Source organism: Sphingobium limneticum, assembly GCF_008710165.1.
GTDB lineage: Bacteria > Pseudomonadota > Alphaproteobacteria > Sphingomonadales > Sphingomonadaceae > Sphingobium > Sphingobium limneticum.
Genome location: NZ_VYQA01000026.1, coordinates 1 through 42,102 on the forward strand (window position 1 = coordinate 1; position 42,102 = coordinate 42,102).

43 protein-coding genes and 2 pseudogenes are annotated in these 42,102 nt (G+C 60.3%); 27 read left to right on the forward strand and 18 right to left on the reverse strand.

The window, feature by feature from the left end; all coding sequences use genetic code 11:
• Positions 1-122: 122 nt before the first annotated feature.
• The 7 genes from F4U95_RS24675 to F4U95_RS21925 all read right to left on the reverse strand — a co-directional run bounded on the left by F4U95_RS24675 (position 123) and on the right by F4U95_RS21925 (position 10,798).
• A complete protein-coding gene (locus tag F4U95_RS24675) occupies positions 123-659 on the reverse strand; it encodes an energy transducer TonB (protein ID WP_161600429.1) in 537 nt (178 codons plus the stop codon).
• An 816-nt stretch (positions 660-1,475) separates the two neighbouring features.
• The gene (locus F4U95_RS21900) at positions 1,476-3,053 is read right to left on the reverse strand and encodes an alpha-N-arabinofuranosidase (RefSeq protein WP_150426845.1); all 1,578 of its coding nucleotides are present in this window, start codon (positions 3,051-3,053) and stop codon (positions 1,476-1,478) included.
• Positions 3,054-3,094: 41 nt separating this feature from the next.
• Positions 3,095-3,967, reverse strand: a complete 873-nt coding sequence (locus tag F4U95_RS21905; protein ID WP_120252951.1) for an NAD(P)-dependent oxidoreductase — start codon at positions 3,965-3,967, stop codon at positions 3,095-3,097.
• Positions 3,964-5,142, reverse strand: a complete 1,179-nt coding sequence (locus F4U95_RS21910; protein WP_120252950.1) for an L-rhamnonate dehydratase — start codon at positions 5,140-5,142, stop codon at positions 3,964-3,966. Before F4U95_RS21910 ends, F4U95_RS21905 begins: the two co-directional genes overlap by 4 nt.
• The gene (locus F4U95_RS21915) at positions 5,139-6,404 is read right to left on the reverse strand and encodes an MFS transporter (protein WP_232016211.1); all 1,266 of its coding nucleotides are present in this window, start codon (positions 6,402-6,404) and stop codon (positions 5,139-5,141) included. Before F4U95_RS21915 ends, F4U95_RS21910 begins: the two co-directional genes overlap by 4 nt.
• Positions 6,405-6,422: 18 nt before the next feature.
• Positions 6,423-8,102 carry a GH39 family glycosyl hydrolase gene (locus F4U95_RS21920; RefSeq protein WP_150426846.1) on the reverse strand — a complete coding sequence of 560 codons (1,680 nt, stop codon included), beginning with the start codon at positions 8,100-8,102 and terminating at the stop codon, positions 6,423-6,425.
• Between the two features lie 23 nt (positions 8,103-8,125).
• Positions 8,126-10,798, reverse strand: a complete 2,673-nt coding sequence (locus F4U95_RS21925; RefSeq protein ID WP_120252948.1) for a TonB-dependent receptor — start codon at positions 10,796-10,798, stop codon at positions 8,126-8,128.
• Between the two features lie 197 nt (positions 10,799-10,995).
• Here F4U95_RS21925 and F4U95_RS21930 point away from each other — a divergent pair, with 197 nt between their 5' ends.
• The gene (locus F4U95_RS21930) at positions 10,996-11,724 is read left to right on the forward strand and encodes a FadR/GntR family transcriptional regulator (RefSeq protein WP_120252947.1); all 729 of its coding nucleotides are present in this window, start codon (positions 10,996-10,998) and stop codon (positions 11,722-11,724) included.
• 58 nt (positions 11,725-11,782) lie between these two features.
• On the opposite strand, the gene F4U95_RS21935 is transcribed toward F4U95_RS21930, so the two are convergent.
• Complete coding sequence (locus tag F4U95_RS21935; RefSeq protein WP_161600430.1) at positions 11,783-13,105, reverse strand: MFS transporter; 1,323 nt, start codon at positions 13,103-13,105, stop codon at positions 11,783-11,785.
• A 37-nt stretch (positions 13,106-13,142) separates the two neighbouring features.
• On the opposite strand from F4U95_RS21935, the gene F4U95_RS21940 reads away from it, so the two are divergent.
• The 3 genes from F4U95_RS21940 (at position 13,143) to F4U95_RS21950 (ending at position 17,958) form a co-directional block, all read left to right on the forward strand.
• Positions 13,143-14,315: a TetR family transcriptional regulator gene (locus tag F4U95_RS21940; RefSeq protein ID WP_150426848.1), complete on the forward strand. Its 1,173-nt coding sequence runs from the start codon at positions 13,143-13,145 to the stop codon at positions 14,313-14,315.
• A 119-nt stretch (positions 14,316-14,434) separates the two neighbouring features.
• Complete coding sequence (locus F4U95_RS21945; RefSeq protein WP_120252944.1) at positions 14,435-16,714, forward strand: TonB-dependent receptor; 2,280 nt, start codon at positions 14,435-14,437, stop codon at positions 16,712-16,714.
• A gap of 23 nt (positions 16,715-16,737) precedes the next feature.
• A complete protein-coding gene (locus tag F4U95_RS21950) occupies positions 16,738-17,958 on the forward strand; it encodes a Ca2+-dependent phosphoinositide-specific phospholipase C (RefSeq protein WP_120252943.1) in 1,221 nt (406 codons plus the stop codon).
• Between the two features lie 72 nt (positions 17,959-18,030).
• On the opposite strand, the gene F4U95_RS21955 is transcribed toward F4U95_RS21950, so the two are convergent.
• Positions 18,031-18,480: an SDR family oxidoreductase gene (locus tag F4U95_RS21955; protein ID WP_197716505.1), complete on the reverse strand. Its 450-nt coding sequence runs from the start codon at positions 18,478-18,480 to the stop codon at positions 18,031-18,033.
• 482 nt (positions 18,481-18,962) lie between these two features.
• On the opposite strand from F4U95_RS21955, the gene F4U95_RS21960 reads away from it, so the two are divergent.
• Positions 18,963-20,543 (forward strand): prolyl oligopeptidase family serine peptidase, encoded by a 1,581-nt coding sequence (locus F4U95_RS21960; protein ID WP_150426849.1) that lies wholly within the window; start codon positions 18,963-18,965, stop codon positions 20,541-20,543.
• Between the two features lie 250 nt (positions 20,544-20,793).
• On the opposite strand, the gene F4U95_RS21965 is transcribed toward F4U95_RS21960, so the two are convergent.
• Entirely contained in the window at positions 20,794-21,153 is a 360-nt protein-coding gene (locus F4U95_RS21965; protein WP_120252941.1) for a hypothetical protein, read from the reverse strand.
• A 132-nt stretch (positions 21,154-21,285) separates the two neighbouring features.
• Between F4U95_RS21965 and F4U95_RS21970 the strand changes: the two genes are divergently transcribed.
• Both F4U95_RS21970 and F4U95_RS21975 read left to right on the forward strand, forming a co-directional pair.
• Complete coding sequence (locus F4U95_RS21970) at positions 21,286-21,624, forward strand: hypothetical protein (protein WP_150426850.1); 339 nt, start codon at positions 21,286-21,288, stop codon at positions 21,622-21,624.
• A gap of 54 nt (positions 21,625-21,678) precedes the next feature.
• A complete protein-coding gene (locus F4U95_RS21975; protein WP_120253531.1) occupies positions 21,679-22,140 on the forward strand; it encodes a GNAT family N-acetyltransferase in 462 nt (153 codons plus the stop codon).
• Positions 22,141-22,176: 36 nt separating this feature from the next.
• Here F4U95_RS21975 and F4U95_RS21980 read toward each other — a convergent pair whose 3' ends face one another.
• Positions 22,177-22,818, reverse strand: coding sequence for a TetR/AcrR family transcriptional regulator (locus F4U95_RS21980; RefSeq protein ID WP_120252939.1), 642 nt, complete (start codon positions 22,816-22,818; stop codon positions 22,177-22,179).
• A 71-nt stretch (positions 22,819-22,889) separates the two neighbouring features.
• Between F4U95_RS21980 and F4U95_RS21985 the strand changes: the two genes are divergently transcribed.
• Together F4U95_RS21985 and F4U95_RS21990 are read left to right on the forward strand one after the other, a co-directional pair.
• On the forward strand, positions 22,890-23,645 hold the full coding sequence (locus tag F4U95_RS21985; protein WP_150426851.1) for an SDR family oxidoreductase: 756 nt from the start codon (positions 22,890-22,892) through the stop codon (positions 23,643-23,645).
• A gap of 286 nt (positions 23,646-23,931) precedes the next feature.
• On the forward strand, positions 23,932-24,762 hold the full coding sequence (locus tag F4U95_RS21990; RefSeq protein ID WP_246171680.1) for an MBL fold metallo-hydrolase: 831 nt from the start codon (positions 23,932-23,934) through the stop codon (positions 24,760-24,762).
• A 40-nt stretch (positions 24,763-24,802) separates the two neighbouring features.
• On the opposite strand, the gene F4U95_RS21995 is transcribed toward F4U95_RS21990, so the two are convergent.
• Positions 24,803-25,009 carry a hypothetical protein gene (locus F4U95_RS21995; RefSeq protein ID WP_120252936.1) on the reverse strand — a complete coding sequence of 69 codons (207 nt, stop codon included), beginning with the start codon at positions 25,007-25,009 and terminating at the stop codon, positions 24,803-24,805.
• Positions 25,010-25,171: 162 nt separating this feature from the next.
• On the opposite strand from F4U95_RS21995, the pseudogene F4U95_RS22000 reads away from it, so the two are divergent.
• The 5 genes and pseudogenes from F4U95_RS22000 (at position 25,172) to F4U95_RS22025 (ending at position 28,653) form a co-directional block, all read left to right on the forward strand.
• Positions 25,172-25,905, forward strand: a pseudogene (locus F4U95_RS22000) (IS5 family transposase).
• Positions 25,889-26,224: a Fic/DOC family N-terminal domain-containing protein gene (locus F4U95_RS25420; protein WP_281347247.1), complete on the forward strand. Its 336-nt coding sequence runs from the start codon at positions 25,889-25,891 to the stop codon at positions 26,222-26,224. Before F4U95_RS22000 ends, F4U95_RS25420 begins: the two are co-directional and overlap by 17 nt.
• A 230-nt stretch (positions 26,225-26,454) precedes the next feature.
• On the forward strand, positions 26,455-26,808 hold the full coding sequence (locus F4U95_RS22010; RefSeq protein WP_161600431.1) for a helix-turn-helix domain-containing protein: 354 nt from the start codon (positions 26,455-26,457) through the stop codon (positions 26,806-26,808).
• A gap of 544 nt (positions 26,809-27,352) precedes the next feature.
• A complete protein-coding gene (locus F4U95_RS22020; RefSeq protein WP_145986301.1) occupies positions 27,353-27,724 on the forward strand; it encodes a PilZ domain-containing protein in 372 nt (123 codons plus the stop codon).
• 377 nt (positions 27,725-28,101) lie between these two features.
• Positions 28,102-28,653: an opacity protein gene (locus F4U95_RS22025; RefSeq protein ID WP_120252933.1), complete on the forward strand. Its 552-nt coding sequence runs from the start codon at positions 28,102-28,104 to the stop codon at positions 28,651-28,653.
• Between the two features lie 60 nt (positions 28,654-28,713).
• Here F4U95_RS22025 and F4U95_RS22030 read toward each other — a convergent pair whose 3' ends face one another.
• The 3 genes from F4U95_RS22030 to F4U95_RS22040 all read right to left on the reverse strand — a co-directional run bounded on the left by F4U95_RS22030 (position 28,714) and on the right by F4U95_RS22040 (position 31,587).
• Positions 28,714-28,920: a hypothetical protein gene (locus F4U95_RS22030; protein ID WP_120252932.1), complete on the reverse strand. Its 207-nt coding sequence runs from the start codon at positions 28,918-28,920 to the stop codon at positions 28,714-28,716.
• A 74-nt stretch (positions 28,921-28,994) separates the two neighbouring features.
• Entirely contained in the window at positions 28,995-30,116 is a 1,122-nt protein-coding gene (locus tag F4U95_RS22035; protein ID WP_161600432.1) for a sensor domain-containing diguanylate cyclase, read from the reverse strand.
• A 1,063-nt stretch (positions 30,117-31,179) separates the two neighbouring features.
• Positions 31,180-31,587: a BLUF domain-containing protein gene (locus F4U95_RS22040; RefSeq protein ID WP_120252930.1), complete on the reverse strand. Its 408-nt coding sequence runs from the start codon at positions 31,585-31,587 to the stop codon at positions 31,180-31,182.
• Positions 31,588-32,047: 460 nt separating this feature from the next.
• On the opposite strand from F4U95_RS22040, the gene F4U95_RS22045 reads away from it, so the two are divergent.
• The 3 genes from F4U95_RS22045 (at position 32,048) to F4U95_RS22055 (ending at position 33,148) form a co-directional block, all read left to right on the forward strand.
• Entirely contained in the window at positions 32,048-32,389 is a 342-nt protein-coding gene (locus F4U95_RS22045; RefSeq protein ID WP_161600433.1) for a PilZ domain-containing protein, read from the forward strand.
• A 79-nt stretch (positions 32,390-32,468) separates the two neighbouring features.
• Positions 32,469-32,963 carry a nucleoside deaminase gene (locus F4U95_RS22050; protein WP_120252928.1) on the forward strand — a complete coding sequence of 165 codons (495 nt, stop codon included), beginning with the start codon at positions 32,469-32,471 and terminating at the stop codon, positions 32,961-32,963.
• Positions 32,960-33,148, forward strand: a complete 189-nt coding sequence (locus tag F4U95_RS22055; protein WP_120252927.1) for a helix-hairpin-helix domain-containing protein — start codon at positions 32,960-32,962, stop codon at positions 33,146-33,148. The genes F4U95_RS22050 and F4U95_RS22055 overlap by 4 nt, the downstream gene beginning before the upstream one ends.
• Positions 33,149-33,210: 62 nt before the next feature.
• On the opposite strand, the gene F4U95_RS22060 is transcribed toward F4U95_RS22055, so the two are convergent.
• The 3 genes from F4U95_RS22060 to F4U95_RS25265 form a co-directional block, all read right to left on the reverse strand.
• Positions 33,211-33,393 carry a hypothetical protein gene (locus F4U95_RS22060; protein ID WP_120252926.1) on the reverse strand — a complete coding sequence of 61 codons (183 nt, stop codon included), beginning with the start codon at positions 33,391-33,393 and terminating at the stop codon, positions 33,211-33,213.
• 64 nt (positions 33,394-33,457) lie between these two features.
• Positions 33,458-34,018 carry a catalase gene (locus tag F4U95_RS25260; protein WP_232016201.1) on the reverse strand — a complete coding sequence of 187 codons (561 nt, stop codon included), beginning with the start codon at positions 34,016-34,018 and terminating at the stop codon, positions 33,458-33,460.
• 26 nt (positions 34,019-34,044) lie between these two features.
• The gene (locus F4U95_RS25265; RefSeq protein ID WP_343032349.1) at positions 34,045-34,230 is read right to left on the reverse strand and encodes a catalase; all 186 of its coding nucleotides are present in this window, start codon (positions 34,228-34,230) and stop codon (positions 34,045-34,047) included.
• On the opposite strand from F4U95_RS25265, the gene F4U95_RS25270 reads away from it, so the two are divergent.
• The 10 genes and pseudogenes from F4U95_RS25270 to F4U95_RS22110 all read left to right on the forward strand — a co-directional run.
• Complete coding sequence (locus tag F4U95_RS25270) at positions 34,165-34,545, forward strand: hypothetical protein (protein ID WP_232016197.1); 381 nt, start codon at positions 34,165-34,167, stop codon at positions 34,543-34,545. The two genes, F4U95_RS25265 and F4U95_RS25270, sit on opposite strands and share 66 nt — an antisense overlap.
• A gap of 277 nt (positions 34,546-34,822) precedes the next feature.
• Positions 34,823-35,923, forward strand: a complete 1,101-nt coding sequence (locus F4U95_RS22070; protein ID WP_170267515.1) for a glycosyltransferase — start codon at positions 34,823-34,825, stop codon at positions 35,921-35,923.
• Positions 35,920-36,855 (forward strand): glycosyltransferase family 2 protein, encoded by a 936-nt coding sequence (locus F4U95_RS22075; protein WP_120252925.1) that lies wholly within the window; start codon positions 35,920-35,922, stop codon positions 36,853-36,855. Before F4U95_RS22070 ends, F4U95_RS22075 begins: the two co-directional genes overlap by 4 nt.
• Entirely contained in the window at positions 36,852-37,901 is a 1,050-nt protein-coding gene (locus F4U95_RS22080) for a glycosyltransferase (RefSeq protein WP_120252924.1), read from the forward strand. The genes F4U95_RS22075 and F4U95_RS22080 overlap by 4 nt, the downstream gene beginning before the upstream one ends.
• Entirely contained in the window at positions 37,898-39,004 is a 1,107-nt protein-coding gene (locus F4U95_RS22085; protein WP_232016195.1) for an acyl-CoA dehydrogenase family protein, read from the forward strand. The genes F4U95_RS22080 and F4U95_RS22085 overlap by 4 nt, the downstream gene beginning before the upstream one ends.
• Positions 38,998-39,666: a PIG-L deacetylase family protein gene (locus F4U95_RS22090; protein ID WP_246171681.1), complete on the forward strand. Its 669-nt coding sequence runs from the start codon at positions 38,998-39,000 to the stop codon at positions 39,664-39,666. The genes F4U95_RS22085 and F4U95_RS22090 overlap by 7 nt, the downstream gene beginning before the upstream one ends.
• Entirely contained in the window at positions 39,663-40,244 is a 582-nt protein-coding gene (locus F4U95_RS22095; RefSeq protein ID WP_120252923.1) for an SAM-dependent methyltransferase, read from the forward strand. Before F4U95_RS22090 ends, F4U95_RS22095 begins: the two co-directional genes overlap by 4 nt.
• Positions 40,244-41,107: a glycosyltransferase family 2 protein gene (locus F4U95_RS22100; protein ID WP_120253526.1), complete on the forward strand. Its 864-nt coding sequence runs from the start codon at positions 40,244-40,246 to the stop codon at positions 41,105-41,107. The genes F4U95_RS22095 and F4U95_RS22100 overlap by 1 nt, the downstream gene beginning before the upstream one ends.
• A 39-nt stretch (positions 41,108-41,146) precedes the next feature.
• Positions 41,147-41,440, forward strand: a complete 294-nt coding sequence (locus F4U95_RS22105; protein WP_120252922.1) for a hypothetical protein — start codon at positions 41,147-41,149, stop codon at positions 41,438-41,440.
• 188 nt (positions 41,441-41,628) lie between these two features.
• A pseudogene (locus F4U95_RS22110) lies at positions 41,629-41,949 on the forward strand (transposase); the annotation flags it as partial.
• Positions 41,950-42,102 lie beyond the last annotated feature (153 nt).

Genomic DNA, 42,102 nt, shown 5'->3' on the forward strand with positions numbered 1-42,102 from the left:
GCACCGCTACATGCAGATCGAGGGCATGGCCGCCCTTGCCACACCAATGATCGAGGAGGCACAGCCGCTACAGATTACACCCAAGGCCGCCTGAAAATGCAGCCCAGTGGCCACACCCGATTTTACACCACATTGACGGACGCGACCCTCCTCATCCCGACATTATCGATGAAAAATTCGATTGGGACGACAATTTCCATCCTGTCCGGGCGATCGTCCGGAATAGGGGGCAATGGTTGCGCACAGCGCACCGTATCGAGTGCGGCGCGGTCCAATATGCTTGAACCGGACGAATTGAGCACCCGCAGAGAAAGCAGTTGGCCTGCCCGGTTCATACGGAAAAGGACTTGAGCCACGCCTTGGCGACCTGACGCACGCGCTGCGGCAGGATAGCGGCGATGTTTTTCGAGATGGGCCAGAAGGATATCCTCCCAACTCGCTTTCCTGTCGGTCGAGGCTTGCGGTGCCGGGGGAGCCGGCAACGACTTGGGAGCGGAGGTTTCGAGAACCGCTTCCTTGGCTTGCGCGGATTCGGATGATTTCCTAGCAGGTTCTACCGGCTGCGCTTGCCGCGGGAGAAGCATCGGCGGGATTTCGACCTGCGTTTTTTCCGTGGGGGCCTGTTGGCGCTGTTCGACCTTGCGGGCGCCGTCCGGCACCTCTTTGGGAGGTTCCGCAGGCGCTTTAAGGCTTTCCAGACGAAATAGAGCAGGAACTGGCGGGGGCCTGTTAGGCGCGAGATCGTGCCGAGTGACCAGCGTTGCGCATCCTATGCAGAGGAGGATCAAGGCAATGCCGGACACACCAGACAGGCGCGTTCGCCAGTCCAGCGGCTGATCGCAATATCGCGTGGGCGATTGGCTCGTCACACATCTCGGGGACGCGGGCCATGGCTCTGGCCGTCGGTCCGTGCCATATTCTCTTTGCCGCGCGGAATGGCCGATATGTCGGCTCATTGCCCTTTTCTCGGCTCGGGCCGGCGCACGATCCAGCTCAGCCATAGCAGCAGGATGGCGGCGACACCGGCTGCCAACGGCCAATCCGGCCGGACATGCAGCCAAAAGAGAGCGAAGCCCGCGGTCATACCCATCGCCGCCGCCACTTTCGCCGCATCAAATGTGCCCCAGCATGCTACTGGCCATGCGGCTATCTGCCTGAGACTGGTTCCACCGAAAGCGGGTTTGTGTAGCCTATCGGCCAGTAGTGGAGCGATCCATGGCCTCTTCACCCGATCGGATCGAAGCGTCCACGTCATTTTGTCCGCCGGCTCCGTATCCGCTTGCCCGCACAAACAATTTTTCTGTTCAAACCTTCAAAATCTGCTGGGTAGACCATGACACGCTATGACAGTGGCCATGGTCCACCGCATCGTGAAGATTATTTGTGGCGCATTTCCCGCGCCTGTCGGCATCGCTTTCATCAATCGTGGCGAGCGAAATCCACTGCCGTTGCGGCTGTGCACTAGGCCCTCCCCTTCAATGCAGCGCGAGGACTACCACGCTATGCGGCGGCAAGGTTACCGATAGGCCATCGGGCGAAACTGTCGCGCCGCCAAACGCCACTGGGCGCACGACGTCCGGCGACCCGAAATCATTATGCGACTGGATATCGGGCGCTGTGAGAATACGTCCATCCACGCTGGCGGCTTGCACACCTTCGAGTTTAGCCGTCACGGTCGCAGATCGGTTGGGATCGGTGTTGGTCAGGGAAATATATACCTGCCCCGCCTTGCTCCGCGCCGCCGCTGCGCTGACCGCCGGGACGGTCCATTGATCCTTGTTATACCAGGGGGATTTCAGGTCCAGCGGCAGGAAGGTCGCGTCCTGAAATGGCTTATACATTTCGAACACGTGATAGGTCGGGGTCAGCACCATTTTATCATCCTTCGTCAAGATCATAGCCTGAAGGACGTTGATCATCTGGGCGATGTTGGTCATGCGCACCCGGTCGGCGTGACGGGCGAACAGGTTGATGTTGAGCGCGGCGATGATCGCGTCGCGCATGCTGTTCTGCTGATAGAGGAAACCCGGATTGGTGCCCGGTTCCACATCGGTCCAGATGCCCCATTCGTCGACCGCCAGATTGACCCGTTTTTCCGGGTCATATTTATCCATGATCGCGCCATGCTTTGCCAGCAGCTCTTCCATGACCATCGTGCTGACAAGGGTGCGGGCATAGTCGGTTTCGGTGAAATCGGTGGCAGATCCCTTCACCTTCCCGCGAGTGGGATGGGTGTAATAATGCAGGCCGACGCCGTCGATGGACTTGCCCGCGACGCGCATCATCACATCGGTCCAGTCATAGTCGCGGCTATTGGCGCCGCTCGCGATCTTTAGGATTTTGGTGCCGCGTGGCGACTTGACGAAGGTCGCATAGCGGCGGGTGACGTCGGCGGCATATTCAGCGCGCATATTGCCGCCGCAACCCCAGAGTTCGTTGCCGATGCCGACATAGGGCAGCTTCCACGGTTGCTTGCGGCCGTTCTTCGCCCGCTCGTCCGCCAGCGTGCCGGCCGGGGCGGTCATATATTCGACCCATTCGGCCATTTCCGCCGGCGTGCCGTTGCCCACATTGCCCGACACATAGGCTTCCGCCCCGATCAATTCGGCAAAGTCCATAAATTCATGGGTGCCAAAACTGTTGGGTTCGGTCACGCCGCCCCAATGGGTGTTGATCTTGGTCGGGCGCTGGTTGCGCGGGCCGATCCCTTCGCGCCAGTGATATTCGTCGGCGAAACAGCCGCCGGGCCAGCGCACCAGCGGCACGGCCAGCGCCTTGAGCGCGGCCACCACATCGTTGCGATAGCCACGCGTGTTGGGGATTTTCGACCCCGGCCCGACCCACAGGCCGCCATAGATGCCATAGCCCAGATGTTCGGCGAACTGGCTGAAGATGCGGCGGTCGATCGTCGCGCCGGGTTTGTCCGCGTGCAGCGTGGCGCTCGCCATCAACGCGGTTGCGGCAGGAACGCTGTCCTGCGCAGCGACAGGGGATAGCGGCGACAGGAGGGTCGCCGCGAACAACGAGATGGACAGTATTATGCGCTTTTCCATATCACCCTATCCCTTTGATATTTATCTATAATATTGAATTTTCAGACTTTTCTGAGTGGTTCGACGATCGCGGCGATATCGCGTTGCCCCTCCCCCGCGCCGTCCGCATCCAGGAAGCGTTGCCGCGCCGCCTGCGCAATGGATGGGCGGATGCCCACGTCCGACAGCGCCTGCGCCGCATAGCCCAGATCCTTCGCCATCAGCGGCACGAGGAAATGGGGCGCATAGTCGCGGTCGAGCATGCGGCGGCCAACGCCCTTCACCATCGGGCTGGCAGGCGCCCCGTCGAACAGGATGGAGACGGCCTGTTCGACGTCGAGGCCATGTTTTTCGAACAGGGCGATGGCCTCGGCAAGGCTGGCGGCCTGCACGCCGCACAGGAAATTATTGGCGAGCTTCACCGTCGCCGCGCTGCCGACCGGGCCGAGATGGACCAGCGCGCTGCCCATCGCGTCGAAGGCCGGACGGGCGGTGGCGATGCTGTCCGCTTCGCCGCCGACCAGAAAGCGCAGCGTTCCCTGCGCTGCCTGATCGCGACTGCCGGTGACGGGCGCTTCCAGAAAGCCGACGCCCTGCGCGGCGGCCTGCCGCGCAAGGTCAAACACCCAGTCGCCGGTCAGGGTGCTGGATTCGATCGCGATCGCGCCGGGCGCCATCGCCGCCAGCGCGCCGTTTTCGCCGGTCCAGACGTTGCGCGACACGTCGTCGTCCGCCAGCATGGCAACGACGACGTCCGCGCCCGTCGCGGCATCAGCGGGGGTCGCGGCGATCCGTGCGCCCGCTTGCCCCAACGCCGTCGCCTTGTCCGTGCTGCGGTTCCATACCGTCACGTCGAACCCGGCCGCCAGCAACTGGCGCGCCATGCCGCCGCCCATCAGGCCAAGGCCCAGAACCGCTATTTTCCTGTTCGTCATCCGATCACCTTGAAGCGAGAGAGAGCGGCCTCGTCGATTTCGAGGCCCAGTCCGGGCAGATTGTCGTCCAGATCGATATGGCCGTCTACCGCCTGCGGTTCGCCCTTGAAGATGTACCAGAAAAGTTCGTTGCCGACTTCCACATCGACCATCGGGAAATATTCGGCGATGGGGCTGTTCAGGCTGGCCATGACGACATGGTAATTGTGCATTTGCCCGGCATGGGGGACGACGGGAATGGAATAGGCTTCGGCCAGCGACTGAATTTTCCGGGCGGCGGTGATGCCGCCGACGCGGTTGGTGTCGAACTGGAAATAGTCGAGCGATTTCGCCTCTATCATCTGGCGGAAGCCATAGCTGGTAAATTCATGCTCGCCCGCCGCGATCGGCGTGGTGCCGAACCGGCGCAGCTCATGATAGCCGTTAATGTCGTCAGGGATGATCGCTTCTTCCAGCCAGCGCAGGTTGAACGGTTCGATCAGGCGCATCATGCGTTTGGCATAGTCGAGGCTCCAGCCCATATAGGCGTCGGCCATGATGTCGATTTCGTCACCCACGGTTTCGCGCACGGTGCGGATCAGTTCGACATTGCGGGCCATGCCCGCCGCGCCGTCGATCGGCCCCCAGCCAAAACGCAGTTTCATCGCCTTATAACCCTGCGCCTTGTAGGCGGCGGCTTCCTGCGCCAGTTCGTCCAGCGGGATCGAATAGAGGCGGCTGGCATAGACCGGGATCTTCGCCTTGGTCCGGCCGCCCAGCAGGCGGAAGACGGGCTGTTTCGCGGCCTTCCCCATCAGGTCCCAGATCGCGATGTCGAGCGCGGAGATGGCGACCAGCGCCACGCCCTTGCGCCCGAAGGCCATCGTCTTGCGGTACATATGCTGCCACAGAAACTCGCTATCCCAAGGGTCCTGACCGATCAGCAGGGGGCTGAGATACTGGTCGATGAGCTGTTTGGTGACGAGAGGCGCCAGCGCGGCATTGCCGATGCCGACCAGCCCGGCGTCGGTGAAGATTTCGACGATCAGCCAGCCGTGAAAGGTGAAGGTGCCCATTGTTTCGGGCGACAGCATCGGCGACACCAGATCCATGGGATTGGTGCAGAAATGCGGCGGCAGCGGTACGGTTTCGCCTTCCCACTGAACGACGCGGGTGCGGATTTCGGTGATTTTCAAGGAACGGCCTTTCGAATGAAGGTGAGTTGTGAAATGCGGGGGATGCAAAGGCAGATCAGCCCGAAGGCGATCAGGTGCAGCGTCGCGGCCAGCGTCAGTACCGGCGTGTAGCCAAGCCCGGCGTCGAGCGCCCAGCCTGCCGCCTGCCCCATGACGATGCCGCCGAACGCGCCGCCAAGGCCGACGAGGCCAGCCAGACGGCCGAGCGCGCTCCGCGGGGCAAGGTCGGTCGGCAGGGTCATCACGAGGGTGGACCAGCTTTGCTGCCCGAAGAAGGCGAGGCTGAAGATCGTAATGACCGCTGCGACCGAAGCCGCCGACGGTGCGAGCATGACCCAAGGCATGCAGGCAGCGCTCAAACCCAGCGCAATCTTGCGCGCGGCGTCGACGGATCGGCCGGTGGAGAGCAGTCGGCTGGAAAGCCAACCGCCGCACAGGCTGCCCACGCCCGATGCGGCATAGGGTATCCAGCCGATGGTCGCGGCCTGTTTCAGGTCGAAGCCATGCGCTTCGAACAGATATTTGGGCAGCCAGAAGAGGTAGAAATACCAGGCCCCGTCGCTCATGAACTTGGCGGCGACAAGGCCGCGCACTTCGCGGCGGGACAGGAGCATGGCGATGGTCGGAGCCGGTCCTGCATCCGCTTCGCCATGGGCCTGTTCATGCGGGGGCGTGCGATAGGTCAGGAACCACCAGAGCGCCCAGAGCAGGCCGAACCCGCCGGTGATGAAGAAGACCCAGCGCCAGCTGGCCAGGTCGAACCAGTGACCATAGGCAAGGATGCCCGCGATCAGCGGCGGCGCGATGACTGCGCCCACCGCCGTCCCGGCATTGACAAGGCCCATGGCGGCGGCGCGGCGCTGCGGCGGGAACCATTCGGCAATGGCGCGGGTGGCCGCCGGAAAGCCGCCGCCCTCCCCCACGCCCAACAGGAGTCGGCTGACCACCAGCGCGGCGATGCCGCCCGCCACGCCATGGCTGGCGCAGGCGAGCGACCAGAAGATCATGATGGCCAGAAAACCACGCCGGGTGCCCACCCGATCCAGCAGCCAGCCGCCACCCAGATACATGAGGCCATAGGTGGCGAGGAATGCGGAATCGAGGAAGGCCTTGGTCTGGTTGCCGATCGGGATGTCGGCCTCAATATATTTGATCGCCCAGGGCAGGGTCTGGCGATCGAGATAGCTGATGGCGATGGCGACGGTGATCATCGCCGCGATCGCCCAGCGCCCCGCGTAAAGCCGCGCCCCTGCCGATGTCATGGCCTCCATTTTTTGCCCTTACTGACCGTCGAGGACGATCAGGGCGACGCCCTGACGCGGCAGGCGCAGGTCGATGCTGGCGCCGCCGCGCTGGCCTGTCGCTATCGACAGGGTTTCCGCGTGCATGACCGATGCGGCTTCCAGCTGCTTATATTGGTCCTGATCGGGCGATTGGGGCGAACCCATTTTTTTCCAGGCGCTAAAGGCGTTGGCATGATCGCCATCGACCCGCCACAGCTTGGCCTGTGCAGGCTTGCCCTTGATGCCGTTCAGGCTGAGCTTGATCTGGGCATCCGGCCCGGCGACGTCGTCGTCATGATAATGCCAGACGAGCAGTGCGACCTTGCCATCGGCGGTGCGGGTGGCGATGGAGCCGATATCGGCATCCCCCTGCACGCCATTCTTCATCAGCGTGTCGAGCGGCACCTGCGCAGTGTTCGTGGTCGCCAGCTTCGTTTCGCCCAATTGCGCGAACAAGCGGAAAACGTTCAGCACCGGCAGATCGACGCCGTTGGTCGATAGCTGACGATAGCCTGCGAACCAGGGCTGGTCCTCAAATTCGAAAGACCAGGACACGACACCTTCCAGATTGACCTTCCGCTTTTCGGCCAGTTCCCAGATGCGCGCGAAGCTGGCGGCGGTGTAGCTGCTATACATGGTGCCGTTGCGGTAGGCGTTGGCCGGCCCCGGACAGGCGGCGCAGCCCTCGGGGTCGCTTTCACCGATCACGACCGGCTTGCTTGCGAGCGAGGGGATCGACAGGACTTTGGTAAAGCCGCCATCGGTTTCGCGCAGATGGGTGGCGATGCCCATGCGGACATGACCGTCGACGAAGGTCGGCTTGCCCTTGGCGTGGAAGGACAGGAAATCGGTCGGCGTACCGGTCTGGCCGGTCGCATAATTTTTGCCGGAGGAAACGTGCTTCAGGAAGCCGTCCATGAAGGTGCCGCCCGGCCCGGCGACGTCCGGTCCACCGACGCGCGCGGTCGGCAACGCCTTGCGCACGGCGGCGATGGCATAATCATGCAGCTTGTAGAATTCTTCCGGACTGGCGGTCCAGTAGAAGGGCGAGTTCGGCTCGTTCCAGACCTCGAAATACCATTTTTCGACTTCGGCCCGGCCATAGCGTTCGATATTGTGGAGCGTCCATTGATGGATCAGCTCCGCCCATTTTTCATAATCCTTGGGCGGATAGGTCCAGCCGGTGGCGATCAGATTATAGGCGAAGCCGGGGCGCCAGCTATGGCGATAAGGTGTACCCGCCGTGGCATTGGCCATCGCTTCGGGGGTGAAGCCGATCTGGAGATAGGGACGGATGCCCTCCGCCAGATAGGCGTCGAGGATGCCATCGACGATAGCCCAGTTATAGACCGGCTTGCCGTCCTTGGTTTCGGTATAGGCGTTGGTGCTGCCCCATTTGAAGGCGGCGGTGCCATCCCCACTGCTCAGCAGGTTGTGAGCGCGGAAATAGACCTGGCCCTTCTTCAGTTCGCCCAGTTCCACGAGCAATTTGCGGCCGTCCTTCATCGTCGCATAATTGGGCTCGTCCGCACCGAAGAAGCGCCAGACCGGCGGCAGTTTGCCCACCGCCTTGGCTGCGTCCACGCCGATCGCGACCTGCTTTGCGTCCTGCGCTTCAGCGCCTAATGGCAGCGCCATCAGCACGGACAGTGAAGCGATCACCCTCGAAATCGTCATATGGTATCCTCTCGATAGGAACATTAGATCTTCGCCCGGAACCCGACGGCGAACGTGCGCGTGTAGAGAACGGTATCGCGCGGGTAGAGGCCTGGGTCGTTGAACGAGGTCTGGTAGAGATTCTTCAATATGTTGGTCGCGTCGGCGACGATGGTGAAGTTGGGATTGATCTCATAAGAGACGGACAGGTCAAGATTGCTGATCTGCCCATTGGTGATGAAGTTGGGATTGACGCCGGTAAAATGCAGCCCGGCATTATAGGTGTCGCGCCAGACATAGGAGGCGCGGGCGGAGAAGCCGCCCTTTTCATAAATGAACGTGCCGGTCGCGGAATATTTGGACACATTCTGGAACGGAATGTCCATATAGCCGGTGACGCCGGGCAGTGGCGAGAGCGCCTTGTTCTTTCCGTCGATATAGGTGCCGTTGGCGCTGATGCCGATGCCATCCAGCCATGTCGGCAGCTCCTTGGGGAAGAAGGTGAAGCCGCCCTCAATGCCCTGCAACTTGCCCGACCCGGAATTTTCCGGCCTGGTGATCTGATAGACGCCATTGTCCGCGCCCAGATAGTCGATGTCGAAATTGCTGGTGACGGACTGGATGAAGCCGGTGACGTCCCGGCGGAAGATCGTCGCGGTGATCGAACTGGATCGGTCGATATACCATTCGAGCGACAGGTCGTAATTGTCCGATCGCACCGGCTTCAGATCGGCGTTGCCGCTGGAGCCGCGACCGAAAGGCTGTTGCCCCGGTACAGGTGGGGTCAGGGTGAGAGCCGGATTAAGCTGGGCGAAGCTGGGCCGGGTGATCGTCTTGCTGGCGGCGAAGCGCAGGAAGAGATTGTCCTTCAGCTTGTAGCGCAGCGCCAGGCTGGGGAGGATATCCGTGCTCTTGTTCCGGATGGAAACAGGCGATGTCGCGCCGCGCAGGACAAGAAAAGCGTTGGAGGTGATGTCGGTGCGGATGACGCGTACGCCGATCTGACCATCCAGCCGGCCGATTTCGACATTGGCCTGGCCATAGCCGGCGTAATTCTTCTCTTCGATATCGAAATGCTGCGTGTCCTGAAAGGCCGGGTCGCCGGGCGCGAGGCCGAACAATTGACGCAGCGAGCCGATATTGTTCAGCAGATAATCGGTGGTCGGCGTTGCCCATTGGCGCACATATTCGCGCGTACCGCTGTAGAAGTCGCCAGGCGTTACCGTCATCAGGCCGGGTAGGCTCGCGGCCTTGATGCTGTAGCATTTGACTGCGCCGGTCGCGGCGCAATTGATCGTCTGGGTGAAGCTGTCCGATTTGGCATCGCGTTTACTGAGGCGCACGCCGGCGTCGAGCCCGGAGAAGATGAGGAAGGGCGCGCGCCAGGACAAGTCGCCGCGCCAGGCCAGTTCCTTGCCATCGCCGATCGTGCGGGTGGTGGACAGGCGCGAGAGATAATAGCGCGACGGATCGGCCATGTCGTCATTGGGCAGGGTGAAATGCGGGGCGCCCGATCCATCGTTGAACACTGCGTCGGTGCGCGAGGCAATGAAATCCACGTCCAGATTATTGCCGGCATCGGTGGCTTTCGACCGGGTATAGGAAAATTCGGTGGACGCCTTCCAATCGCCGCTCGCCCAGTCGGCGCCCAGCGCGCCTTGCCAGCGATCGGCCTTATTCTGGTAAGCGCCACCGAAATTGGCGACGCGGCCATTGGCGATGCTGAGCGACTGGACCAGCTTGGTATCGTCCACGAAGACCAGCGGCGAGAGCAGAGTGCCGTTCATCGACGTGAAATTCTGATTGCTGTTGCCGCGTTCGCGATAGCCGTAGAACAGGCCGTCGGCGTGGATGGTGAGCCGATCGTCGGGCGCCCATTGCAGCGTGGCGTTGACCGCCGGACGAGTGCGCGTGCCAATCCGGTCGAAAGCGCCGATGACGTCGGTCCTGAACACCTTGGGGTCGGTCGGATTGGTGCCGCGCGGGTCCAGCGGAACGCCGGGCGTGTAAGGCGCGCGGCTATTATCGAGATTATAGCCGAAATAGCCGCCGCTATAGATGGTTTCGTCGCGGTAGCGGGTCTTGTGGTAGGAGACGCTGACCAGCGCCCCGATCTCACCGATGCCGGTCGACCAGCGGTTGCTGATCAGCGCGCTGGCATAGGGGTCGATCTTGTCCGGCTGCTCACTATAGACTTCGCGGCCCGCTAGCGCGAATTCGAAGCCCTTGAAATCGAAAGGGCGGCGGGTGCGGACGTTGATGAGGCCGGCGATGCCACCTTCCAGCTGATCGGCCGAGCGGGATTTGTAGACGTCCACCCCCGCGACGAGATCGGCCGGCACGTCCGCCAGCGAGAGCGAGCGGCCGGTGGTGCTGAAGATATTGCGCCCGTTGACCAAGGTTACCACGTCTGGAAGGCCGCGGATCAACACGGTGGCGGATTCGCCGCGGGCACGGGGCGACACCTGAATGCCGGGTACCCGCTGCAATGCCTCCACCACATTATTGTCGGGCAGCTTGCCGATATCCTCGGCCACGACAGAGTCGACCAGTTGCTGAGCGTTGCGCTTGATATTCTGCGCCGACGACAGACTGGCGCGCATGCCGGTGACGATGATGTCGCCATTGCTCACATCCTTGGCGCCTTGATCTTCGCCTGCTTGGGCAAAGGCCGATTGCGCAGCCAGCAGCGCGAACAACGAGATGGACAGCTTCATTCCGCTTTTCATTATGGCATCCCCTCCGAGTCATTTTTATTTCTCGTACTAGATGACGCGTGTTCAAAACGGATTCAAGCCATAATTTGACGGAGTAATCAGATTACATCTGGAAATGCCAATTTTCCTCATACCAATTATGGCATTTTGACAGGATCAGCCTTGACGGCTGGGACGGCAAGGCTGACGAAGGCAGCATGACGCAAGCAGACGATCACCCGCTTTCCCGCCCTTCCAGCACGACACAGCGGGCGGTGCATGACCGCATCGCCCACGATCTGGGCGTAGCGATCGTCGGCGGGCGCTATCAGCCGGGCGACATATTGCCAGGCGAAGAGCGTTATAGCGCCGAACAGGGCGTGTCGCGCACCGCCTATCGCGAGGCTGTCCGCGTCCTGTCGGCCAAGGGGCTGGTCTATAGCCGGACCAAGAGCGGCACCCGCATTACCGACAGGCTGCGGTGGAACATGCTGGATCTGGACGTACTCGCCTGGATGTTCGAGGCCGGACCGACGGCCGAATTTCTGCGCGACATCTTCGAGCTGCGTATCGTGGTGGAACCCGCTGCCGCGCAGTTCGCAGCCTTGCGCCGCGATGGGCAGGATATTTCCCGCATGGGCCATGCCCTGGAGGAAATGCGCCGTTTCGGCCTGCAAACCGCCGAAGGCCGTGCGGCGGATCAAAGTTTCCATCGCCTGATCCTGCACGCGACACGCAACGAATCGCTCATCACGCTAGCCACGTCCGTCACGGCCGTAGTCGCCTGGACCACCCGGTTCGCGCGCGACGAGCGCAAGGAATCGCGCGATCCCATGCCTGACCATGACGCCGTATTCGACGCGATCATGCGCGGCGAAGGTGAGGAAGCCCGGCTGAAGATGTTGGCGTTGATCCGCAACGCATCGACCGATGCAGGCATGTTATAAGCAGCAGCGGATTAATTTCTCATACTAGATTTAGCCATCACGCGTCGCACTTACCAATTCAGGCCGGTTCGAGGCGATGCGAAGCCAAAGGCATCCTAAAACGCCAACCGCACCAGGCCATCGAGGCGCTTGCGACGCATAATAGGGCGATGGGCATGACAAGTAGCCACAACGCCCAGATCGAGCCACCACCGACCTGACCCAGCCAGGCACCGGTGAACAGGCCGGAAAAGCCCAGACCGACCTTGGCTGTCGCCGTGAACCAACCATAGGCCCGGACGGCGGCGGCCGGATCGTCCGCCATCCCCCAACGGGGCAGTTGTTCGGAAAAACTGGACCAGGCCAGCAGGATCACGCCGCCCAGGGACAATCCCAGCAGGCCGAGGATGATTGCCGCGCTCAATCCGCCTTGGCCGATCGCTGCGGGAAGAGTGATGGCTGAAAGCGCGCTGCATATATAGGCCAGGCTGAGCGCCTTTGCCGACCCGATATGCGCGGCGATCGGCGACCACAGGCCGACGGCTGCCAGCCGGACGATCGTAAGGATCAAAAGGGCATAATCCAACAGCCAACCTTCCAGCGCGCCTGTGTGCAGCATCGCCTTTCCCATGCAGGCCAGCGCTGCGAAACCGAGCATCTGGGAGAGGCAGAACAGGCCAAGTCCGCGCATCGGCACCCTCTTGGCGCGGTCCAAGCGCCCGGCGCGGGAAACGGGTGTCGCCTGACGCGTCATGCGGATCAGCCAGGGCAGCGGCGCAAGCAACAGGCAGGCCATGAGGGCAATGGCCGGGAATATCATGCGCGCCATGTGCGGCACCATGGTTGCCGCGCCGGTCATCGGCAAAGCAGCGGCCGCCACCATGATCGCGGTCAGCGCGCTCAGGATCGAGCGCCACCGGGCAACGGACAAGTGACCATGGATATTGGCGAGCGCAGCCGCAGTGGCATTATGGGGCACGTCGATGAGCGAGAAGGTCGTTCTGAACAGGAACAGGGCAAAAATCGTCCCGGGCATGATCCCGGCCGGCAACCAGGGCAGAATGGCAAAGGAAAGGCAGCCCAGTCCAGCCGCCAGACCGCACACGCCCGGTAACATCGCGCGGATTGCCATGCGGCGATTGACGATATGCCCCCAGATGCCATCGACCATCGCATTCCAAAAGGAGGATAAGACGAACAAGGTGCCCGCCATGACCGGCGGAATGTCCAGCACCTTGATGAGGATGAACAGGGTGAAGGCGTCCGCGCCCGCCCAGAGCAGGCTCTTGCCCGCATGGGTCATGCCGAAGATGATCGGGAGCAGGCGGCGTTGGGTCACGTCCGGCCCGATAGGCGCGATGCATGACAGGCTGGCGACAATCTGACCGCGACGACCTGTCATGCTGGACTGTTCGCCACCAGGCGATATGCAATGGCGCATGACCCGTTCTCTCGATCGAAGCCCCACTCGCAGCCTTGAAGGCAATGCAGCCATTCTGGATGCCGCACGAACCGTGATCGCCCAGCGGGGATTGTCCGGTATGAGCCTGCGCACCGTTGCCGATCAGGCAAGCATATCGGTAGGTTCGATCAGCTACCGTATCGGCGACCGCGCGGCGTTGGTCAGCGCGATCGTGGCACGGGAAATCGAACTGCTCTGCGCGGTCGCACAAAGCTGGCAGCAACGGTTCGTCGGTGTCGATCCGGTCGCGGCGCACATCCTGCCCGACCTGATCTGCGAATGGCTGGATCTGGCCGAAAGGCGGACGTCGGCGATCGTGACCTGCGAACTTGCGCTCCTCGCCAGTCGCGACCCCCAAGCGATACCGGACGTGAAGGTCTTGCTCGACCATGGCGAACAACTCTGGAACGACCTGCTGCACGCCGCGCCAGACCCGCAAGCCCTGAGCCGCAGGGTCGCGCGCTATTGCCTGGATGAGCAGCCCTTTTCGCTGCTGCTGGCCGATAATGTCGATTATCGGCTGTTGCGCCATTCCACGGTGCGCGCCCTGTTGCGCGACGACAGCCCACCGATCCCGGACGATCGGAACAGATGGCATATGCAACTGGTCGATCGGCTGGCGGTGCCGGCTGCCGCCGCGCTCGGCAAGGCGGCCGAAACACCCGGGGGCGCAAAGGCCGTCATTGCCGAACATATCGCCGACGTGATCATCGCGCAGGGCGTGGGCGCGCTTTCGCACCGCGTCGTCGGCCAGGCCTGCGCCATGGCCGCATCCAGCGTGGCGCACCATTATCCGACCCAGCGGGACATTCTGTTCGCCGGGGTAGAGGCGATCTATCGGCGGATGCGCGCCGATATACGCGCATCCAATGCCGTGGCGCCCGGCAGCGGCGATGTGATCCGCCTGACCCATGACAGCGCGTTGACGGCGTTGTGGAACCCCGACCTCATCCCCTTTGCGATCGACATGCGGCGGCGACGCGCGGAAAATGTGCATGTCCAGATTGCGCAATGGCTGGATATCGTCCCCGGATCCGACCGCGCACGTGTGCAGGCGATGGTCATGGCGCTCATCGGCAACGGCCTGCGCATGTTGGCCATAGGAGAAGCGCCACCATCGGCACCCGAAGCCATGAAACTGTTCAGCTGAACGGTACAACCGTTTTACAATGCCTTTTTTTTGGGAATAAATAGCCGAACGATCGTCTTAAAACCGTCACCAACTCCTTCTAGGGCCGGCCCGACATTCACAGGGACGGAACAACAATCATGTCGATTCTCAAGGGAAAGCGCCGCTTTTACCTGATTTCCACGATGCTGATGGGCGCCGCTGCGCCGGTCGGCGCGGGAATCGCCTATGCACAGGAAGCTGCGGACGACACGGGCCTCACGGAAATCGTGGTGACGGCAGAGCGGCGCGCTGAAAGCAGCCAGAAGGTGCCGTTGGCGATCCAGTCGATCAGCGGCGAGACGCTGGCCAAGACCGGCTATACCTCCGTTACCGACCTTCAATATACCATGCCGGGCGTGCAATATGACCCGACGCAGGGTGCCGCCTTCCAGATCCGCGGCGTCGGCAGCACGTCGTTCGACTTTTCCAATGCCAAATCCGTCAGCGTCGTCGTCGACGATGTCGTGATGGATGGCCAGCGCGCCAACGGCCTGACCGGATTGGTCGATATCGAGCGCGTCGACGTGCTGATGGGACCACAGGGCACGTTGTTCGGCAAGAACGCCACATCGGGCGTCATCGCGGTGACGACCGGCAAGCCCAAGATCGGCGACACGTCGGCAAAGGCCAGCGCCAGCTTCGGCGAGCATGAAGAGCGTATTCTGAATGGCACGGTGAACATCCCTTTGGGGCCGATCGCGGCGTTGCGCGTGTCGGGGTTCGATCAGGCGTTCGATGGCTTCGGCCGTAACGTGACGCTGAACCGCAAGGTCGGATCGCAGCATGAATATGGCGGCCGCGCCAAGCTCTATCTGGAACCGTCGGACAGCTTCAACCTGATGCTGTCGGGCGACTATGCCTATCATTGGGACAGCAGCGTCCGTACGCCGGTATCGGGTCAGCCCGCCGCCGTCACCGCGATCCTCAAAGAACTGGGCGTCTTCCCAGGCCCGGAAAGCGCCGACACGGCCGACTCCTCCTTCGGCCAGATCACCACCGAGGAATGGGGCACCTCGCTGCGCCTGAATGCGAAGCTGGGCGATCTCGACCTGACGTCGATCACGGCCTATCGCCGGACCCGCTATGACAATGCGACGCCCGCCAGCCTGGTGCCCGTCGATCGCTACGCCTATATTCCGTTCAACAACGGCTATCTGGATACCGAGAAGGTCAGCCAGGAAGTCCACCTCGCCTCCCCCACCGGCGGGTTCGTCGAGTGGCTGGTCGGCGGTTTCTACAATGATCTGCGCGCCCGTCAGGTGCAATTGCAATGGGGTACGCTGGGTACCCCGCTTTATACCAATGGCGTGCCGGCCCGGACGCTGTTCGCGCTGACCGGCGCGATCGGGGTGAACGCCAATGCCTCGCGCTTCGATGCACAGAACGAGACGATGGCCGCCTTCGGCCAGTTGAAGTTCAACATCTCGGATCGCCTCAGCCTGACGCTGGGCGGCCGCTACACCCATGACAATAATTCGCAGGGACTGGACTTCATCACGGTCGATCCGGTGCCGATCGCGGGCTACACCCCGATCTTCGTCGGTTCGAGCGCCGCGCCCGCCATCGACTATGGCAAGGTTTCGGGCAATAACTTCTCCTACCGCATCGCCCCGCAGTTCCAGGTCACCGACAATGTGATGCTCTATGCGAGCTATTCGACCGGTTACAAACCGGCCGGCATCGCGTTTGTCGGCAACAAATATGCGCCCTATCGCGACGAAACGGTCAAGGCGTGGGAAGCGGGCATCAAGTCCGAATGGTTCGGTCGCCGCTTGCGTGTGAACCTCGATATCTTCCGGTCCGACTTCAAGGATTTCCAGGCGACGATCCTGACCAAGATCCCGGACGGCAATGGCGGCCTGCTGGACGCGACGGTGATCGGCAATGCCGGCGGCCTGCGGACGCAGGGCGTGGAAGGCAATGTCGCGGTGCAGCCGGTTCGCGGCCTGACCCTGTCGGGCGCACTCAGCTATACCGATGCCAAGTTCACCGACTATGTCTATAATGCCACGACCGACTATACCGGATCGCGCCTGACCAACTCCCCCAAATGGTCCGGCACGGCGGCGATAGACTATGAAACCGCGTTCGACTCCGGCTTCGGCGTGCGCGCCCATGCCGACTATGCCTATCGCAGCGAATATTGGACCGTCGTGGGCCAGCCCGCTTATTCCAACGTACCGAGCTATGGGCTGGTCAACACCCGCCTGACCTTTGCGCTGCCCAGCAAGAAGGTCGAGTTCGGCGTCTATGCGCGCAACCTGTTCGACACCTATTTTTCGACCGGCTGGCAGAATTACGGTGCACTTGGCCTGCTCCACTATACCTCGCCCAATGCCCGCCGCACGGTCGGCGGCTTCGTCAACGTCAGCTTCTGATCGTCGGACCGGAGACACGCATCATGAAAATGTCCATCATCGGTAGCCTGGCTGCCGCTGCGCTCCTTGCGGGCGTGGCGGTGGCGCAGGCCCCGCACCCTGTCGCCGCGTCGGCCGAAGACTCCCTGCGGATCAACCAGATCCAGGTCGTCGGCACCCATAACAGCTACGCCATGCCCGCCGACCCGCGCGTCATGACCCTGATGGCGCCTCGCCTCGCCTCGCTGATGCAGTCGATGGTCAAGACCCTGTCGCCCGACAAGGCCGCCGCGATGCAGGACGAACATCCCGGCGGCATAACCGACATGGCCAAGACGCTCGATTATGTGCAAATGCCGCTTCAGGCGCAGTTGCGCAGTGGTGTGCGTAGCGTGGAGATCGACATGCAGCCCGATCCCAAGGGCGGCGCCTATGCCGATCCGTTGCCGTATCGGCAGTTGCGCGAACAGGGCGCGACCGATCTGGCGCCCATCTATCGCGAAGAAATGGCCAAGCCGGGCATGAAGGTCTTCCATGTCGCGGACCTCGATTTTCGCAGCCAGTGCCCGACGCTCAAATCCTGCCTGACGATCCTGAAACAATGGTCGGATTCGGAACCGAACCACAGCCCGGTCTTCATCCTGCTGGAACCGAAATTGTCGGGATTGGACAAGGTCATTCCGGGCGCTGCGGTCGTGTCGCCCTTCGACAAGGCTGCCTTCGAGGAAGTGGATGACAGCATCCGCACGATATTGGGCCGGGACAAGGTCTTTACGCCTGACGATCTGCGGGACGACATGCCGACACTGGAGGCCGCGGTACTCGCCAAACGCTGGCCTACCGTCGCGCAGGCTCGCGGCAAGTTCCTGTTCCTCTATCTGGTGCCGGGCATGAATCTGCCTGCCTTCGCCCCTTATCTCGACGGACGGCCTTCATTACAGGGGCGCATGGCCTTCGTTCAGGGCAAGGCCGGCATGGCGCATACGGCCTTCATGTTGTTCGACAATGCGCGGACACGGGCCGCCGACATTCGCGCCGCCGTGCAAAAGGGCTATCTGGTCCGGACCCGCGCCGACATCGATACGGCAGATGCACGTCGGAATGACGGCACTCGCCGGGATGCGGCATTGGCCAGCGGCGCGCAGATCATTTCAACCGACTATCTGACCGCGCCTAATATATACGCCAATGGTTATCACTTGGCGCCCTTCGTCAAGGGCTGGCGATGCAATGCGCTCACCGCGCGCTGTGCAGCGCCCCAATAAAGCGACCTCTATCCGGCAACCAAAGCAAGAGCCGATACAATAGTATCGGCTCTTGCGAAGATGATGCGTCCGTTAGAACTGCACGCCCTGCGTCAAGCCGCCATCGATCAGAAGGTTCGTCCCGGTGATGAAGCTGGCTGCCGGACTGGCGACAAACAACACCGCTTGCGCAACCTCGGCCGGCGTCGCCATCCGTCCCAGCGGATTGCGTGCCAGACATTCGGCAAACAGCTCCGGTGTCTCGCGTTCGATCTCTCCCCATACACCATCGGCGAAATAGACGTTGCCCGGCGACACACTGTTGACGCGGATGCCATCAGGCGCATGACGCACCGAGAGCGTCTTGCCATAATGGATCAGGGCGGCCTTCAGAACGCCATAGGGTTCGGCGAACATGTCCACTTCGCGACCTGACACGCTGGAGATCAGGACGATCGACGCCGCGCTGGACTGCTTGAGGAACGGCAGTGCCGCACGGCGCGCCCTTGGGCGCGCATCGTAGAGGAAGGCCGGATTAAACAGGTGCTTGTTACAGGAGCAAACGGCACTTTTTCATCGGAGATGAATTATATTCATTCAGCGGCGATCTGCTCCCTCCATTGCATTGGCTGGAAGGCGGTCGGACGGAGCGCGCACTCAGCTGAGCGTCGATGCTTTTCGACGGTTTCCTAACAGTTTCGCATGCTCGACTAAGCTGCCGAAACAAACCCTGGCTACTGATCCTCTCTCTGAATTTTCATCAGGCAGGAGCATAGAATGGCGATCCAGGGCGCAAACCCATCACTCGACGACATGTTCGGGCAGGTCTGGCACGCGGCTATAATGTGCGATCCATGTAGCGCCGGTCGCCCCGGTCGAGGCCGATAGCGCAGCGGCCGACGCCATTCTCGAACGAAGGGCGCTGCCCTTTCCGGTGCTGAATGACAGTCTGAAAAAATGGGCTGCCGATCGCGCCGTAGCCGACATCCGATCACCCACATCATTGACGAACAGGATCGTAATCGATGACCGATATTCTCGCCGGGCTGCACCCATCGCGCCTGGACTATCCCCAAAGCGACATCCGCCCCGAGCGCGTCAGCTTCGGGGAATTGGCTTATGACGATCCCTATCGCTGGCTGGAAGAAGACGATGATCCCGCCGTCATCGCGTGGCAAAGCGCGCAAGACGATCTGACCCAAAATTATCTCGACGCCCTTCCCACCCTGGGCGACTTCGCCGACCGCGTGCGCACCATCGGCGAAACGGACGACGTCATCGCCCCCACCTTCGCGGGTGGACGCTGGTTCAGGCGCCATGTGCCCGAAGGCCAGGATCTGACCGTGGTAGAGGTTTGCGCCGGTCCAACCGAGCCGGGCCGCCGATTGATCGATCTCAATGCGATGCGGACCGACGAGCCGCTCAGCCTCTCGAGTCTCAGCCCATCGCCAGACGGCAGGAAGATCATCTTCACCTGGACGGCGGGCGGTCGCGAAGAACCTGCGCTCCGTGTGCTGGACATCGATACCGGCGCGATCCTGGTCGATGGCATTCCGCACAAAAAACCGATCAACTTTGCCTGGCTGCCCGACAGCGACGGCTTCATCTATGCGGCGCTCGATGCCTCCATCGCTGGTGAACCGCCCCTCCATCGCCTGTATCTCGACAACCCATCGGCCGTGACGCCGGAGGATGTGAAGCCAGGCCACCCGGTCATACGCCCGGTGCTGGCCGCAGATAAGCGGCACATCATCCTGATGGCCGACCATCTTGCCCCCTGCCCCGCCTTCATCCTGGACACGCAGGGCGAGGATGGGTGGCAACCCTTTCTGAAAGACGTTCCGGGCATCTTCCGCGGCGACATACTCGGCGATAATTTCGTCGCCATCACCGACGACGGCGCGCCGCGCGGACGGTTGGTGTCGATCCCGCTCGCCAGGCCGACGCAGCGGGACAGCTGGACAGAACTCGTCCCGGCGTCCGACGATGTGCTCGCCTTTGTCGCCGTGACTGGCGGGCGCGCCGTCCTGCTCGACTGGATCGACACCTATTCCCGCCTGCGCACGATCGGCGGAGATGGCCGCATCGAAGGCGAAATTGCACTACCCGGACGCGGGATGGTCAATGCCTTCGGCCCGAACGCCGTGCTGCCCACAATGATCGACCCGATCGTCCGCGCAGCAGATGGCGAAATAGTCTTCGTCTTTTCGACCTTCGACCGGGCTGCCGCGCTCTGCACCGCCAACCTCGCCACCCGTGAAGTCACACGACTGACGGAACCGAAATATCGGCTCGACGCGCAAGTGCTGGATCTCGACTGCCGCAGCGCGGATGGCGCACGCGTCATCTATCATGTCGTCGCCCGCGCCGACCTAGACCTGTCCACGCCGCAGCCGTCCGTGATCACCGGCTATGGCGGTTTCAACCTCGCCATGGCGCCCGGCTGGCTGGGCACCCAATGGGCGGCCTGGATCGAGGCAGGGGGCGTAGTCGTGCTTGGCCATTTTCGCGGCGGGGGCGAATTTGGCACGCCCTGGTTCGAACAGGGCCGGATGAAGCTCAAGCAGAACAGCTTCAACGACGTCCACGTCGTGCCATGCGTGTGATCGATCCGATGGTTCTCGATCATATGCTAAAGACCGTACAATAGCTGGCGAAAATTGCGAACCGGCGCTCCCGTTCGATCATCGCTTGCCGATCGATTGGAAGAGAAAATTCGCACGCTTATTTTACAAAACCAATAGACATCTAATTTTAAATTTATAAATCTCGTAAATTCTCTGCGCTAATCATGATAATATTGAACATTTATCACAATTAACAATCATTGATTTACAAGGCAATGCTTCATCATTTTCACTGATGGTGTAGCATCTTCTCGAACCCCTCATTTCCCTTCGTCATCTTGACGAGCTTCCTGAGGTGGCTGCGAACATGCCGTTCGAACCGGACATCGTCATGGATGCTCGTCGCCGGATATTCGTCTTGGCCGATCAGTTCTTTAAGGCGTCCGGCGAACGCGGCCTGTTCGTTCGTGCAATCGGCAGCCTTGAGCATGCGGCAAACCCACTCTTCGGCAGCAGCCTTGTCATAATCGTCCCGCGCCTCATAGCCGCGCCGGTCCGCCGCAGCCTGATCCAGCCGGGATACCTCGAACCGGCGTTCCAGCCATGTGCGGACTCGTTCGCCATCCCATGGTTTCAATGCGTTTGTCATTGCTGTTTTCCGTCTCGATTTTTTTATAAGGAGCCCGATTTTCGACAAGGGGCCGGTTTATTAACTTGCCAATATGACAGCGGCGATCGCATCGCTATAGCCGAACCGAAATCAAGGCAGTTAAATCGATTTATGGCCCGCAAACGTTCGAAACACGATCCCTATGATCATCTTCCGCAGGAAGACCAAGCTTCAGAAGAACCGGTGGCCTGCTGGCTATGCGGCCGCCCGACCGGCAAGGCCATCGTTTGGCATCACCCCATACCCAAGAGCCGTGGCGGTCGCGATGTCGTGCCGATGCACTCCATCTGCCAGCAGACGCTGATCACCAATTTCACCAATTCCGAGTTGCAGCGCCACGGCATGGTCGTGGCTGGCCTGCTGGAAAATCCGAATATTCGCAAATTCGTCGACTGGGTCGCAAACAAGGATCCGGACTTCACGGCGACTATCGTAAAAAAGCAACGCTGATTGCGGTGATGGGGCAGCCGGCTCGGCAGCCGTATGGAAGCGAAAGGGCGCGTGATGGAAATCAGACAGGATGATCCGAAGGGAGCCCATGTCACCGAGTTGCTGACGCATCATCTGCGCGAGCTTCAAGAGGTGATGGCGCAACATGCCTTCGCGCTTGATGCATCTGGCCTGTCCGTGCCCGGCGTCACATTCTGGACCGCATGGAACAACGATGTTCTTGCAGGCTTCGGCGCGATGAAGGAGCTCGATCCCGAGCATGGTGAAGTCAAGTCAATGCGCGCGGCTCCCGCAGCGCGCGGAACGGGAGTGGGCCGAGCGATGCTCAGGCACATTATAGCCGAGGCCCGAAAGCGCGGCTATCGCTGGCTCAGCCTGGAAACGGGCACAGCGACGCTCCATGCGCCGGCTATCGCGCTTTATCGCAGCGCGGGATTCCTGTCGTGCGACGCATTTGCCGATTATCGGCCGAGCCTCCACAACCAGTTTTTCAGGCTCGACCTGTCGCTCGCTTAGGGGCCAATTTTCATTGCACTGGAGCCGATGGTGCCTTTATCGCACAACGCTCCGATTGGTTGCGGTGAGGTAAGCGTGACATGCCTTCGGCAGTTCACGGCGCAGACATGCAAAATTCTCTTCAGACGCCTCTGCTTCCATAACCACACGCACCGAGCCTCCGAGCAAAGCCGCCAGCATGAAGGCGACTGATCTTCGATCGGCAAAGTCGGTGCCGGGCGCATCGGCAAGCAGACCCTCGATCATCTGCGTCATGCATCGCGCTGCCCTGCTCATCAGCTCCGAAAGATCGAATTCGGCAGCGATGCCATAGATGGCGCGAGAGGCGACAACGTCTGCCATCTTGGCATCCAGCCAGGCCATGGCCAGCCCTTTGGCAATCGCCTCCAGATTACAGCCCATGAGGCGATCGGAAGCGTCCCGCATTGCGCTTTCGATCAGATCGAACTGGCGCTCGACCAGCGCGAACAACAGTGCCTGTTTGTGCGGATAATATTGATACATCGTGCCGACCGACACGCCCGCCCGCTCAGCCACGCGCGTGGTCGTGAGCCGCCCAACGCCATCGGCCAGCAAAACCTGAATGGTGGCGATATGTATCGCCTCGATCGTTGCGGTAGAGCGCGCCTGTTGCGGCGCTTTGCGGGGCTTGAGAAGCGATGGGGCGGGCCGGTTCATATGCGAATTCCAAAACTGAAGGATTATTCATATCTTGGCGACCTCAACGATGCCTCGCAAGGAGTTTCACCATGAGTAGCGTTCTCATCACCGGCTGTTCGACCGGCTTCGGCCGCGATACCGCGCTTCATTTCCTGGAAGGCGGCTGGAACGTCATTGCGACCATGCGCAATCCCGCTGCCAGCAGCCTGCCGATTTCGGATCGGATGCGGATATTGCCGCTCGACGTGACGGTTGCCGAAAGCGTCGCTGCGGCCGTTGCCGAGGCCGGCCCCATCGACGTCCTCGTCAACAATGCCGGCATCGGCTGGCTGAACGCTATTGAGGGCACGCCCATGGAAACGGTGCGGGGCATCTTCGAAGCCAATCTTTTCGGCACCATCGCGATGATGCAGGCAGTTCTGCCCGGCATGCGTGAGCGGCGTGCAGGGACGATCGTGAACATCAGTTCCAGTTCGACCTACAAGCCATTACCCCTGCTGTCAGTCTATCGCGCGAGCAAGGCCGCCATGACCGCACTGACGGAGTCGGCGGCGCTTGAACTTGCGCAATTCGGTATCAAGGCCCGTGTGGTCGTGCCGGGCATGGCGCCATCGACCAGCTTTGCCTCCACGGCCCAGGGGCATATCATGGAGGCTGGCGGCTTTCCCGCCCCCTATGCCGAATTTGCGAAACAGACGATGGCCATGATGCAAAGCGCCGAGGCCGGTCCGGTCACTAGCGCACAGGACGTGGCAGAGGCCATCTTCCGCGCGGCGACCGATCCGAATTGCCCCACGGTCCTGCCAGCCGGCGAAGATGCGATCGCTTGGGCGGTGGGTAGGTAACGACGGCGATCAGCGGCGGAGTTTTCCTTGTAATGCGCCGATGGTGACCTAGCCCTTCAACCGCTCCGGGTGCCCACTATATCATCGGCGTAGCGGGCATCGACCGCACCCAAATCTGGTATTGGCCATAATGTCATCGAACAATCGCTACTATCACGGCCCCGTCACCTCCCATTTCGACGGGCATCGATTTCAAAACGTGGAGGGTGAGCCGGAAACGGATCGGTCCCTGCGTGAGATATTTCGCTGGTATCGCACGGCACCCAAAACGCCATGGCCGAAACATGTGCCGGTATCCCCCATCGTGCCAGCCGCCAGGGTCGAGGGGTTGCGGATCACCATGGTCGGCCACGCCTCCGTGCTGATCCAGACCGGCGGGCTCAACATCCTGACGGATCCGGTCTGGTCCAACCGCGCCAGCCCTATCGCCTTTGCCGGTCCGCGCCGCGTGACCGCCCCGGGCATAGCGATGGACGACCTGCCGCCGATCGATGCGATCCTGTTGTCCCACAATCATTATGATCATCTCGACATCGCGACGCTTCGGGCGCTGCACGCACGGCATGATCCCAGGATCATCACGCCTCTGGGCAATGACAGCATCATTCATCGGCATATTCCAAATGCCCGTGTCGAGACGGGCGACTGGTTCGACCGCTTCGAGATAGCAGAGGGTGCACAGGCCCATATCGTTCCCGCGCTACACTGGTCCTCTCGCGGGCCGCGGGACCGACGCATGGCCTTGTGGGGTGGCTTCATGGTGCGAGCCGGTGGCAGGCTGGTCTATTTCGCCGGGGACACAGGCTATGGTACGGGCGCGATCTTTCGCGATCTGCGGGCGCGTTTCGGGCCGGTCGATCTCGCCCTTCTTCCCATCGGCGCCTATGATCCCCGCTGGTTCATGGCGGCGCAGCATACCGATCCCGAAGACGCTATCCAGATCATGGTCGACCTTGACGCACAGGCTGCCATCGGCATGCATTGGGGTACGTTCAAGCTGACGGACGAACACTGGGAAGATCCCGCTCTGCGGCTTGCGGCCGGCATGAAGGCGCGCGGTATCGAAGCGGGCAAGTTCGTCGCGATGCGCCCTGCTGAGACAAAGGAGTTTGGCTAATTCGGATCGAGACTAGGCGACGTGGACAAATTCGGGATCATCAATCGTCGAGCGTGACGAGCAGACATGCCCGAAACACGCCGTCCGTTGCGTCTTGCCGGTGCCAGATTTTGACGATGTGATAATAGCGAAAATAGCCATCTATATCTCGGGCAAGGTGTTCGCCAACACGCGGCAGGAAGTCGAACTCAGCCACGAACAGCAGCTTTTCCAAATCCTCGCCCTCAAGCACTTCCACCAAAGCCATCGAATCCTCCAGGCGGACATGATTGCAATGTCAGCCGGCTTCGACAACCACTTGCGTTGAGATGATTGACGTGGAGCATATCGCTTGATTCAAGGCTGCTTTTTGGAGGCAGGCTTGTGCAGAGGCGATCTCACCGAGGGGGAATGGCGTATTCTGAAGGGCTTGCTGCCAATCGAGCCCGAGAACCGTGGCCGAGGCAGGCGTCCCGAGCAGAACCGCTTCATCATCAACGGCATCCTCTGGCGGCTTCGATGCGGTGCTCCGTGGCGTGACGTCCCGCCCAAATACGGCAGTTGGAACACGATCTATCGTCGATTCCGGCGATGGAGCGAAGCTGGGGTATGGGAGACCGTGGCGGTAACGCTGGCCGAGATCATGGCGGACAACGGCCATTACAGCATCGACAGCACCACAGTCCGCGCCCACGTCTCGGCAGCGGGCGGAAAAGGGGGACTCATCGACGCGCTCTTGGCCGCTCGCGGGGCGGGTTCACCCGTAAGCTTCACTGCCTGGCTGATGCCCTCGGACGACCGCTCGCTTTCCATCTGACAGTTGGCGAAGCGGCGGACTGCAAAGCTTATGAGGATTTGATCGACCTGCCCGAGCGTGCACCTGACGCGTTGCTCGCCGACAAGGGCTATGACGCCGACGCCATCCGCGCCGACCTTGCCGTGCGGAAAATCGAGGCCGTCATCCCCGGCAGATCAAACCGCCGCGTGAAGATCGAGCATGACCGTGCGCTTTATAAACAGCGCAATCGCATCGAGCGGATGTTCGGTCACCTCAAGATCAACCGCGCCATCGCTACCCGCTACGATCAACTGGCCAACAGCTTCCTCGGCATGGTGCACATCGCCACCGTCAGATACTGGCTCAAATTTGTCCACGCGGCCTAAGGATCAGACGATTTCTTTACTCAAGGCGACCGACTTGCTCCGACCCAGCTACGCCCTGCCCGATCTGCCTCCCCCCGGAGCGATCGAAACAGCTGCGGTTCTCAAGGCGCTAACCCGCGCTCATCGCTATCTGGCCGAACTGAAAGGCCGAGCCAGGACAATTCCCAACCAAGGAATTTTAATCGATACACTGTCACTTCAGGAAGCGAAGGCCAGCTCCGAAATCGAGAATATCGTAACCACCCAGGACGAGATATTCCAGATGAACGCCTTTCCTGAAAATCCGGGACCACCTGCGACAAAGGAATTGGCTCTCTAACGCGATGCGCTTCACCATGGTTTCAATGAACAGCGCCGACTAGGCGGACTGCTGACCATATCCTGATCGCCCAAGAGGGCAGCCTGAGCTTCCGTAGACAGGGACTTTTGTAAGCCAAATCGCGCGCGAACGGCAGGTTGAGCCGCGCGCCGCGCCGTTCAAGCATAGGGAGATATGCTGTGCCCCATCGCTCGTTCGCTCGTATGGAAATCTGCCGGAAGCTGGTGACAATGCGCAAGGCACTTGGCGATGCCTTGGGCTATCGCCACTGTGCCAACCCAATATGGGACATGCTCATGGAACTCTATATTGCCGAACGAGAGAGACGGGTCGTCTATCTCTGGTCCCTGTGCAGCTTTGCCAATGTCCCGTTCTCGACGGCTTGTCGCAAAGTCACCGAGATGGAAGAAATTGGCCTTGTCAGGCGAAACACGGCCTATCGCGATCGTCGCGGCGTAGTGGTTACGCTGACCGATAACGGCGAAGGCCTGATCGAGTCCCTGCTGGATCGCCTTGCTGAAATCTACAATGGAGAGTCGACAGCCCGTGCCGGTGTTTCCGCGCTGGTCAGGTTCGCCAATTGATCCAAGCGCTGTATCAGAACGGCTTCCAAGCGGCGCAATGCTGCCAGGGCGGCCGAGATTTTTTTGGCCTACGCTTCCTCGACTCGTCGGCCGACCCCGGTTCCGCCATCTCACGATTCCGTTCCGGCAGCACCGAGGCCGGCGTAACATGCGCGACGCCGCCTGCACCTTGTTCTTCCACCCGGACAAGATATGTGCCTCGCCCATCCTTAGCGCATTCCAGCCATCAAGCGCCACGTTTTTGTCTCAATTATGATCGACTTTCAGCGATCAGGCCGGGGCGGATGCAGACCGCGATAAAGCACAGTTGCGGCACTGCGTAACAAGATAGTGCGGTGCCGGACTGCGCAATCAAAGCCGGTCGCGACAGGGCTATTTCTGCAGACTTTCGATCGGGATGAGGGTCGCTCACTCGATATTCATGATCTTGATATTGCCCGACTGGAATCAGTTCACAGTTTCGATCATCCGATGCCGGTCACTCTGGTAGCAGCGAGTGGGGAACAATTCACGCGCAGGTTGGTCTACATATGGGGACAACAGGATGACAATGATGCTGAACGCACTTGCCCGCACCCCGGAGCGCCGCCACCAGCCACGCGAGGCCGCCAACGTGCCTTGCACGGTCAATTGGTCTGGTCTTTATGAATTTGCCACGATCAAGAACATGTCGATCTACGGCGCGCAGTTGGAAGGTTTCGTGTTTCCGCGAGCAGGAACGCCCGTAACGATCGTCGTCAATCAGGTCGAACTCTGCGCGTCGATAATCTGGGCCGACGGCGAGAAGTGCGGCGTGCTGCTGGAACATGATGTCGATCCTGCCGCCTTTATCCGTGAACATTCCATCCGGCCTTTGGGGCATGACCTGCCACCCGCCTGCACGATCACGCATCTTCTACCGCGTGGTGTTTGCTGAAGGGCCGGACGAGCCTCTTCACCGTTCCTGTCTGAAAAGATACGCTGGCAAGCGACGGTTGAACGAAGCTCATCAGGGTGCAGCCCCTCGCGACGATGCTTCGTCCGCACCCTGACTGCCGCGACAAGGTGAAATCTTCGTTACGCGCCGCTACGCTTATCAAGAAGCCCACCCCCGGCAGGCCGGGGGTGGGCAGTCATGAAGACTGCAAGGGAGGGGGAGCCGCTTGCTCCCATAATACGATGCTATACGCCCCGGGTTCCCCTCAAACTGCCGTTGCATATATGCAACTCTCTCAGTTTAATGACATTTCTGTGAAACTCGACACGAACCGGCTTGTTCTGCCGTCGACCTAATCGACACTAACAGGGGTTCATATGAAGAAGTTTCTCGCCGCCGCAGCCATTCTGGCTGCCTTGCCTGCCATCGCTTCTGCGCAGGAAACCGCGCCTGATGGCACCGACGCTTTTGGCGTCGAGCCCTATGTCGGCGTGCTTGGCGGCTATCACACCTTTGACCGTGGCTCCGAATTCGGCGCCATCCCTGGCGAAACCATCATGAATGGCGCTCTGATCAGCGGCATCGCCGGTGTCAATGTTCCGCTCGGCCCGGTCTTTGTTGGTGTTGAAGGCAACGCCACCAAGGGCTTTAGCGACATCGACTGGGAATATGGCGTCAAGGGCCGCTTCGGTGCGCGTGCTGGTGAAAGCGGCCTGATCTATGCGTCGGCCGGCTATCAGTGGGTGAATGGCAAGGGCGGCTGGCCCGACCGCAAGGACTGGATGTACGGCGCCGGCGTTGAAGTAGGACCCAAGGAAATTGGTCTTGGCGGCGTCACCGGTAACAGCGGCGTTCGCCTGCGCGTGCAGGTCGACACCTATGACTGGGACAGCTTCCGCCCGATGGCTGGTGTCATCTTCCACTTCTAAAAATGTGATGTGACCAAAATGAACCCCGTCAGCGACCATCGCTGGCGGGGTTCATTATGTCTATTGATAGCCGCCTTCCTGCTCGCGCTGCTCTGCGGCATCCTTTTGCGCATCTTCCAGCGCATCGGCGTCCTGGTCTTCTTCGTCGGCATCAACGTCGACATCAACGTCCTCGTCCGTACCATCGTCGGTGCCGGGCAGATCATCCATCGATGTACCCTGCATGTCAGCCTGGTCATTCTCGCCTGGAATTTGTTCGGGGATCATGGCTCTCTCCTATCAGCTATGAACTAAGCCAACCGGTGAGGGGGGAGCATGTTCCGTCCGCACAGGATGTGCGTTTATGCAGCGACACGATCGCGCCCCTGATGCTTTGCCTGATAAAGCGATGCGTCCGCTCTGCGCGCTGCTGCTGCATAATCTGCTTCTCCGGCATTGAACCGGGCGAGGCCGAGGCTGATCGTCCATGGCTCGCTTGCAGGAGTCTTGGCCAGCGCTTTGCGAAGCTGATTTGCGAAGCCTCGTGCATCGAGTTCCGAACGGTTGGGCAGCAGGATAAGGAATTCGTCTCCTCCCATGCGCGCGACGTCGCCGCCCAACGGCTCGGCTAACGTCCTGGCGGCGCGGGCCAGCGCAACCAAGGCGTCGTCCCCGGCTGCATGACCCCAGTGGTCGTTGATCTGTTTGAAATGGTCGATGTCGATCGCAACGATCATTCCATCGTTATCGGACTTCCGGGATGAGAGATTCTCATAGCCTGCACGATTCCAACAGCCGGTTAGTGGGTCACGCAGCGCCATCTCACGCAGTCGGGCTTGGGCGCGCTCGATAGGGATAGCCAGAAGGCCCAAGTTAAGAAGGCCGAGCAGCAACTGGTCCGAGATCATGGGGATGAGAGCCAGCCAATCATTGCCCATAGGCCAGCCCAACTCCGCAGCGATGGAGACGAGGTAGCCGGGAATATAGCCGAGGGTCGCAATTCCAGCGATCGCGCCGCCTCGTGACGCGCAGCGCCGCCCGCTTCGGATACAAGCTGTCCCCACCACGGTCATGGATATGATTAATCCGACTGCTCTGGAGATGGGAATACATGATGATGGGATCGTGGGCCAATAGGCCTGGGCGAAAACCGGGGCCGCATAGGCAGTCATCGTAATGGCGACCAACCCTAACATCCACAAGGCGAATGGCTTGCGTCTCTCGATAAGCCTCAGGCCTGAGAGGCCAAGGATATTTGAGACGGTGAGGAGGCCATAAAGGCAACAGCCAACAGGTAGCGGCAAAAGATCTACGGCCATAAAAGCGATCAGATCCGCCGCGTACAACAACGAGCTAGCTGACCAATATAGCAGATTCTTGTCGTCCAGGCGGCCCCGCCATAGGCCCGCGAAAACGAGGCCGAATGCAGTACTTGCCAGAATGCTGGCCATTTGCAGCGTGAAGAGATCAAGGGAATGAAGCATAGCCGTCAACCGCCAGCTAATGCGCGCCTTTTGAAGATTCCTTAATGCCGGGACGAGCTGTAGACTATTTGTCGCAAAACCCAAATTTTCTGGGTGGGTAGAGCTTCTCCCTGCGGCTGATCGACGTGTCTTTGTGCCACCTCCGACTATGATAAAAGCTCTGAGGACGGACATCATATATTCGGAAGACGAAGGGCGCGATGTCGTACTTCGCTAGAGGCCTAAAATGGGTGAACCCGATGTGCGGCGCAGGATGATAACCTATATCCCGACCCGTTGTGAATGCGAGGCTTGAAATGATGCGCTGCAGGATGCGCAGGGCCAGTGAGCGCAATCGGGTGATCGAAGATATCGCTTGGGAGATGTGAAGCACATGGCGGCAATTGCCCGATGTGCTGCGTAGCGCTCATGGGAGCCGGTCACATTGGCAGAGATACATGCGTCAGTTTGCTGAAGTAACGTTCCGGCCTAATATCGCGCGACGATGCGAGATTATAATGGAACCGAACGAACAGGGCGAGGCGTTTGGCGCATGGCTATTGAAGCAAATAGGGCGGGATGACTGGATCGGTACACTCGCCAAGCAGGCCAAGGTGGACCTCCGTTTCCGCGCCGCAATGACCCCCGATAATCTTTGAAAGAAGCTCCAGGAAGCGGGCGCAAAGGGCGATAGTTTTAAGACATTGGATGATGCGGAAATGGCTTGGAAATCCCAAGCACGCGATCGGAACCATCACCCAACAAATATCGTATTAAGGCTGCGTCCCCAACGCATATTGCCCTACCTTGTGACCCCGAGGCGGGGCCTTTTTTTGATAAGGGCGACCCAATGTCGTCGCACCAAGTCGCACGCCAAGCAGTCTATTGGCGCTCTACTGAGCGCATCAATCATCCCAGGGTCGAGTGCCGATGTTGCAGTATCCTGATCGGCACCTAGCGACCTTTCATTTAGCGCTTCGCGAAAGCCCCGATGTTTCTCCAAAGAACCGTTCTAGTCGACCAGGATGCCCCACCTGCCGACTTAGATCATGTGCGGTTTTCATTTTGAAACGCCGACATTTAGCTATGTTCCGGCGTGGGTTTCAGCAAAACCGATAAAGTAGGCGCGCAGCGTGGGATCGGCTATTGACGCTACCATAGCGTTCACTTGATCTGCTAGCGAAGCTGAAGCTGCGGCTTCGCCGCCTTGCTCATATCCCATTGACCATGAACCGAAAGCCCTTCCTTCGACCGCCTTGTCGTGAAGCTTGACTAGAGCAAAATGGCGAGGATCACTTTTGATCCGTTCATATGTCCGGATCACTGCCTCGTCGGGGCCTTCAAGCACTTGTAAGAACCGTCGCCCGCCTACGACTAGCAATCCCGTAAGGTCTGCCTTGGTGTTCGCCGCACGCGACTTAGAGAGCAGCTCTTCAAGTTCTGATGCGTCCAGAATGGAGCGAGCTGTGCTGATATAGAGCAACCGTTTCATTTCGATCTCCGCATAATGGAGGCAAATCTATGGAAGGACATAAAAAAAAGGATTAACAGCCTGTTTAACTTAGGTTGAACCTCATGCCAGTTATTGGCTTGCAGCGTCCGAAAATTCGATGCAACCAGCTGGCAATCCACTGACAACGCATGGGCTAGATTGGTCACCGTGGCAAAGCACCAACAAAAACGACTGCTGATATGTATCCGAGGTAGCCAGGCGGAAAAGATCGCGGGACAATGCCAAGATTCATGATGAGTTAGACGGGCAATATACGCTCATTATTGTCTCAGGTTAACCATTTGGTCACCAGCCAGGTTCAACCTGCGGCCTTTCGGGCTCATGCACGCACATCCATCGCCTAAATTCTTAACCCGGAAATTGTTTCTGCTCAGGTGATGGCGTCGGGACGCCCCTCCTTTCGAGAGTGAAGACCATGCTACCATCGCTATATGAACGAATGCGCAAAGCTGACCGACGTCGCGATGCACGGTTCGCCACGTCCTTTAGAGCCACGCTCACTTTGGACACCGGGAGCAGGGTCGTCGTTGTTGGAGATATCTCAGCAGGCGGAGCGATGCTTGAAGCTCAAAATGATCTTTGGCCAGGCTGCAAGCTTTCACTCAAGGCGAGAAATCTGGACGTGAACGGCGAGATCCGATGGAGAAATGATCGCCTCTGTGGCGTCGCCTTTTCCAAGCCGGTCGATCCCTTCGCTGTAATCGCTGCCAATGGAGGGGATGTGAAGGGCAATATGATGGAGGAGCCGCCTCTTTCATCTGCCCAGTCCGATAGGTCGTGACCGGCTGGCAGGATTGCAAGGCCTCCAATAGGTGCCTTCATGCTGTCGACAATCGTCATCTTTTCCTAGGAGACTGCCCATGCCACAAGCTGAAGACGAAGCGTGGATGCGCAAGGCGATCGAGATTGCGCGGTCCAAAGGCTCCGATCCTTCCACGTCACCCTTGGGGTGCGTGATCGTGCTCGACGGCAAGATCATAGCTGGCGAGCGTAACCAGACTGAAGAACTTCCCGACGCGACCGCCCATGCCGAAATGATGGCGATCCGGCGAGGCTGCGAAGGCACAGGCGAAATGGAGCTGCGCGGCGCGACGCTCTATTCGACGCTTCAGCCCTGCGGCATGTGTACGATGGCCTTGATCTGGTCGAAGGTGGGCAGGGTCGTTTATGGCGCAGGGCGCGACGACGTGCATGCGATGTATTTCGAGGCCAAGCATGTCGATACGCTGGCCTTTATCGCTGACGCCTACCGCGACGATATCATGATCGAAGGGGGATGCCTGCGAGAGAAATGTGCTGCCCTCTATTACCCGCCAGATGCTGATCTGCCTCTCGAAGAACAGGCCAACCTATGACACCGATAAACTTGAATATGGCAACGGCCGAGGAGCTGGATACCATTCCGCAGCTCAAGGGGCATGGTTTCGAGATTTTCCGCTATCGAGACGATCGCGGCGCCTTCAAAGCGCTGCGGCAGCTTGAGGAAGTACCGGGAATGGCAGGCAATGCCGAAGGGCTTAAGGGCGTTCTGACGATCTAGCCGATCACTGGATGCAAAAACGCCGCCCTGTTAAGGGCGGCGTCCTGAAGCTCGAATGAGCCTTATTCCTTGGCGCCGGTGCCCGGCTCGGTCGTCTTGGGGGCCTTGCCGTCCTCGATGCGACCTTCATTGCGCAGATCACGGCCTTCCTGAGCCTTCTTCTTCGCTTCAGGGGTATCGCCGTGCTCGTTCAGCTCTTCCTTGACGAAACCGGCAGCTTCCTTGGCTTTGCCTTCGATGCTCATGATGCTCTCCTACAATTGGAATATTTGTAGAACACGTGGCTGTGAGCAGTGTTCCCGAACGCACTTATGCCAGCATGCGCACGCTTGGTTCGCGTGCCCAGACGCGGGTTGCCGCTGCCTTGATGAACGGCTTGCCAAAATCAGTGATACCCTCGTCGGCTTCGACACCGGCCTTATCGAGCAACGGTCGCGCTTCCGCTGTGTGGCCGATGGCCTTGAGATGCCCGAAAGCGTGCATCACGAACTGGACGGCAGCCGCCTCCTTGAGGAGCTGCGCACATCCCACTTCCGAAAGGACGACGGCAATGGCATCGAACAGCACGGACGGGCCGCCGGCGAGCTGGAAATCGGCTTCCATTGCCGAGCCATCCGACATCTTCGCACCGCCGATCTTGTGCGCGACGATCACCGGACGCCCGCCCACATCGCCTATCTGACTGGTCAGTTCGTCGACGACAGCCGGATCAGACCCATCGGCAATGAAAATGGCAATGGTCCGCCCCCCGATCGACTTGGGAGCTAGCGGACCTTCGATGATACGCAGCGCTGGTGAAAGCTCCATGTCCTTGACCGGCGCGGCGGTTGGAGACGCTTTGGGGACTTCCATGTTGAGCCCGTCAGCCACGCGCGCTGCCAGCGTGGGATCGACCTTTACCAGATTGGACATCCCGCGAGCGTCGAGAAGCGCGTAAAGACCGGAGTCTTGGTGCCCTTGGCAAAGACCGCCGCCTTGCAGATGTCGGAGATGTCGTCAGTCGCCTCGAAATAGCCATGAGCAGCAGAGCCACGGGCATGGATGATGCGTTCGGGGATTCGTTCATGGTCGAAATGGAAAATCTTTTAGCGCAGAACAAAATCTTCCAGCAAGACTTGGCCGCGCGCGCCTGCCTTGAGCTGGTTCTGGTTGTCGGAAATCCGTATGCCTTGGCTGGTGGTCAAGACATTATCGTCGCTCGCTTGCTGATGCCTTTCCTCGCCACTTCCCGTGGTGTTGTCGATTGCGTCCTTACTGGTCATGTCGGTCACTTTCGCGCTGATTGTGATATGGTTCACTCGCAACGCATCAGGAGGGAAAAAGTCGGCCCTGAAAATCAAAGTCGGAAGAGATCGTCCGTGGTAGTCCACCGGCAAGCTGGAGAGTTGCAATTATAGTTAGAGATAGCAGGATGTTAATCACGGCGTCAGGCGGATTATAATGGTCATATAGTCAACGATTTTTCAAAGGATTATTCACCTATATGTAAAATGCGCTTATTGTGCTCATTCGATTTTGCCTATTGGAGGCGAAAGTCTGCAATCAGTATGTTGATCGAAGTTAACCTACATAATTTGCAGAAAATCTCTGCTACATGGGGGAAATAAACTTGCATAGAAGCGTTAACAGCTCGGCGACTGCGAAACATATGCGTCGTCGCTGGGAGCCAGTTGAATGCGCATTGCCATCATAGCCCATTTGAAGTTTCCCATCAGTGAGCCGTTTGCGGGCGGGCTGGAGATGCACACCCATATGCTCGCGCGGTCACTGCGCGAACGGGGGCATGATATCACGCTCTTTGCTTCTACGCGCTCAGATCCCGCGCTGGGGGTGGAAGCAATCTGCGATGAGACTTCGCTTTTCGAAACGGGCATTGCCGAAGCCAATGATGTTGCCTTCTTCCGCGAACACCATGCGTATCTCGGGCTGATGACCAAATTGCGGTCGCGATCGTTTGACGTGATTCACAACAATTCTTTGCACTATCTCCCCGTCAGCATGGCCGACACGCTTGCTATCCCCGTCCTAACCACGCTCCACACCCCGCCCTTTTGCTGGTTGGAAAGCGGGGTCCGGCTCAACCGCGGACCGATGACTTACGTTGCCGTCTCGCAGGCGACAGCCGACATGTGGAGCCACGTGGCGAGGACCGATCATGTAATTCCGAACGGCATCGATCTGACGCACTTTCCGTACCAGCCTGTCGCGAGCGAAACGCCGTACTTGGTCTGGTATGGCCGGATTGTTCCCGAGAAAGGACTGGACTATGCGATTGATGCGGCACGCCTTGCAGGATTGCCGCTGCGTATCGCCGGCCCTATTTCGAACCAGAATTATTTCGATGAGGCGATCGCACCGCGCCTGGGTGCGAACGTCGAATATGTCGGGCATCTGTCCCACCGCGAACTCGCCCGCTTGGTGGGAGGGGCTGTCGCCGCGCTTTGCACCCCGCGATGGGAAGAGCCCTATGGCCTAGTCGTGGCAGAGGCGCTGGCTTCTGGCACCCCCGTCGCCGCGTTCCGGCGCGGCGGCGTGCCTGCGCTGTTGAATGACGATTGCGGCGTTCTTGCGCAGCCGGATGACGTTGCATCGTTGGCATCGGCGGCACTGGCCGCTTCAGTGCTGAGCCGCAGTGCCTGCAGGGCACATGCGGAGCGCTATTGCGACGCGCAGCGCATGGTCGATGAGTATGAAGCCGTGTACCACCAGCTCGCGCTTGCTTCGGTTGTAGCCTATGGGCCGCAGACGGCGCCGCTTATTGCCAGCGTCGCATGAAGCCACCAGTCTGCGTCTGCATACCCGCCCGTGATGAGGCGGAGCATATCGGTCGCCTGATCGAAGCCCTAGCACAGCAAACCGTTCAGACCTTCGCTGTCGCGATATGCGTCAACAACAGCAGCGATGCCACCCATGCAAAAGCCGTCGAGGCTACGCTTCGTTACAATGCTGGATTTACGCTTCACATCGTTCAGCGCGTGTTTGAACCGGAACTGGCCCACGCTGGATCTGCCCGCCACGCGGCGATGGACATGGGCGCTGGTCTTCTGACGCCCGACGGCCTATTGCTTTCCACAGATGCGGATTGCCGGCCACCCGCCGATTGGATCGAGGCCAATCTGACACATTTTTCGCCGGAGCGGATCATTGGCGGTCGCATAGAACTGGACGAGCTGGAAACGGACATGGCTCCGGCGATCTTCATGCTGCGCCGCCGCTTCGATGCCTATTGGCAGGCCGTGCGGGCGATCGAGGATATGATCGATCCGGTCGCATGGGATATGCCGCCGCGACACGGCGATCATACGGGGGCCAGCCTTGCGCTGTCCGTCGGCCTTTATCGCCGCGCGGGCGGCGTTCCGCTCCTGCCGATCGGCGAGGATCGTGCCCTGGTCGAGGCAGCGATCAAGGCGGGAGGACAACTGATCCACCCGAATGCCGTGTGGACCCGGGCATCTTCACGGACAGCAGGCCGTGCGAATGGCGGCATGGCGGCTGACATGCAGCGATGGATCGACTGCGCCGCAAGCGATGATGTTCCTATGGTCCCTGCTTTCTCCCTTTGGGAGGAACGCGTACGCTGGCGACTTCGAACGAGGGTTGAGATAGGCGTGGCGGCCTGTCTCGAAGCAGAGCGTGCTCTTCCCCCCATGCCCTGCGACATACCTCTTCCCCCCATGGCGGGGGGCGAAATGGCAGCCGTCCAATGAGCCGCCCGATCGGATATTATGTCCATCATCACGGCGATGGCCATCGCCAGCGCGCGATTGCGATCGGTCAATCGCTGGACAATGTCATGCTCATGGGGAGCGGGCTTGCCCATGGAACCGGTAACCTCCCCTTCCTCGATTTGCCTGACGACCGTTTCGACGACAGCTTCGCTGGCATCGATCATGTCGACCGTCCTTCTTCCCTTCACTATGCGCCGCTCGATCATGAAGGTCTCCGCCAGCGCTCTGCGCAAATGACAGGCTGGATCGCTGAAGCGCGTCCGCGCCTGATGGTGGTGGATGTCTCGGCCGAGGTGGCGATGCTGGCGCGGATTGCATCAGTGCCGACCGTCTATGTCCGGTTGAGCGGGAGCCGGCTCGATGTTGCCCATCTCGACGCCTTTCGCGGAGCTATCGCTCTGCTCGCCCCTTTCCACGATGCGCTCGACGATGACGAAACCCCAGGCTGGGTGCGCGACAAGACCTTTTACGCGCCCGGCATCGTCCGATCTGCCAGCCAGAATATCAGCGTGAATGATGAGGTTGTGCTGGTCGTTCTTGGGCGCGGGGGCGGGATATCCAATGGAGAGCACTGGGCAGCCGCAGCGCGAGCAGCGCCCACATGGCAATGGCACATCATCGGTCCCTGCACTGTGCCCGCCGACATGCCAGCCAATCTATATTTGCGGGGGTGGGTCGATGATGCGGACGCGCAGATTGCTGCTGCCAGGGTCGTCATTGGCGCTGCAGGCGATGGCGTCGTCAGCGCCGTCCTGAGGGCGCGGCGTCCTTTCATTTGCTTGCCCGAACCGCGCCCGTTCGACGAGCAGGCATCGAAGGCCGAGAGGTTGGCGGCAGTAGGCGCGGCAATCGTGCGGCATGACTGGCCCAAGCCTCACGAATGGCCTGACCTGATCGGTCGGGCTATCGAACAAAACGAGCAATGGCCCGCTTGCCTTGAAAGTGAAAGCGGACCGGAACGGGTCGCGCGTTGGCTCGATGACCTTTGTGCCCCGGCAGTCTCAAACAGGAGTCATATCGCGTGATCCCCGACCATCATGACCAGACCTTTGACCTGACCGACATCGTCGAGCGTCTTGCGATGTTTGGTGCGCGCTATGATGCCGCACCCTATTTTCCCAGTGATAGCCTGGTAGCGCTGATCCAGAGCGGGCATCATCGCAGGTTCGCACCGCAACTATGTGGAGGAAATGCTTTTGAAAACGAGGCAAGCCGCGCGCGCGCGATGGCAAAGGCCTTGCGCGAGGTCGGACGCGGCGATCTTAGTATCGGACGGCTTTACGAAGGCCACATAAATGCCTTGTCGCTGTTCGACTGGTATGGAACGCCCGATCAACTCAAATGGCTGACGCAGGTACTGGATCGCGGTGCGTGGTTCGGCGTGTGGGCGACCGAGCCGGCGCCCGGTGTTCGGCTCGCTGACGAAGCGACCCTGTCGCTGAGCGGCGAGAAGATGTTCGCAAGCGGCGCCGGCGGTCTCGATTATGCCCTTGTCACGGCGGCTTGCGAGGACACCGCGCGGCGCTTGGTCATTGTTCCCGCCAATGAAAAGGCGCGGGCGGACCTGTCGGGCTGGCGTTTTCGCGGAATGCGTGCGAGTGTAAGCGGTCGCTATTCGCTCGACGAGATGGTTGTCGAGCCGCTCATGCTGCTGGGTAAGCCGGGCGACTATGACAGGGATCCTCGCTTTACCGCAGGAGCCTGGCGCTTCTGTGCGGCGCAGCTTGGCGGCATCGAGGCGCTTGTCTCGGACATCCGCACGGCCATGCGCGATAGCGCGCGCGAAGATCCGCTGCAGCGGGCACGGTTTGCCGATGCCGTCGTAGCGGTACGAACCGCGGGCTTCTGGGTGGAGGAAGCAGCGCAGCGCTTCGCTTCAGGTGATGCGGATGCCGTTGCCGTCGCGCGGCTGACGCGCGGGGTCGTTGAAAATGCCGGGTTCATCGTGATGGAGGCTGCAGCGCGCATCCTCGGCACGCGCAGCGCCTTTGACGGTGAACGCGCGGACAAGATCATCCGCGACCTTTCCCTTTATCTGCGCCAGGCTGGACCCGACCATGCGCGGGACGAGGCCGCCCGGACGCTTCTCGATCATGACATCTGGGAAGAAAGTGACCGGTTGTGGTGAAAGCCGAGGCTTTGGTCCAAAGCCCTTGGGCGCTGGCGCGCTGGCTCGTGCTCGCCCCCCATCCCGACGACGAGACGCTCGGCGCGGGTGCCTTGATCACACACTGCGCCGCTCATGATCGGCTCGGAGGCATCGCCTTCCTGACCGATGGGACTGGCTCCCACCCCAAAGGCACACCCCGCGTTGCCGCGACCCGGCGAAGGGAAGCCCGCAACGCGGTCGGCAGGCTAGGCGCCAAAGCGATCCCGACGATCTGGATGGGATGGCGCGACTCTCACCCCTATCCTACCGACAGTAAAGCATTCGCGCGGGAGGCTGATCGGCTTGCCATGCTGCTGCGCTGGCACCGCATCGATGCCATTGCCGTCTCCGATAAAAGCGAGGCGCATTGCGACCATGTTGCGGCCTACAGGTTGGCCGAAGCGGCTTTGCGAAGGGCGAGGCGTCCGATCGCGCTGTTCGCCTATCATGTCTGGAGCGAGACACCGCAGCGTGCGCGACATATCACAACGCCGGCCATGCCCGTTGGGCAGCGGCGTCATGCTCTTCTGGCCCATCGTAGCCAGCTCTCGCCGGTGATCGGCGAGGGTTTCCGCCTTCCACGGGAGAAGTTGCGCATGGCCGCGCAAGACGTTCTGACATTGAGAAGGGATTGCCAATGACCGGCGCCAGCCTGACCGCACAATATTTTGATGACATTTTCGGATCGGACGATGATCCATGGAATCTTGCGTCGAGCGAGTATGAAGCGGCCAAATTCGCCCACACGCATGGTGTTCTGGCCGACCGACGATATGCCCGCGCACTGGAGATAGGCTGCGCACATGGCGTGCTGACCGGGCATCTCGCTCCCATGTGCGACAGCCTGCTTGCCGTCGACATCAGCACAAAGGCACTGGCAAAAGCGCGGGAACGGGTCGGCGATCGTCCTGGCGTGTCACTTGCCAAAATGGCGTTTCCGCAGGACACCCCTAACGCCGGAGATTTCGACCTCGTGGTGCTGTCCGAAGTGGCCTATTATTGGGGTCTGGTGGATCTCGACCGTGCAAGCGAATGGCTTCGAGATCACGTCTCTCCTGGCGGCCGCATTATCCTTGTCCATTACACAGGAGAAACCGACTATCCGCAAAGCGGCGATGAGGCGGTCGAAGCCTTATGGACCGAACTTGCTGCGGACTTTGACGTCGAGCTCACCGAACGCCGAGACAAATATCGTCTCGATTTGTGGAAGCGTCGCTGATGGGCGTCTCGGTCCTCACAATTGTCCGTAACCGCAGCGCGCATCTGTCGCAGCTCGTCGAGGGACTGCGACGGAGCGATCGCAGACCCGATGAGCTGATTGTCGTCGATATGAGTGACGATCCGATCACGGTGGGACCGACAGGCTTTCCCGTCCGCGTCGAGCGGTTCGAGACGGACGGGCTTCCATTGGCCGCTGCCCGCAACCGCGCCGCGTCCCTAGCCAAGCACGATATGCTCGTGTTCCTGGACGTCGATTGCATTCCACTGCGTGATTGCGTCGGCCTCCTGGCCGAGACCCTCACCGAGCATGACGGCCTGCTCTGCGCAGATATTCGCTATCTTGGCCCCGATGATGCACGCGGATCCTGGGAGGAAGCCGACTTGCTGAAGCATGGCCAGGCGCATCCCGTGCGGAGATTTCCCACCCAAGGCGTGCGTGAGGAAACGAATGCCGGGCTTTTCTGGTCGCTTGCCTTCGCGCTGCGCCGATCGACATTTACAGCGCTGAGTGGGTTTGATGAGGGGTTCACCGGCTACGGCGCCGAAGATACCGATTTTGGTTTCCGAGCTGCTGCTGCCGGGTTGAAGCTGCTATTCGTCGGACAGGCGATTGCCTGTCATCAGTATCATGACAGCTATGAGCCACCCGTGCAGCATGTCGCTGACATTGTGCGCAATGCACGGGTGTTCCAAGCGCGTTGGGATGAGTGGCCGATGGAAGGCTGGCTTGCAGAGTTCGAACGGCTCGGACTGGTGCGCTGGCAAGGGAACGCTCTGGATCTCTTGCGTTTGCCGACAGCCTGCGAAATGGCCGCCGCCCGCGTCGAACCGACAGGTTGGAGCAGGGCCACCACAAATTGAAGCCAATGCCAATCTCAACCGCCAGGCAGGAGCCAGTAGATGACCACGAGCTACAACGCATGGATGAGAACCGGATTTGATTTCTGGATGCTGGGTGCGGAGGCGGGAACGGTGATGACGATGAGGCTCGCAAAGCTCGCGGTAGGCAGTGCTGACGCAAGCGTCGAAGCCGAATTGATGATGTCGGAAAAAATAGGCGCCATGATCGAACTTCAAAGCAAAATGATAACTGGCGCTCTTGGGACCACGCCATTGAGCAATACGCGTGGTGCCCTCAAACATTATCGTGAGAAAGTCGCAGATAATGACCGGCGCTTACGCCACGCGAATTAAACGATTACAATAAAAATTCTATCTTTTCTGCAGCGCAGCGAACTCGATAGCAAGATGGCCGTTTCCGTCTTAGCAAAGGAGATTAGCATGACGGACTATGGAGCTTCCCGCCGCGGGGTTATCAGAGGCTGTTTGGAAAATCGGTGGCGGGGGTTGTCGCGAGGCTCTGCGTCTGATTCAGGCTCTGGATGTGGACCGATCAGAGCCTAGGGCGCATGGCCCAGATTGCCAAGAAGACGAAGCGCTATCCCAGTGATCTGACCGATGAGGAATGGGATCGCATAGCGCCCCTGATGCCCAAGCCGGGGCGCCGGGGCCGTCCACGCGAGGTGGATTTTCGCGAGGTAATTAACGCCGTGCGCTACCTTGTTCGGTCGGGCTGTGGCTGGCGGATGCTGCCGATCCATTTCGGGGCATGGCAGACGGTCTATGGCTGGTTCCGGGAACTGGCTCGCAGGTTCCTGTTCCAGACAATCCACGACATCGAACTGATGCTGGATCGCGAGCGCCAAGAGGTCGCGTCCGTCAATGTGGTGTAAAATCGGGTGTGGCCACTGGGCTGCATTTTCAGGCGGCCTTGGGTGTAATCTGTAGCGGCTGTGCCTCCTCGATCATTGGTGTGGCAAGGGCGGCCATGCCCTCGATCTGCATGTAGCGGTGCT

Bases quoted from the DNA above. Each gene is read 5' to 3' on its own strand.
- F4U95_RS21905 (WP_120252951.1), bottom strand. From the start codon at position 3,967: ATGACGAACAGGAAAATAGCGGTTCTGGGCCTTGGCCTGATGGGCGGC.
- F4U95_RS22020 (WP_145986301.1), top strand. From the start codon at position 27,353: ATGACAATGATGCTGAACGCACTTGCCCGCACCCCGGAGCGCCGCCAC.
- F4U95_RS21970 (WP_150426850.1), top strand. From the start codon at position 21,286: ATGGCCCGCAAACGTTCGAAACACGATCCCTATGATCATCTTCCGCAG.
- F4U95_RS21950 (WP_120252943.1), top strand. From the start codon at position 16,738: ATGAAAATGTCCATCATCGGTAGCCTGGCTGCCGCTGCGCTCCTTGCG.
- F4U95_RS21915 (WP_232016211.1), bottom strand. From the start codon at position 6,404: ATGACATCGGCAGGGGCGCGGCTTTACGCGGGGCGCTGGGCGATCGCG.
- F4U95_RS22060 (WP_120252926.1), bottom strand. From the start codon at position 33,393: ATGAGCATCGAAGGCAAAGCCAAGGAAGCTGCCGGTTTCGTCAAGGAA.
- F4U95_RS22080 (WP_120252924.1), top strand. From the start codon at position 36,852: ATGAGCCGCCCGATCGGATATTATGTCCATCATCACGGCGATGGCCAT.
- F4U95_RS22010 (WP_161600431.1), top strand. From the start codon at position 26,455: ATGCGCAAGGCACTTGGCGATGCCTTGGGCTATCGCCACTGTGCCAAC.
- F4U95_RS22035 (WP_161600432.1), bottom strand. From the start codon at position 30,116: ATGCTTCATTCCCTTGATCTCTTCACGCTGCAAATGGCCAGCATTCTG.
- F4U95_RS21920 (WP_150426846.1), bottom strand. From the start codon at position 8,102: ATGACGATTTCGAGGGTGATCGCTTCACTGTCCGTGCTGATGGCGCTG.
- F4U95_RS22025 (WP_120252933.1), top strand. From the start codon at position 28,102: ATGAAGAAGTTTCTCGCCGCCGCAGCCATTCTGGCTGCCTTGCCTGCC.
- F4U95_RS21935 (WP_161600430.1), bottom strand. From the start codon at position 13,105: ATGACAGGTCGTCGCGGTCAGATTGTCGCCAGCCTGTCATGCATCGCG.
- F4U95_RS21960 (WP_150426849.1), top strand. From the start codon at position 18,963: ATGACCGATATTCTCGCCGGGCTGCACCCATCGCGCCTGGACTATCCC.
- F4U95_RS21975 (WP_120253531.1), top strand. From the start codon at position 21,679: ATGGAAATCAGACAGGATGATCCGAAGGGAGCCCATGTCACCGAGTTG.
- F4U95_RS21995 (WP_120252936.1), bottom strand. From the start codon at position 25,009: ATGGCTTTGGTGGAAGTGCTTGAGGGCGAGGATTTGGAAAAGCTGCTG.
- F4U95_RS22070 (WP_170267515.1), top strand. From the start codon at position 34,823: ATGCGCATTGCCATCATAGCCCATTTGAAGTTTCCCATCAGTGAGCCG.
- F4U95_RS21945 (WP_120252944.1), top strand. From the start codon at position 14,435: ATGTCGATTCTCAAGGGAAAGCGCCGCTTTTACCTGATTTCCACGATG.
- F4U95_RS22075 (WP_120252925.1), top strand. From the start codon at position 35,920: ATGAAGCCACCAGTCTGCGTCTGCATACCCGCCCGTGATGAGGCGGAG.
- F4U95_RS22050 (WP_120252928.1), top strand. From the start codon at position 32,469: ATGCCACAAGCTGAAGACGAAGCGTGGATGCGCAAGGCGATCGAGATT.
- F4U95_RS22040 (WP_120252930.1), bottom strand. From the start codon at position 31,587: ATGAAACGGTTGCTCTATATCAGCACAGCTCGCTCCATTCTGGACGCA.
- F4U95_RS21940 (WP_150426848.1), top strand. From the start codon at position 13,143: ATGACCCGTTCTCTCGATCGAAGCCCCACTCGCAGCCTTGAAGGCAAT.
- F4U95_RS21930 (WP_120252947.1), top strand. From the start codon at position 10,996: ATGACGCAAGCAGACGATCACCCGCTTTCCCGCCCTTCCAGCACGACA.
- F4U95_RS21925 (WP_120252948.1), bottom strand. From the start codon at position 10,798: ATGAAGCTGTCCATCTCGTTGTTCGCGCTGCTGGCTGCGCAATCGGCC.
- F4U95_RS21980 (WP_120252939.1), bottom strand. From the start codon at position 22,818: ATGAACCGGCCCGCCCCATCGCTTCTCAAGCCCCGCAAAGCGCCGCAA.
- F4U95_RS22030 (WP_120252932.1), bottom strand. From the start codon at position 28,920: ATGATCCCCGAACAAATTCCAGGCGAGAATGACCAGGCTGACATGCAG.
- F4U95_RS22105 (WP_120252922.1), top strand. From the start codon at position 41,147: ATGACCACGAGCTACAACGCATGGATGAGAACCGGATTTGATTTCTGG.
- F4U95_RS21985 (WP_150426851.1), top strand. From the start codon at position 22,890: ATGAGTAGCGTTCTCATCACCGGCTGTTCGACCGGCTTCGGCCGCGAT.
- F4U95_RS22055 (WP_120252927.1), top strand. From the start codon at position 32,960: ATGACACCGATAAACTTGAATATGGCAACGGCCGAGGAGCTGGATACC.
- F4U95_RS21965 (WP_120252941.1), bottom strand. From the start codon at position 21,153: ATGACAAACGCATTGAAACCATGGGATGGCGAACGAGTCCGCACATGG.
- F4U95_RS22100 (WP_120253526.1), top strand. From the start codon at position 40,244: ATGGGCGTCTCGGTCCTCACAATTGTCCGTAACCGCAGCGCGCATCTG.
- F4U95_RS22045 (WP_161600433.1), top strand. From the start codon at position 32,048: ATGCGCAAAGCTGACCGACGTCGCGATGCACGGTTCGCCACGTCCTTT.
- F4U95_RS21900 (WP_150426845.1), bottom strand. From the start codon at position 3,053: ATGGAAAAGCGCATAATACTGTCCATCTCGTTGTTCGCGGCGACCCTC.
- F4U95_RS22095 (WP_120252923.1), top strand. From the start codon at position 39,663: ATGACCGGCGCCAGCCTGACCGCACAATATTTTGATGACATTTTCGGA.
- F4U95_RS25270 (WP_232016197.1), top strand. From the start codon at position 34,165: ATGAGCAGCAGAGCCACGGGCATGGATGATGCGTTCGGGGATTCGTTC.